This is a genomic window from Streptomyces sp. NPDC007863 (genome assembly GCF_040633895.1).
Lineage (GTDB): Bacteria > Actinomycetota > Actinomycetes > Streptomycetales > Streptomycetaceae > Streptomyces.
In genome coordinates, this window is record NZ_JBEYEI010000013.1 from 87,811 (window position 1) to 142,398 (window position 54,588).

Consider the following 54,588-nt stretch of genomic DNA (forward strand, 5'->3'; position numbering starts at 1 on the left):
GCGATCATCTTCTCGGTCTGCGCCGGCTACCAGATCCTGGGCCACGAGTTCATCAACGACCTCGGGGAGCGCGAGCCGGGCCTCGGCCTGCTCGACGTGACCACGGTCCGCGGCGAGGGCGCCCGCTGCGTCGGCGACGTGCTCGCCGACATCGACCCGCAGCTGGGCCTCCCCCAGCTGACCGGCTTCGAGAACCACCAGGGCGTCACCCACCTCGGCCCGACGGCCCGCCCCTTCGCGCGGACCATCCTCGGCCGGGGCAACGGCACCGGCGACGGCACCGAGGGCGCGTACAACGACACCGTCTTCGGCACCTACATGCACGGTCCCGTGATGGCCCGCAACCCGCAGATCGCGGACCTGCTCCTGAAGCTGGCCCTCGACGTGAACGCGCTGCCGCCCACCGACGACCGGTGGTACGAGGCGCTGCGCGCCGAGCGCATCGCCTCCGCCTCGCAGCCCGCCTGACGAACCGTCGGGAGCCCTCCGGAAGCGCACTTCTGAGCGGGCTAGCGCACATTGGATTCGTATGTAAATACGGTGTCCAATCTGCGGACATCCGGTTCGGCCCCGCCACCCGGCAACGATAGGGTGGCGGGGATCCAGCCGGACGACGTGGTCCGGGAGTCGGCCCACGTTGCAAAGGTTTTTGGGCTATGCGCATTGGTGTGCTCACCTCCGGCGGAGACTGCCCCGGTCTGAATGCCGTCATCCGGTCCGTCGTGCACCGGGCCGTGGTCGATCACGGGGACGAGGTCATCGGCTTCCACGACGGGTGGAAGGGCCTCCTGGAGTGCGACTACCGGAAGCTCGACCTCGACGCGGTGGGCGGCATCCTCGCCCGCGGCGGCACCATCCTCGGCTCCTCCCGCGTCCAGCCCGCGCACCTCGTCGACGGCGTCGAGCGGGCCCGCGGCCACGTCGCCGACCTCGGTCTCGACGCCATCATCCCGATCGGCGGCGAGGGCACCCTCAAGGCAGCCAACCTCCTCTCCGAGGCGGGCCTCCCCATCGTCGGCGTCCCGAAGACGATCGACAACGACATCGCCTCGACCGACGTCACCTTCGGCTTCGACACCGCCGTCACCGTGGCCACCGAGGCCCTCGACCGGCTGAAGACCACCGCCGAGTCCCACCAGCGCGTCCTCGTCGTCGAGGTCATGGGCCGTCACACCGGCTGGATAGCCCTGCACTCGGGCATGGCCGCCGGCGCCCACGCGGTCGTCGTCCCCGAGCGCCCCTTCGACATCGACGAGCTGACCTCCCGGGTCGGCGCCCGCTTCGAGGACGGCAAGCGCTTCGCGATCGTCGTCGTCGCCGAGGGCGCCAAGCCGCGCGAGGGCTCCTCCATGGACTTCAAGACCGCCGGCACCGACATCTACGGCCACGAGCGGTTCACCGGCGTCGCCAACCAGCTCTCCGTGGAGCTGGAGCGCCGGCTCGGCAAGGAGGCCCGCCCGGTCATCCTCGGCCACGTCCAGCGCGGCGGCACCCCCACCGCGTACGACCGCGTCCTCGCCACCCGCTTCGGCTGGCACGCCGTCGAGGCGGCGCACCGCGGCGAGTTCGGCATGCTGACCTCGCTGCGCGGCACCGACATCGTCATGGCCCCGCTCGCCCAGGCCGTGGAGACCCTGAAGACGGTCCCCGCGGACCGCTACGCCGAGGCCGAGTGCGTGCTCTGAGCGCCCTCGCGCCCTCCGTGCGCACTCCGTGCGTCTGACACCCGCCCCCGGTCGCGAGCGCGACCGGGGGCGGTTCTAGTCTGGTGCGGACAACAAGCGCGAAACGGGCTCGGCGCGCAATGGGCTCCAGGAGTAAGCGATGGATCACAGCGGGCACGGCATGACCACGGATCTGCCGCCGTTCACGCTGGGGCGGGGCCTGGAGTTCTCTCCCGACCTGTTCTTCCTCATCGGGTGCCTCGTGGCGCTCGGCCTGTACGGGTGGGGGGTCGCCCGGCTGCGCGGGCGCGGGGACGCCTGGCCGGTCTCCCGGACCGTGCTCTTCACCGTCGGCGTGCTGACCGTCGCCCTGGTGATGTGCACCAAGCTGAACGACTACGGCATGGTCATGTTCAGCGTCCACATGGTGCAGCACATGGTGATCTCCATGGTCTCGCCGATCCTGCTGCTGCTCGGCGCGCCGGTGACGCTGGCGCTGCGGGCGCTGCCGGTGGCCGGGCGCGGCTCGCTGGGCCCCCGCGAGGTGCTCCTCAAGCTGCTGCACAGCCGGTACATGAAGATCATCACGCACCCGGTCTTCACCATCGGCATCTTCATCGCCAGCCTCTACGGCCTCTACTTCACCCCGCTCTTCGACACCCTGATGGCGTCGAAACCGGGGCACATCGCGATGATGGTGCACTTCCTCGCGGTGGGCGTGGTCTTCTTCTGGCCGATCATGGGCGTGGACCCGGGCCCGCACCGGCCCGGCTATGTGATGCGGATGCTGGAGCTCTTCGCGGGCATGCCGTTCCACGCCTTCTTCGGCATCGCGATGATGATGGCGTCCCAGCCGATGGTGAAGGCGTACGAGAACCCGCCGGCCTCGCTCGGCATCGACGCGCTCGCCGACCAGAACGCGGCGGGCGGCATCGCGTGGGCGTTCAGCGAGATCCCCTCGGTGCTGGTGCTGATCGCGCTGGTCTACCAGTGGTACCACTCCGAGCAGCGGCAGGCGGTCCGCAAGGACCGGCAGGCGGACCGGGACGGCGACAAGGAGCTGGCGGAGTACAACGCCTACCTGGCCTCCCTGCAGGCGCGCGGTCGCTGAACCGCCCCTCCCGGATCCCGCGCGGGAGTAGCGCCCGCCCCCCGCGGGGAGTCACCATGGCAGGGAGGCTTCCCTGGCCCCGGTCGGGAGGAGGGCGGGCAGATGTCCGGTTCCACGAAGGCGATGACGATCGTCACCTGTGCCGTGCTGGTGCTGATCAGCGCGTACACGGTGGCGCTCGGGAGCAGCGGCTGGCTCTGGTTCGGCTGGATCGTGCTGATGGTGGCGACGATCGGGATGGCGGCGGCGGACAGCACCGAGTCGGCCGCGGGGCCGCGCCGGCCGCGCGCGGGCGGGGCGGGTCCGGCACCGCGCTGACGGCCCGGTCCGCTCTCACATGTGCCGGTTCGAGTAGTACTGCTCGACGAGCCGGATGAAGGTGATGTCGTCCTCGTTCTGCCCGGCATCGAAGTCGGGCGACTCGCGGACGTGCTTCTTGGTGCAGTTCACGTGCACGGTCTCGTTCTCCCGGTCCACGCGGTCGACGAGACCGGCGGGCAGCACGACCTTGTGGCCGAGGATCCACGGCCCGGTGTCCACGACCAGGTAGGACCGGTCGACGTCCTCGGTGTGCCGGTCGACCTTGCCGATGCCGCCGTCGGTGGCCTCCACCGCGTAGCCGATCAGGGTGTCGCCCGGCACGTGGCCGGAGGATTCCGCGTAGCCCCACATGCCGGTGCTCATGACGTGCCTCCTCGCCGGGGGATTGCCTCGTGTGGCGCGACTACCCCCGTCCGGCGCGTTCATCCGCCGGTCAGCGCGGGGCGAGGACGATCCAGACCTGTCCGGGCGCGAAGGCGAGGGGACGGCCGTCGGGGGTGGTGAAGGAGGTGCCGGCGGCCGGGTCGGGGCGGGACCAGCGGGCCTCGTGGGCCCGTCCGTCGCGCAGCACGGTCGCCGTGCCGGAGCCGGTGGTCTCGGTGTACGGGGAGACGGCGCCGTTGACGTCGTGGAAGGCGGAGGGGCGGATGGTGACCCGCTGGACGACGACGGTGGCGGGGGCGAGCGGGCCGTCGTCGGTGGTGGTGGCGGTGCGGCCGTCCATGGCGACGCGCCAGCCGCGGTCGGCGGCGGACCAGGTGAAGGCGTAGCGGGCGGCCGGGAAGCGGACGGTCTCGGTGGTGGTGGCGGTGCCGCCGGCGGGCGCGGCGCCGAAGCGGAAGCCGACGGGCCGGACGTCGGAGGCGTCCGGGGCGGCGGCCAGGGCGCGCTCGGGGCGCAGGTAGAGGTTGTGCGGGGCGGGCCGGTCCGGGGAGCGGCGGAAGGCCGCGGGCGCGGAGGACTGGTGGACGAGGTCGAGCGGGGCGGCTTCCAGGAGCGGGTTCAGGGCGCGCTGGGCGCCGGAGTAGGCGAGCGCGGGGTTGCCGAAGGGGCGCAGCAGGGGGATGTCGGACTCGCGGGCGCTGCGGACGGGGCCGATGCCGTCGGGGAGGCGGGAGGAGTAGACGGCGAGCAGCCGGGTGACGCCGCCCTCGACCTGTTCGACGTAGACGAGGTCGGCGGCGCCGAGGCCGGTGTGGGGGCGGGCCGCGGGCACGTTGTCGATCTTCACGGCGAGGACCGGGCCGGTGCGGGCGGGCAGTCCGGTGAGCGGGGAGACGCCGCCCGGGGCGGTGGTGGTCCGTGTCGGAGCCGGGTCCCGCGGGCCGGAGTCCGAGCAGCCGTACAGTCCGGCCGCCGCCACCGCGCAGAGCAGGACGGTGAGCAGCCGGCGGGGTCCCCGGGGTGCGGGCGCGCCTGGCATTTTTCGGCCTCCCGGGCGAGTCGGGCCACTCCGACCAGTGGACCACGGGCGGGCGGGGGGTTACAACGGGCGGGACGGACGACGAACGGGGGTTTCCGGTGTTCTACCGGCTGCTGAAGCACGTACTGCTCGGGCCGCTGCTCAAGCTGCTGTTCCGGCCGAGGGTGGAGGGGATCGAGCACGTCCCCGAGGAGGGCGCGGCGATCGTCGCGGGCAATCACCTCTCCTTCTCGGACCACTTCCTGATGCCGGTGGTGCTCGACCGGCGGATCACCTTCCTGGCGAAGCAGGAGTACTTCACCGGGCCGGGGCTGAAGGGGCGGCTGACGGCGGCGTTCTTCCGGGCCGCCGGGCAGATCCCGGTGGACCGCTCGGGCAAGGAGGCGGGGCAGGCGGCGATCCGCGAGGGGCTCGGGGTGCTGGCGAAGGACGAGCTGCTCGGGATCTACCCGGAGGGCACCCGCTCGCACGACGGGCGGCTGTACAAGGGCAAGGTGGGGGTGGCGGTGATGGCGCTGACGGCCGGGGTGAAGGTGGTGCCGTGCGCGATGGTCGGCACCTTCGAGATCCAGCCGCCGGGGCGGGTGGTGCCGCGGATCCGGCGGGTGACGATCCGCTTCGGGGAGCCGCTGGACTTCTCGCGCTTCGCGGGCTCGGCGGACGAGCGGGCGGTGGTCCGGGCGGTCACGGACGAGATCATGTACGCGGTGATGCGGCTGTCGGGGCAGGAGTACGTGGACGAGTACGCGGCCGTGGTGAAGGCCGCCGGGTCCTGAGCACGGCGGAGGGGCCGTCGCCGGGTGGCGACGGCCCCTCCTCACGTCAGACGCGGGCTACGGCCGCGGTGCGGCGTGCGGGGCGCAGGTCTGGTCCGTGGCGTCGAGCTTCCCGCTCAGCAGGTAGGCGTCGACCTTGGTGTTGAGGCACGGGTTGACGAGGCTGGTGATGCCGTGCGAACCGGCGTCCTTCTCGGTGATCAGGCGCGAGCCCTTGAAGCGCTTGTGGAGCTCGACGGCGCCCTCGTACGGGGTGGCGGCGTCGCGCTCGGCCTGCGCGATGAGCACCGGCGGCAGGCCCTTGCCGGTCTTCACCTGCACGGGCTTCTGGCTCGGGACCTTCCAGGTGGCGCAGGGGAGGTTCATCCAGGCGTTGGCCCAGGTCATGAACGGGTACTGCGCGTGGAGGCGGGAGTTGTCCCGGTCCCACTTCTTCCAGCTGGTCGGCCAGGGGGCGTCGGCGCACTCGACCGCGGTGTAGACGGCGTTGCCGTTCTCCGAGGCGATGTTGCCGGCGGTGTCGGTGAGGTCCGCGGCGGCGTTGTCGATGAGCGGCTGCGGGTCACCGGCGGCGTACGCGCTCCACGCCTCGGCGACGGGCGCCCACATGGAGTCGTAGTACGGGGCGCTCTGGAAGAAGCCGATGAGCTCGGCCGGGCCGACCTTGCCGCCGAGCGGCTCCTTCTTGGCGGCGGCGCGCAGGGTGTCCCACTGCTGCCGGACCTCCGCCAGGGTGGAGCCGAGGTGGTAGGTGGCGTCGTTCTGGGCGACCCAGGTCATCCAGTCGGTGAGCCGGCCCTCGAAGGCGATGTCCTGGCCGAGGTTGGCCTCGTACCAGATCGAGCGGGTCGAGGGGTTCACGACGCTGTCCAGGACCATGCGGCGGACGTGCGTCGGGAAGAGGGTGCCGTAGACGGCGCCGAGGTAGGTGCCGTACGAGACGCCGACGAAGTTGAGCTTCCGCTCGCCCAGGGCGGCGCGGATGACGTCGAGGTCGCGGGCGGTGTTCGGCGTCGTCATGTACGGGAGCATGTCGCCGCTCTTCTCGAAGCAGCCCTCGGCGTACTCGGCGGCGAGCTTGCGCTGCGCGCGCTTGTCGGCCTCGCTGTCGGGGACCGGGTCGAGCTTGGGGCCCTTGACGAACTCGGTCGGGTCGACGCAGGAGATGGGGGCGGACTTGCCGACGCCGCGCGGGTCGAAGCCGACGAAGTCGTAGGCCTTGGCGACGTTCGTCCAGACCTTGTGGTTCGTGGTGACGCGGCGCGGGAAGCGCAGGCCGGAGCCGCCGGGGCCACCGGGGTTGTAGAGCAGCGCGCCCTGGCGCTCGGCGGGGGTGCCGGTGGCGCCGATCCGGTCGACGGCGATCTTGATCGTCTTGCCGTTGGGACGGGCGTAGTCGACGGGGACGGTGACCCAGCCGCACTGGATCGGCTTCTCCAGGCCCCAGTCCTCGGGGCAGTCCCGCCAGTCGATCCCGGCGCGGGCGGCCCGGTCCGCGGCGAGCGCGACTCCGTAGGCCTCGGCGTCGCGGCCGTGGCGCTCGCCGCTGTCGGCACTGGCCGCCGGAGCCGCGAGCGCGCCCGCGACGAGCGTGGCGGCGATGAGCGTGCCGGCGGAGCCGAGCACTGCCGTACGTCGTCTCAAAGGTCCTCCCCCTGTAGGTGGTCGTCTGTTCGAGTGATCCTTTCGTCAACGAGGGCGCCACGTCAGTCCGAACACAGGTTTCTTTGCCGAACCCATAACCGGATCGGGGTGTCCGCTGAGCGGTACACCCCGATCCGTCTCATTCGGGGGCGAGTTCGGCCAGCGCGGCGTCGAGGATCCGGCGCAGGGCGAGCGCGTCGGGGGCCACGGCCGTCACGAGCGCCGCCGGACCGGCGAGCGGGGTGAGCACCGCGTGCTCGCCGAGCGGACGCGCCGCCGGCGGCTCCTTCCCGTAGTCCGGTTCGACGACGAGGAGCTGGCCGGTGGCGCGGTGACCGGCGAGGACGGCGCCGCCGTCCCAGCCGCCGGGCGCGCCGGGGCCGTACGCCAGCTCCTGGTCGAGCAGGGGCCGGCCGGCGCGGCGGACGGTGAGCCGGGAGACCAGGGTGCCGGGCGGCTCGCCGTGCCGGCCGAGGACCTGCTCCTCGCGCAGCACCAGGCGGGCCGTGGGGGCGAGCTCGACGGTGGTGCGCACCCGCAGGTGGGAGCCGTGGGCGCTGACGAGCTGCTCGGGCAGCCAGCGCAGGGCGGCGTCCGCGCCGACCCGGAGCCGGATCCCGTACGCCGCCGGCTCGGGGTCCCGGCCCGGCAGGGCGAGCGTGGCGGCGGCCGAGTCGACCCGCAGCCGCGCCCCGTCCCGTACCTCGGTCTCGATGGCGAGCCGGTCGCCGCCGAGCGGGGCGCTCATCGCGCCGACCACCGTCACCCGCGACCAGCCGGGGGCGGCGGCGCGGGTGCGGCGCACGGCGAGCGGCCCGTCGCTCTCCAGGACCGGCAGGGAGCCGTCGGCCCCGGCGGCGATCCGGGCGGTGGCGCGCAGGCTCACGCGGCGGGCGCCGGGGCGGCTGTCCAGGCGGCGAGCCGCTCGCGCAGCCAGGCGGCGACCGGGCCGACGCCCTCCTCGGACCGCAGCGAGGTGAAGACGACGGGGAGTCCGCCGCGCTGCTCGGCCGCGTCGCGGGCCATCCGGCCGAGGTCGGAGCCGACGTACGGGGCGAGGTCGGTCTTGTTGACGACGAGGAGGTCGGCGGTGGTGACGCCGGGGCCGCCCTTGCGGGGGATGTCGTCGCCGCCGGCGACGTCGATGACGAAGACCTGCGCGTCCACGAGGCCACGGGAGAAGGTGGCGGTGAGGTTGTCGCCGCCGGACTCGACGAGGATCAGGTCGAGCGGTCCGACCGCGTCCTCCAGCTCCTCGACCGCCTCCAGGTTGGCGGAGATGTCGTCGCGGATGGCGGTGTGCGGGCAGGCGCCGGTCTCGACGGCCTGGATGCGCTCGGGCGGCAGCACGGCCTCGCGGAGCAGGAACTCGGCGTCCTCGCGGGTGTAGATGTCGTTGGTGACGACGGCGAGCGAGAGCGTGTCGCGCAGGGCGCGGCAGAGCGCGGCGACGGTGGCGGTCTTGCCGGAGCCGACCGGGCCGCCGAGGCCGACGCGCAGGGCGCGCCGGGTGCCGTCGGGCCGGTGGGCGTCGGCGGAGACGGCGCCGTGGTGGGTGTGTCCGTGGTCGAGGTGCATGGGGTACTCCCGTGTTACGAGGCGAAGAGGCGGACGGGCCAGGCCGCGTGCTGCTCGGCGGTGATGTCGAGGAGCGGCGCGGAGGCGGCGGGCAGCGCGTCGACGCCCTCGCGGGCTGCGGCGGTCGCCCGGGCGGCGACCTCGTCCATCTCGGGGGCGAGCCGGGCGAGGACGGCGGTCGCCTGGTAGGGGTCGAGGCCCAGGAGCCGTACGGTCGCGGTGGCCGGCCCGCCGACCGACTCGTACGCGGCGCAGTGCGCGGCGTCCTCGGGGCCGAGCCCCGCGGCCCGCGCCGTCGCGCCGAGCACGACGGGCTGGTGCGCGCCGCGCGGGAAGGCGGCGGCGAGCGCGTCGAGTCCGGGTCCCGGCCAGGTGGCCCGGGCGGCCCGCATCAGCTGCCGGCCGAGCCGGCGGGCGGCGGCGCGCAGCGCGGGCGAGGGGGTGCGGGCGTCGGCGGCGGCGTCGAGCTCGTGCGGGTCGAGACCGAGGGCCGCGCCGGCGGCGAGACCGGCCGCGGTGAGTCCCGCGGTGTGCAGCCGCCCGCGGCAGAAGGCCTCCAGGCTCGCGGCGTCGCGGACGCGGCCGGCCTTGACGGCGGCCTCGGCGCCGCCGGAGTGGGCGTGCCCGCCGGCGGGGAACCGTCCGTCGGCGAGCACGAGGAGGGCGGAGCGCGTCATCAGAAGAGGAAGTAGCGCTGGGCCATGGGCAGTTCCGCGGCGGGGGCGGGTTCGACCGCTTCGCCGTCGATGGTGACGGTGAAGGTGTCGGCGTCGACCTCGACGCGGGGCACGGCGTCGTTCTCCCGCATGTCCGCCTTGGTGACGCGGCGGGTGGAGCGGATCGGGGTGAACTCCTTGGCCAGGCCCAGCCTCCGCGGCAGGTCGTCCTCGATCGCGGCCTCGGCGGTGAAGTTGACCGAGCCTGCGGCGGCCGCCCGGCCCAGCGCGCCGAACATCGGCCTGGGCAGCACGGGTTGGGGCGTGGGGATGGAGGCGTTCGCGTCACCCATCTGCGCGTACGCGATCTGGCCGCCCTTGAGGACGACGAGCGGCTTCACGCCGAAGAAGGCGGGCTCCCACAGGACGAGGTCGGCGAGCTTGCCCGGTTCCACGGAGCCGACGAGGTGGTCCATGCCCTGGGCGACGGCCGGGTTGATCGTGTACTTGGCGACGTAGCGGCGCGCCCGGTGGTTGTCGGCGCGGCCGTCGCCGGGGAGCGCGCCGCGCCGCCTCTTCATGACGTGGGCGGTCTGCCAGGTCCGCAGGATCACCTCGCCGACCCGGCCCATGGCCTGGGAGTCGGAGGAGATGATCGAGATCGCGCCGAGGTCGTGGAGGACGTCCTCGGCGGCGATGGTGGAGGGCCGGATCCGGGACTCGGCGAAGGCGAGGTCCTCGGGGACGGCGGGGTTGAGGTGGTGGCAGACCATCAGCATGTCGAGGTGTTCCTCGATGGTGTTGACGGTGTGCGGCCGGGTCGGGTTGGTCGAGCTGGGCAGCACGTGGGGCTCGGAGACCACGGTGATGATGTCCGGCGCGTGCCCGCCGCCCGCGCCCTCGGTGTGGTACGCGTGGATGGTCCGGCCCGCGATGGCGGCGAGGGTGTCGCCGACGAATCCGGCCTCGTTGAGGGTGTCGGTGTGGATGGCCAGCTGGACGCCGGTCTCCTCGCAGACGCCGAGGCAGGCGTCGATGACGGCGGGGGTGGCCCCCCAGTCCTCGTGGATCTTGAAGCCGAGGGCGCCGCCGCGCAGCTGGGAGTGCATCGCCTCGCGGGACGTGGTGTTGCCCTTGCCGAGGAGGCCGATGTTGACGGGGAAGGTGTCGAGGGCCTCGAACATCCGGGCCGTGTGCCAGGGGCCGGGCGTGACCGTGGTGGCCTTGGTGCCCTCGGCGGGGCCGGTGCCGCCGCCGACGAGGGTGGTGATGCCGGTGGCGAGGGCCTGCTCGACCACGGTCGGGGAGATGAAGTGGATGTGGGTGTCGACGCCGCCGGCGGTGACGATCCGGCCGTTGCCGACGATCACCTCGGTCTCGGGGCCGATGACGAGGCCGGGATGGACGCCGTCCATGGTGTCGGGGTTGCCGGCCTTGCCGAGGGCGGTGATCCGGCCGTCGCGGATGCCGATGTCGGCCTTGACGATCCCCCAGTGGTCCAGGACGACCGCGCCGGTGATCACCGTGTCGGGGGCGCCCTCGGCACGGGTGGTGCGGGCCTGGCCCATGGACTCGCGGATGACCTTGCCGCCGCCGAAGACGGCCTCCTCGCCGGCCCGGCCGGGCCCGCCGCAGCGGTCCTCCTCGATCTCGACGAGAAGGTCGGTGTCGGCGAGCCGGATGCGGTCGCCGGTGGTGGGGCCGAACAGGTCGGCGTAGACGGCGCGGTGGAGGTCAGGCACGGGCGTCTCCGTTCGGAACCGCGGCGGCGAGGGAGCCGGTCTCGGTCGTCGCGCCCAAGGGGCCGGTCTCGGTCGTCGCGTCCAGGGGGCCCGTCGCGGTCGTCGCGTCCAGGGGGCCGGCGGTCTCGCCGCGCAGGCCGGGGACGATCCGGTGGCCGGCGATCGGCACGAGCTCGACCTCGACGGGGATGCCGGGCTCGAAGCGGACGGCGGTGCCGGCGGCGATGTGCAGGCGCAGGCCGCGCGCGGCCGCCCGGTCGAAGTCGAGACCGGGGTTGACCTCGGCGAAGTGGTAGTGGGAGCCGACCTGGACGGGCCGGTCGGCGGCGTTGAGGACGGTGAGGCGGGTGACGGGGCGGCCCTCGTTGAGGGACACGGGCCCGTCCGCGTACAGGATCTCTCCGGGGATCATCGGCGCCGGCCCCCGTCAGACGATCGGGTCGTGGACGGTGACGAGCTTGGTGCCGTCGGGGAAGGTGGCCTCGACCTGGACGTCGTGGATCATCTCGGGGATGCCGTCCATGACGTCCTCGCGGGAGAGCACCTTGCGCCCGGAGGCCATGAGCTCGGCGACGGTGCGACCGTCCCTGGCGCCTTCGAGGAGGTGCGCCGTGATGAGGGCGACGGCCTCGGGGTGGTTGAGCCGCACCCCGCGCGCACGGCGCCTCTCCGCCACGTCGGCGGCCACGTGAATGAGCAGGCGCTCCTGCTCGTGCGGGCTCAGCTGCACTCTTCCACCTCACAGTCGTCCACCGGGCCGCACCCGGACAGCTGCGGACCCTACCGACCGTCAACACGCTGTTGAACGGCGGAGCTGCGGTGGACGGCCGGACATTGCACGTTAGGGCGGAAGTTTTTCCGGCGCGTTAACTCCGGCTTTGCGATTCCATGATCATCGGACCGGTCGGCCGGTGGCTGCGGACCGGTGCCGGCGGACCGGTGCGGCGTCAGCCGGTGCCGGGGTCGCGGTGGTGGGCGGCGATGCCGAAGCGGCGCTGTTCACCGGTGGCGGAACCGAGACCGCCGGAAAGCCCCGTCCCGGAGACGGAACGGATCACCGGCTCCTCGACGGCGTCCCGCGCCTCGGCCTCCAGTTTTTCGAGTCGTTCCAGGTCGGCGGCGGAGACCAGGGCGACGAGCGGCTTCCCGTGCCGGGTCACGACCACGCGCTCGTCGCCGTACACGACGCGGTTGATGAGGTCGGCGAGCTCCGCCCGCGCTTGCGTCACCGGGATCTCGTAGGTCATGCTCCTCAGCTTACGGCCTGTACGTCCTGTACATTTTTTACAGAAGGAGGCACCCCTGATGGACGCACGTCACGTACTGCCGGAGTTCTCGGAGCGGACCTCGTACGGCACCCGGACCCTCGATCCCTACGCGAAGCTCCTGGAGAACCGGATCGTCTTCCTCGGCACGGCCGTCGACGACGTCGCCGCGAGCGACGTGATCGCCCAGCTCCTGCACCTGGACCACGCGGACCCGGGGCGGGACATCGCGCTGTACCTCAACTCCCCCGGCGGCTCGATCACCGCGATGACCGCGATCCACGACACCATGCGCAGCCTGGCGAGCGACGTGGAGACCACCTGCCTCGGCCAGGCCGGCTCCACGGCGGCGGTCCTGCTCGCCGCGGGCACGCCCGGCAAGCGCATGATGCTGCCCGGCGCCCGGGTCACCCTGCGCCAGCCGGTCCTCGACGAGCCGCTCGCCGGGCAGCTCTCCGACCTGGACCTCCAGGCGCGCGAACTGCTGCGGCTACGCGGCGTGATGACGGGACTCCTCTCCGCGTACACCGGCCGGGAGGCGGACGAGGTCTCCGCCGACACCGAGCGCCTGACCGTCCTCGACGCGCCGGCGGCGCTCGCGTACGGCCTGGTCGACTCCGTCGTCGGCACGCGCCGGGCCGACTCCGGCACGCCGACGGCACGGTGAGACCGCGATGGTGCCGGAGCTTCCGCCGCTGCCCGCCCTGACGCGCGCCGAGGGGCAGTTGATCGACGCCTACCTCGAAGTCGTCGACCTCCTGGGGAAGATCAATCCATCCAGAGGCTCGCATACCTATGGGGCCCTGCGGGCCGCGCAGGCGCTGGTCGGGCGGGCGGAGGCGCTGCGCGAGGCCCTGACGCTCATGCATATGCGGGGCGAGAGCGAGGTCCACACCGAGACATTGGCCTGCGCGCTGCGGGTGTTGGACGGCGAGCGGCGGGCCGCCCGCGTCACCGTGCCCGGCGCGCGGGCCAGTTGACATTCCGACGTGTCGTGTCGAGCCCCGGACGGCCGACACGGGACGCAGGATCCATCCCCCGTCCGGCGTAGTCGCGCGATCGACAGATGAAGTGTGCGAGTTGCGCAACAGGTGTACGCATTTGGCGGAATCGGGCATTCCGATGCTGGTACGGGGCTCGTCGGCCAAACCTACGACGATCACGAAACCCTCTTGTCCACCCGTATGGATCAGTCGTGAGGAGCCTCACATAACGTCGTTTCCGCTCGGTTTTCGACCGAACCGTGGGTCAAGATCCTCGACGACGACAAGCCCCCGCCATCCAGGCGGGGCGGTCCGGGCGGACGCCGAGTCCTGCCGCCGTCCCGGACGTCTGGTCGACAGGATTGGACCGGCAGGAGTGGAGGACCCGAGCAGTACGGGTCGATCGCGCCGTATCCCCGGCGCGGCCGTCCCTTGGGGTGAAGCCGCAGCCGCGGCCGGGCATCTTCGCCTGCCCGAACCCGACAGGTCATCCTTCACAGGCGGCTGACGAAGGGTTGCGCATGACTGCGCAGATGCATGTCCCGTCCCTGCTGTCCCGGGCCGGAGCCGTCTCGGCTCTCACCCTCGCCGCCGTCGGCGGCACGCTCCTCGCACCGGGAGCCGCACCCGAGGCCCAGGCGGCCACCTCCCACGCGACGCAGGCCCTGAACGTGGCGGCGTCCAAGAAGGGCGCGCCCTACCGGTACGGCTCGGCGGGCCCCACCCGCTTCGACTGCTCCGGTCTCACGCTCTACGCGTACAAGAAGGCGGGAAAGACGCTGCCACGCACCGCGCAGCAGCAGTACAACAAGACCCGGCACATCTCCGCCGCCAGTCGGCAGAAGGGGGACCTGGTCTTCTTCCACTCGGGCGGCAGGGTCTACCACGTGGGGATCTACGCCGGCAGCGGCAAGATCTGGCACTCGCCCAAGACCGGCTCCTGGGTGAAGCTCGACCGGATCTGGTCGTCGAAGGTCTACTACGGCCGCGTGCGCTGACCCACCGGCGCCCGCGGTGATGTCCCCGGGGTGCGGTGGCGCCGCCACACCCCTCACCGCGGGCGCCGGACCCGGCGAACCGGTTCAGCAGGCCGGCACGGCCGCCGCGGCCCAGGGCAGCGTGATCCACACCGTCTTGCCGCCCTCGGCGGTCGCCGTCACCGAGAGCCGTCCGCCGGCCTCGGCGGCGAGGACCCGGATGATCACCATGCCGCGGCCGTTGTCCTGCTGGACGGCGGCCGGAAGCCGGCGCGGGAAGCGCGGATGGCTGTCGGTGACGCCGATCCGCAGCACCTCCTCGCGGTCGAGGCGGAGCTCGACGGTGAAGGTCGGCGACTGCCCGAAGGTGTGCAGCACCGCGTTGGTCGCCAGCTCCGAGACCATCAGCCGGATCGAGTCCGCCGCGTCGCCGTCGTCGTCCAGACCCCAGCGGCCGAGCGCCTCCGCCACGAACCTCCGCGCCGTGGCGACCGCGCCGGGCTCGCTGGGCAGAGTGACGGATGCTTCGTGGTGATCTGCCATGGCGACGTCGTCCCTTTCCCGCCGGGGGCGTCGCCCCGGCTCGCGCTCCGCGTCAGCCTGCCACCGATCGGGCACCCGGGTGGGTCGTTCTCCCGAGATATGCCCCGTTCTGTCGCCCGAAGCGGTGAACTCCGGGCCTGTCGACGGCGCGTGGACGGTATCGGGAACCCGCGGTGTGCGGGGGCTCAGCGCGCCCCGGCCGGCGCGGTGCGCACGATCGTGGCGACCGCGCGCCCGACCTCCGCGTCCGTGAGGTCCGCGCGGGCCGTCAGCCGCAGCCGCGAGATGCCGTCCGGCACCGACGGGGGCCGGAAGCAGCCCACGGACAGGCCCTGTTCGCGGCAGTCGGCCGCCCAGCGCAGGGCCTCCTCGGGCCCCGGCGCGTGCACCGAGACGACGGCCGCGTCCGGGCGGGCCGAGACGAACCCGGCCTCGGTGAGCGTCCGGTGGAGCGTGCCGGCGACCGCACGCGCCCGTGTGGCGAGCCCCGGGTCCGCGGCGATCAGCCGCAGGCTCGCGAGGGCCGCGCCGGTGGCGGCCGGGGCGAGCCCGGTGTCGAAGATGAAGGTGCGCGCCGCGTTGACCAGGTGCTCGATCACCCGGGCCGGGCCGAGGACCGCGCCGCCCTGGCTGCCCAGCGACTTGGAGAGGGTGAGGGTGGCGACCACGTCCTCGTCGCCCGCGAGTCCGGCGCCGTGGAGCGCGCCCCGGCCGCCCTCGCCGAGGACGCCGAAGCCGTGCGCGTCGTCGACGACGAGCCCGGCGCCGTGGGCGCGGCAGGCGTCGGCGAGTTCCTCCAGCGGGGCGCGGTCGCCGTCGACGGAGAAGACGGAGTCGCTGACGGCGAGGGCCCGCCGCCCCTCGTGCGCCTCCAGCGTCTTGCGTACGGCCTCGGGGTCGGCGTGCGGGACGACCTCGGCCTCGGCGCGGGCGAGCCGGCAGCCGTCCACGATCGAGGCGTGGTTGGCGGCGTCGGAGACGATCAGCGCCCCGGGGCCGCCGAGCGCGGTGAGCGCGGCGAGGTTGGCGGTGTAGCCGGAGGAGAAGACGAGGGCGGCCTCGAAGCCGCAGAAGGCGGCCAGTTCCTCTTCGAGCGTGGTGTGCAGCCGGGTCGTGCCGGTGACGAGCCGCGAGCCGGTCGCGCCGGCGCCCCAGCGGCGGGCGGCCTCGGCGGCCGCGCCGGTCACCTCGGGGTGCCGGGTGAGACCGAGGTAGTCGTTGCCCGCCAGGTCGAGGAGGTCCGACTCGGCCGGGCGCGGACGCAGGGTCCTGACCAGGCCGGCCTCGGCCCGGCGGCGGGCCTCCGCCCCGGTCCAGTCGAAGGCGTCGCGGCGCGCGGGCGGGGTCGGCTGGGCCTGGGGCATGCGGCGTTCCTTCGGTCGGCACCTGGTGCGGTCGCCTCGGGCCGCACCCGTACGGCGCCCGGGGTCGACGCCTTTTGTAGGCAGCGCACAGACCCTAACGGCAGAAGGCCGAGGTCGGGATGTGGTCATACACACACCTCGATCACGCCCGTTTGTTCAGATCCTCCTTGGCCCGGGGGTGTGCCGTAGGCAAGGATCAACCCTTATGGACCTGCTGAACACGCTGGTGGAGAAGGGGCTGCGGCGCGAGACGCCGACCCGTGAAGAAGCGCTCGCCGTCCTGGCGACCTCCGACGACGATCTGCTCGATGTGGTGGCGGCCGCCGGGAAGGTGCGCCGTCAGTGGTTCGGGCGGCGGGTGAAGCTGAACTACCTCGTCAACCTGAAGTCCGGGCTGTGCCCGGAGGACTGCTCGTACTGTTCTCAGCGGCTCGGTTCCAAGGCCGACATCCTCAAGTACACCTGGCTGAAGCCGGACGAGGCGTCCGACGCCGCGGCGGCCGGCATCGCCGGCGGCGCCAAGCGCGTCTGCCTGGTGGCGAGCGGCCGCGGTCCGACGGACCGCGACGTCGAGCGGGTCGGCAGGACCATCGAGGCGATCAAGGAGCAGAACGAGGGCGTCGAGGTGTGCGCCTGCCTCGGTCTGCTCTCCGACGGCCAGGCCGAGCGGCTGAAGTCGGCCGGCGCGGACGCGTACAACCACAACCTCAACACCTCCGAGGCGACGTACGAGGGGATCACCAAGACCCACACGTACGCCGACCGGGTGGACACCGTGCAGAAGGCGCACGCGGCGGGCCTCTCGGCCTGCTCGGGCCTGATCGCGGGCATGGGCGAGACCGACGAGGACCTGGTCGACGTGGTGTTCGCGCTGCGCGAGCTGGACTCGGACTCGGTGCCGGTCAACTTCCTGATCCCCTTCGAGGGCACGCCGCTGGCGAAGGAGTGGAACCTGAGCCCGCAGCGCTGTCTGCGGATCCTCGCCATGGTCCGCTTCGTCTGCCCCGACGTGGAGGTCCGGATCGCGGGCGGCCGTGAGGTGCACCTGCGGTCGATGCAGCCGCTGGCGCTGAACATCGCCAACTCGATCTTCCTCGGCGACTACCTGACCAGCGAGGGCCAGGCCGGCCAGGCCGACCTCGACATGATCGCGGACGCCGGCTTCGAGGTGGAGGGCGCGGGCACCACCACGCTCCCCGCCCACCGCGCCGACGCGCTCGCGGCGGCCGGCGGCGGCTGCGGTTCGCACGCCCAGGGCGGCGGCTGCGGTTCCGAGGCGGCGGCCGGCTGCGGCGGCCACGGGGAGGCGGCCGGCGGCTGCGGCCCGTGCGGCGGTCACGCGGCGGCTCCGGCGGAGACCCCGGCGGAGGTGCCGGCCGCGGTGTCGGCCCCGGCGTCGGAGGCCCGGACCGACCTGGTGGCGGTGCGCCGCCGCGGCGCCGGCACGGACCTCGCCCCGAACGCGTAACGGGTGACGATGCGCAACGACGAACTCCTCGCCCTGGACCGGGCGCACGTGTGGCATCCGTACGGCCCCATGCCGGGCCGTGCGGAGCCGCTGGTGGTCGCGTCCGCGTCCGGGGTGCGGCTGCGGCTCGCCGAGCCGGCCGAGGGACACGCCGAGCTGATCGACGGCATGTCCTCGTGGTGGTCGGCCGTGCACGGCTACAACCACCCGGTGCTCAACGAAGCGGCGCGCGGCCAGCTCGACCGGATGAGCCACGTCATGTTCGGCGGGCTCACCCACGAGCCCGCCGTGCGGCTCGCGGCCCGGCTCGTCGAGATCACGCCGGAGCCGCTGCGGCACGTCTTCCTCAGCGACTCCGGCTCCGTGGCGGTCGAGGTCGCCGCCAAGATGTGCCTGCAGTACTGGCGTTCGCTCGGCCGCCCCGCCAAGCGGCGGCTGCTGACCTGGCGCGGCGGCTACCACGGCGACACCTGGCAGCCGATGTCGGTGTGCGATCCCGAGGGCGGGATGCACCAGCTGTGGTCCGGCGTGCTCCAGGAGCAGGTCTTTGTGCCCGAGCCGCCGGCCGCGTACGAGGAGTCGTACGCCGAGCTCCTCCGTGCCACCGTGGCGCGGCACGCGGACGAGCTGGCCGCGGTCATCGTGGAGCCGGTGGTGCAGGGCGCGGGCGGCATGCGCTTCCACGACCCCGGGTACCTGCGGGTGCTGCGGGAGGCGTGCGACGCGCACGGCGTGCTCCTCGTCTTCGACGAGATCGCGACCGGCTTCGGCCGCACGGGCACGCTGTTCGCCGCCGACCAGGCCGGGGTCTCCCCCGATGTGATGTGCCTGGGCAAGGCGCTGACGGGCGGTTACCTCTCGATGGCCGCGACGCTGTGCACGGGCGCGGTGGCCGACGGCATCTCGCAGGGCGAGGTGCCGGTGCTCGCGCACGGGCCGACGTTCATGGGCAATCCGCTGGCCTCGGCGGTCGCCTGCGCCTCCATCGACCTGCTCCTCTCCCAGGACTGGGCACTGGAGGTCAAGCGGATCGAGGGCGGGCTGCGCGAGGGCCTCGCCGGCGCCGAGTCGATCCCGGGCGTCCGCGACGTGCGGGTGCTCGGCGCGATCGGCGTCGTCCAGCTCGACCACGAGATCGACATGGCGGCGGCGACCCGGGCGGCGGTCCGGGAGGGCGTGTGGCTGCGTCCCTTCCGGGACCTCGTCTACACGATGCCGCCGTACGTGACCGAGGACGCCGACCTGGCCCGGATCTGCGCGGCGGTGCGCGCCGCCGCGGCCGCGGGCTGAGCGGCCGGAAAGGAACAGCATGAGCATCGTCGTCGTCAGCGGGACGGGGACGGAGATCGGCAAGACGGTCGTCACGGCGGCCGTCGCCGCCGCGGCGGTCGCCGCCGGTCGTTCGGTCGCGGTCCTGAAGCCCGCGCAGACCGGTCTGGCGCCCGGGGAGCGGGGCGACGCGGACGAGGTCGTACGGCTCTCGGGCGCGAAGACCGCCGCCGAGCTGGCCCGCTACCCGGAGCCGCTGGCCCCGGGCACGGCCGCCCGGCGCGCGGGGATGGCCCCGGTCGGCCCCGAGCGGGCCGCGGAGGCGGCACGGGCGCTCGCCGCCGAGCACGACCTGGTGCTCGTCGAGGGCGCGGGCGGGCTGCTCGTCCGCTTCGACGACGGTGGCGGCACGCTCGCCGACGTCGCGCGGCTGCTCGACGCACCGGTCCTCGTGGTGGCACCGGCCGGGCTCGGGACCCTGAACTCGACCGCCCTGACCGCCGAGGCCCTGCGGGCGCGCGGCATCGGACACCTCGGCGTCGTCGTCGGCAGCTGGCCGGCGGAGCCCGACCTCGCCGCCCGCTGCAACCTCGCCGACCTCCCGGAGGCGGCCGGCGCACCCCTGCTCGGCGCGGTCCCTGAGGGCTCGGGCGCCCTGTCCCCGGCGGCCTTCCGCGCGGCGGCGGCCGACTGGCTCGCCCCGGCGCTGGGCGGCACCTGGGACGCGGTCGCGTTCGCCCGGGAAGCCGGCGCCTGACGTGTGCGCGCGTCCCCTCGCCCTAGGGTGAGGGGATGCGCGCACACGTACAGGAGCTCGTCTACGACTGCGGCGATCCGGCCGTACTGGTCCGGTTCTGGGCGGGGCTGCTCGGTGGGGAGCCCGTGGACCGGAGTCCCGACTGGTCGTACGTGGAGCCGCCCGGTTTCGTGCGGGTCGCCTTCCAGCGGGTGCCCGAGGGCAAGGTCGTGAAGAACCGGCTGCACCTCGACGTGAAGGTGGAGGATCCGGAGGCGGCGGCCGACGAGGTGGCGCCGCTCGGGGCGGTCCGCGTCGGCGGTCTCGTCACCGACGAGCAGGGCTCCTTCCAGGTCATGCGGGACCCGGAGGGGAACGAGTTCTGCTTCGTCACGGGGTGACGGGCGGGGTGGCGGGCGGGGTGGCGGGCGGGGTGGCGGGCGGGGTGGCGGGCGGGGTGGCGGCCGGGCGCGTCCACGGTGCGGAATGTGCTGGCTCGGCTCCGTACCCGCGTGATGGGATCGAGCCATGATCGACATAGAGCTCCGTGCCGCCGTGCCCGCCGACGCCGAGGCCGTCCTCGCCTTCTGGCGGGAGTCCGCCGAGGGCACCTCCATCACGGACGACCTCGCCGGGGTGAAGCGGCTGCTCGACCGTGACCCGGAGGCGCTGATCCTCGCCGTCGACGGCGACCGGATCGCCGGTTCCGTGATCGCCGGCTGGGACGGCTGGCGGGCCTCGCTCTACCGGCTCGCCGTGCTCCCCTCGTACCGCAGACGCGGGATCTCCAAGGCGCTGCTCGCCGCCGCGGAGGAACGGTTCTCCGCCCTGGGCGGGCGGCGCGCGGACGCGATGGTCCTGGAGGAGAACGAGCGGGCGCACCACGCGTGGGGCGCGGCCGGGTACGAGCGGCAGGAGCAGTGGCGCCGCTGGGTGAAGCCCTTCACGGGGTGACGGACCCGGTCACCGGGTGATCGGTGGCCGTTTTGCCGATCCTTTACCATGGGATCTCCCTCGGACGGCAAGAGACCGTCCGAGACGACCGAAAGGTGTGAACGTCCGCCCATGGGCGAGCCTCCCAGTAGCCGACATCGACACAGGCGAGATCGACACAGCCGAGATCGCGCACTCCGTGCCCCGCTGACTGATCATGGGACGGAGGTGAACCGATGACCGAAGTGCTTCTGCTCCTGGTGGCGCTGCTGCTGTCGCTGGCGTGCGGCGCGTTCGTGGCGGCGGAGTTCTCGCTGACCACCGTCGAACGGGGCGAGCTCGAAGCGGCCGTGGAGCGCGGCGAGCGCGGCGCCGCCGGCGCCCTCAAGGCCGTCAAGTCGCTCACCTTCCAGCTCTCCGGCGCCCAGCTCGGCATCACCGTCACCAACCTGGTCGTCGGCATGCTCTCCGAGCCCTCGATCGCCGCGCTGATCAAGGGCCCCGTCGAGGCGCTCGGCTTCTCCGCCTCCGTGGCCTCCTCGATCGCCCTGGTCATCGGCACGGCCCTGTCCACCGTGGTCCTCATGGTGGTCGGCGAGCTGGTCCCCAAGAACTGGGCGATCTCCTCGCCCCTCGCGGTCGCCAAGGTCGTCGCGACCCCGCAGCGCGTCTTCACCGCCGCGTTCAAACCGCTCATCAGCCACCTCAACAACACCGCCAACCGGATCCTGCGCCGCCTCGGCATGGAGCCGGCCGAGGAGCTGGCCTCCGCCCGCTCCCCGCAGGAGCTGGTGGCGCTCGCCCGCCACTCGGCGAAGGAGGGCGCCCTGGAGGCGGACACCGCCGAGCTGTTCGTCCGCACCCTGAACCTCGCCGAGCTGACGGCCGAGAACGTCATGACCCCGCGCGTCCAGGTGACCGCCCTGGAGGTCCAGGCCACCGCCGAGGACGTCGCGAACGCCACCCGCGCCACCGGTCTCTCCCGCTTCCCCGTCTACCGGGGCAACCTCGACACCGTCGTGGGCATCGCCCACATCAAGGACGTCCTGGCCATACCGGCCGACGAGCGGCGGCTGCGCCGCGTCGGCGACATCGCGCGCGAGCCGCTGCTCGTGCCCGAGACGCTGACCGTGGACAAGCTGCTCGACCGGCTGTCCGGCAAGCAGACGATGGCGGTCGTCATCGACGAGTACGGCGGCACGGCCGGCGTCGCGACCCTGGAGGACATCGTCGAGGAGGTCGTCGGCGAGGTGCGCGACGAGCACGACCCGCACGAGACCCCCGACCTGGCGCGCGCCGGGACGGACGAGGACGGCCGTCTCCTGTGGTCGGCCGACGGAGCCGCCCGCACCGACCAGCTGGAGCGCATCGGCCTGCGGGTGCCGGACGGGCCGTACGAGACGCTCGCCGGCGTCCTCGCCACCGGCCTGGGCCGCATCCCGGCCGTCGGCGACACGGTGGAGATCGACGGCTGGCGCCTCGACGTGGTCGACGCCTCCGGGCGGCGCGCCGCGCGCGTCCTGATGCACGCGCCGCTCCCCGAGGACGGGAACGAGACCGGGGAGGACCACCGATGACCGCGATCCAGCTTCTGATCGGTCTGCTCACGCTGGTCGTGAACGCCTTCTTCGTCGGCGCCGAGTTCGCCCTGATCTCGGTCCGGCGCAGCCAGATCGAGCCGCTCGCCGAGTCCGGCGACCGGCGCGCCCGCAGCGTCGTCTGGGGCCTGGAGCACGTCTCCGCGCTGCTCGCGGCGGCGCAGCTCGGCATCACCCTGTGCACCCTGGTGCTCGGCATCGTGGCCGAGCCGGCCATCGCGCACCTCCTGGAGCCCCTCTTCGACGCCGTCGGTGTGCCGCACGGCCTGGTCCACCCGATCTCCTTCGTGATCGCGCTGGCCGTGGCCACCTATCTGCACATGCTGCTCGGCGAGATGGTCCCGAAGAACATCGCGCTCGCCGAGCCGGCGAAGACGGCGCTGCTCCTCGGCCCGCCGCTGGTCGCCCTGGCCCGCGCCCTGCGGCCGGTGATCTTCACGATCAACGCCTTCGCCAACACGCTGCTCAAGCTGTTGCGGGTGGAGGTGAAGGACGAGGTGTCGGCGACCTTCTCGGACGACGAGCTGGCCCGGATGGTCACCGACGCGAGCGACGCCGGGCTGCTCGACGACCGTGCGACGGAGCGGCTGCACGACGCCCTGGAGCTGGGCCGCCGCCCGGTCCGGGACGTGGTCATGCCGGTGGAGAAGGTGCGGTACGCGCGCGTGGGCACCACCCCGGAGGAGCTGGAGGCGCTCTCCGCCGAGTCCGGTTTCTCCCGCTTCCCGGTCGTGGACTCCGACCGGCGGATCCTGGGCTACCTCCATGTGAAGGACGCCCTGGACATCACCCCGCGCGATCTGCCGTTCCCGGTGTCGGCGCTGCGGCCGATCGCCCGGGTGCGGGCGGCGACGCCGCTGGACGACGTGCTGACGGCGATGCGCCGCAGCCGGACGCACCTGGCCGGCGTGCTCGACGAGGACGGCAAGCTGGCCGGTCTGGTGACGATGGAGGACGTCCTCCGCGAGCTGGTGGGGCGCCCCCTGGCGCCGTGACGCCGGCTCCCCTCGCACGAAGGGCCCCGGGAACTCTGTTCCCGGGGCCCTTCCCGTCGCGCGGCACGGGTCGGAGCACTCGGGTCAGAGCGCTCCGGCCGCGAGCCAGTCGTCGAGGAGGCCGCGGTCGCCGGCGAGGGTGAAGCGCGGGTCGTCGGCGTCGTACCGCCGGTGGAGCAGGAGCAGCAGGTCGCCGGCGTCGGCCGTGACGGTCGCGGTCGGCTCGGTGCCGCCGCCGCCCCGGCTCCAGGCGAAGCCGCCGCCGCCGAGGACGAGCGTCCAGGCGGCGCCGCTGTCGCGGGCGTCCAGGCGCAGCACGGCGCCGTCGCGGTCCAGGTGGGCGAGCGGCTCGGCGATCCAGGGGATGTGGGGCGCGGTGGCGAGGTAGTGGTCGAGGGCCTCGGCGGCCGTGCCGGGGGCGAGCGGCCGGGCCGTGCCGGTGAGCGCGATCTCGGCGTCGGCGAGGTGGACGACGGTCTCGGCGAGGACGTGGCGCGGGTAGTGGCGGACGTACGGCTCCGCTCCCGGCGACCAGACCGGCGCCGCGGGGTCGGCCGCGCGGGCCGCGGCGACGAAGCCCTCGGCGCGGGCGGCGAACCAGGCGGGGTACGCGGCCGGGGCGGCGGGCGCGTCGAGGGCGAGGTCGGCGGCGCGGACCCGGGTGGCGGGGCGGGCGGTCACCAGGTGCGGCCCAGCCGTGGACCGTGCCGAGGTGGCGGGTGAGGTCGCCGAGCGTCCAGCCGGGGCAGGTCGGGACGGGCGTCGCCGGGTCGGCGTCGCGGACGGTGTGCGCGTACCGCCGGGCGTGGTCGGCGACGGCGTCGACGGCGGCGAGGTGGGGGTCCTCGTCGAGCCCGAAGCCCCCGGAGACCAGGAGCAGGTCCTCGCGCCGGGGGCCGGGCGGCTGCCGGCGGGCGGCCTCGCGGAAGAGCCGGTCGAGGGCGTGCCGGTCGGCGGCGCCGAGGCCGCGCAGGACGTACCCGGTGTCCTCCAGCCACCGCACGGCGGTGTCGGGGTCGAGGACGTCCTCGTCGCTGGTCTCGACCGCGGTCACCAGCCCGGCCAGCGCCTCGGCCAGGGCGTTCAGGAGCGCGTCGCTCATCGGGTTTCCCCTCCCGGGTTCTCCGAGGCGGCCACGCATACCGCGCGGTATGATCGGCTCCGCCATGGAGATCAATGCCACGTACAACAGTCTCGTCGCCGTCGGGGACAGCTTCACCGAGGGTATGTCGGACCTGAGGGCCGACGGTTCCTACCGGGGGTGGGCGGACGTCCTCGCGGGCCGGCTCGCGGGCCGCGCGCCGGGCTTCCGCTACGCCAACCTCGCCGTGCGCGGCAAGCTCATCGGCCAGATCGTCGAGGAGCAAGTCCCTCTGGCCGCAGGGATGAAGGCCGATGTGGTGACCCTCGTCGGCGGGCTCAACGACACCCTCCGGCCCAAGGTCGACATGGGCCGCGTGAAGGGCCTCCTCACCGAGGCCGTGGAACGCCTCACACCCGCCTGCGGACAGCTCGTCCTGATGCGCAGCCCCGGCCGGAACGGGCCGGTGCTCGATCGCTTCCGCCCCCGGATGGAGGAGCTCTTCGCGCACATCGACGGGCTGGCCGCCCGGCACGGCGCCCTCGTCGTCGACCTGTACGGGGCACCGGTCCTGGCCGACCCCCAGCTGTGGGACGTGGACCGGCTCCACCTCACCGCCGAGGGCCACCGGCGGGTGGCCGAGGCGGTGTGGCAGACGCTGGGGCTCGCCCCCGGGCACGACTGGCGCGAGCCGCTGCCCCCCGCCGCGCGGCCCGGCTGGGTCACCCGGCGGGTCGAGGACGCCCGCTTCGCGAAGGAGCACCTGGGCCCGTGGATCGGCCGCCGGCTCACCGGCCGCTCGTCCGGCGACGGCCGCCCGCCCAAGCGGCCGGAGCTGCTGCCGTACGAGACGCGGTCCGAGGTCTGACCGGCGGCGGGGGCGGCGGCGTGACCTGGGTCTCGTAGCAAGCTCCAGCCCGGACCACGGCGCTGGCCTGCAGAAATCACCAGTAAACTCTGGACACGTGACTGCTGCGACTGTGAAGCCCCGTATCCCCAACGTCCTGGCCGGCCGCTACGCCTCCGCGGAGCTCGCCGTCCTCTGGTCCCCCGAGCAGAAGGTGAAGCTGGAGCGCCAGCTGTGGCTCGCCGTGCTGCGTGCCCAGAAGGACCTCGGGATCGAGGTTCCGGACTCGGCGATCGCCGACTACGAGCGCGTCCTCGACCAGGTCGACCTCGGCTCCATCGCCGAGCGCGAGAAGGTCACCCGGCACGACGTGAAGGCCCGCATCGAGGAGTTCAACGCCCTCGCCGGCCACGAGCACGTCCACAAGGGCATGACCTCCCGTGACCTCACGGAGAACGTCGAGCAGCTCCAGATCCGCCTCTCCCTTGAGCTGGTGCGGGACCGCACGGTCGCCGTCCTCGCCCGCCTCGGCAAGCTGTCCGCCGAGTACGGCGAGCTGGTCATGGCCGGCCGCTCGCACAACGTCGCCGCGCAGGCCACCACCCTCGGCAAGCGCTTCGCGACCGGCGCGGACGAACTGCTCGTGGCGTACGGCCGCCTGGAGGAGCTCCTCGGCCGCTACCCGCTGCGCGGCATCAAGGGCCCGGTCGGCACCGCCCAGGACATGCTCGACCTGCTCGGCGGCGACGCCGGCAAGCTCGCCGACCTGGAGCGGCGGATCGCCGGTCACCTCGGCTTCGCGCACGCCTTCACCTCGGTCGGCCAGGTCTACCCGCGCTCGCTCGACTACGACGTGGTCACCTCCCTGGTGCAGCTGGCCGCCGCGCCGTCGTCGATCGCCAAGACGATCCGCCTGATGGCCGGCCACGAGCTGGTCACCGAGGGCTTCAAGCCCGGCCAGGTCGGCTCGTCCGCGATGCCGCACAAGATGAACACCCGCTCCTGCGAGCGCGTCAACGGCCTCATGGTCATCCTGCGCGGTTACGCCTCGATGACCGGCGAGCTGGCCGGCGACCAGTGGAACGAGGGCGACGTCTCCTGCTCCGTGGTCCGCCGCGTGGCCCTGCCCGACGCGTTCTTCGCGCTGGACGGCCTCCTGGAGACCTTCCTCACCGTGCTCGACGAGTTCGGCGCCTTCCCGGCCGTCGTCGCCCGCGAGCTCGACCGCTACCTCCCCTTCCTCGCCACCACCAAGGTCCTGATGGCCTCGGTCCGCGCCGGTGTGGGCCGCGAGCTCGCCCACGAGGCGATCAAGGAGAACGCGGTCGCCTCGGCCCTCGCCATGCGCGAGCAGGGCGTCGAGCGCAACGAGCTGCTCGACAAGCTGGCCGCCGACGAGCGCATCCCGCTGGACCGCGCGCAGCTCGACGAGCTGATGGCGGACAAGCTCTCCTTCACCGGTGCCGCCGCCGACCAGGTCGCGACCGTCGTCTCCCGGATCGAGGAGCTCGCCAAGCAGCACCCTGAGGCCGCCGCGTACACCCCCGGGGCGATCCTCTGACCCGGACCCGCCGGTTCACCCGCGAGGAACTGGAGGCCGCCCGCGACCGCGTCGTCCCCGACGTGGCCGAGGGCGGCCTCGCCGTTCTCTTCTGCGGCATCAACCCGGGCCTGATGACCGCCGCGACCGGCCATCACTTCGCCCGCCCCGGCAACAGGTTCTGGCCGGTGCTCCACCTGTCGGGCTTCACCCCGCGCCTGCTGCGCCCCGACGAGCAGGACGAGCTGCTCGCGTACGGGCTCGGCATCACCAACGTCGCCGCCCGGGCGACCGCGCGCGCCGACGCGCTGAGCCGCGAGGAGTACGTCGAGGGCGGCCGGATCCTCACCGGGAAGGTCCTGCGGCTGAAGCCCCGCTGGCTCGCGGTCGTCGGCGTCACCGCGTACCGCACGGCCTTCGGCGAGCCGAAGGCGGCGATCGGCCCGCAGGAGCGGACCATCGGCACGACCCGGATCTGGGCGCTGCCCAACCCCAGCGGGCTCAACGCGCACTGGACGGCGGAGACGATGGCCGAGGAGTACGCCCGCCTCAGGGAGGCCGCGGGCCTGCCGCCGGCCGGCGCTACGGCGGATCCACCTCGGTGACGACGGCGAGGAGCCGGAACGGCAGCTCCTTGTCCCACTGCGAGACCCCCAGCCCTATCCAGCGGCCGCCGACCCGCCACAGCACCAGGTCGGGAACGTGCGCGCACAGCACCCCCCAGGGCTCGGGCAGCTCCTCCCCCTCCATGCCCCGGGCGTGCAGCGACCACAGGCTCATCCGGTCCGGCTCGCCCCAGCGGGCCGTGAGGACGGCGGCCAGTCCGTCGCGCTCCGCCTCGTACTGCTCCTCGACCGTCTCCCGGCGCTCGACGTCGGCCTCCCAGAAGTCCTCGCTGGTGGCCAGCGCGGCGACGTGGAAGCCGGGCCCGCTGTCGAGGTCGCCGGAGCGCTCCGGCGCCGCGGGGAACGCCCGCGACCGCAGTAAGTCCAGCTCCGACAGGAGACGCGTCGTCGTCATGGGCCCAGTAAACCGTCCCCCACCGACAGTTGGCGCCGCGTCAGTCCCTCCCCGGTGGCGATCCCGGACCCCGGCGCGGATCTCGGGGCGGACACGGCCAGGACTCGGCCCGGGGGCGACTGTCGCCGCTTCCGGAACCATTGAGTACCATCCGGCTGAGACGGGCACGAGCTGGGAGGACACACGGTGGGGCGGCTGACCGGCGGGGATCCGTCTCTGCTGCGGCGGATCAATTCCGCGGTGGTACTCCATGCGCTGCGCGGCTCCGACGCGCGCACCCTCACGGACCTGACCCGGATCACCGGCCTGTCTCGGCCGACGGTCGAGGGCGTCGTCGAGGGCCTCATCGAGGGCGGTCTGGTCGTCGAGGTGGCGCCCGAGGAGGGCGAGGCCCGGCGTCAGGGCCGGCCGGCCCGCAGGTTCCGCTTCCGCGCCGAGGCCGGCCATCTGCTCGGCATCGAGATCGGCCCGCACCGCGTCGCCGCGCTCCTCTCCGGCCTGGACGGCCGGATCATCGGCGCCGGCGCCCGCGAGGTGTCGGAGACCGCGCCCGAGGACGAGCGTCTCGACAAGGTGCGCGCGGTCGTCGCCGACGTGCTGCGCCGGGCCGGGGTCCCCCGGTCCAGTCTGCGGGCGGTCGGCGTCGGCACCCCCGGCATCGTGGAGGCCGACGGGACGGTCCGGCTCGGCACCGCGCTCCCCGGCTGGACGGGCCTGGCGCTCGGCGAGCGGCTGCGCCGCTCCTTCCGCTGCCCGGTGATCGTGGAGAACGACGCCAACGCGGCGGCCGTCGCCGAGCACTGGAAGGGCGCCGCGACCGACTCCGACGACATCGTCTTCGTCCTCGCCGGGCTGAGCCCCGGGGCGGGCTCGATGATCGGCGGCCGGCTGCACCGCGGTTACGGCGGCGCGGCCGGCGAGATCGGCGCGCTGCACCTGCTGGGGCGGGGCGTGACGCCGGAGCACCTCCTCTCGACGACGGACGAGCCGCTGCACCCGCTGGACGAGCAGGCCGTGGCGGAGGTCTTCACACTGGCGAGGCAGGGCGACGCGCGGGCCCAGGCCGCCGTGGAGCGGTTCACCCAGCGGCTGGTGCACGACGTCGGGGCGCTCGTCCTGGCGCTCGATCCGGAGCTGGTCGTGGTCGGCGGCTGGGCGGCCGGCCTGGACGGGGTGCTCCCGCCGCTCCGCGAGGAGTTGGCGCGTTTCTGCCTGCGCCCGCCGAGGGTGGTGCTCTCGCTGCTCGGCGAGGCCGCCGTCGCGACGGGCGCGCTGCGGCTCGCCCTCGACCACGTCGAGGAGCAGCTGTTCGCCGTCGAGGGCGGGGTGACGGCCCGCCGCTGAGCGTGCCCGCGCGCGTGCGTACGACGAAGACCCGGCCTCGGTGAGGCCGGGTCTTCGTCGTACGGACCGGGGCGGCGTGCGGCCCCTCGGATCAGGAGGCCATCACCAGGTCGGGGGAGTCGCCGAAGGTGAGGCGGCAGGTGTCGGCACGGTAGGTGGCGACGGAGACGGCCGCGGTACGTCCTGCGGAGAGGTAGCGGGTCGTCACGACGAGGACCGGCGAACCCGGCAGCCGGTCGAGCTCCCTGGCGTCGTCGGCGCGCGCGGACCCCAGCTCCACGGAGCGGTCCTGGCCGTCGAGGGCGAGGTGCTGGAGCTCGCGCAGCACGGCGGGGGCGCTCGCGGCGCCGTCGGCGTCGGCGGTGAGCCCGGCGACCGAGGCCGAGGGCACGTAGAGCAGCTCGGCGGCGACGGCCTGTCCCTGGCTGAGGCGCACCCGGCGCACCACGTGCACGGACTCGCCGGCCGGGGTCTCCAGGAGGCGGGCGACGGCGGCGGGCGCCGTGCCGAGGACGGAGTCCTGGGCCTGCCAGGCGTCGTCGCCGACGCCGGGCCAGGCCTGCTGCGTGGTCGAGACGTCGACACCGACGCGCGGGGGCGCGACCGTGGTGCCGACACCGCGGCGGCGCTGGAGGCGTCCTTCCAGCTCCAGCTGTTCCAGGGCCTGGCGGAGCGTGGCCCTGGCGACGCCGAAGCGGGCCGCGAGCTCGCGCTCGTTGGGCAGGATCTCGCCGACCGCGAAGTCGGAGTCGAGAGCTTCGCCGATCACCGTCTTGAGGTGCTGGTACTTCGGTTCCTGAACCGCTTCCAGCTGTGTGGTCCCCACCCTGTCCTCCGAATTCGCCGTGTCCCGCGGCGTTTCCGCGCCCTTGTTTATTAAAGGTTCCTGCACTAACTCTGCGACGATAAGGCGAGCCACCACCTTGGTCAAGACCAATCCTCTGCCGAACGTCCGGAAATGTGACCCTCTGACCTTGATCGTTCACAGGACGTTCGCACCTTCGTGAGGCGCGCGCAGCACAAGGCCCCGCCCGCCGGATCGGCGGGCGGGGCCCGAAGTCGTCGTGCACGGCTCTTGAACTGGCGGCTACCGACCGGTAATCCTTGCTGACAGGACGTCTAAGAGGATGTGCGAGGGAGCCGCCATGCCTGCACGGATCGCGTTCGAGTTCGAGACCCCGCGGGGGCCGCGCACCACGTCCCTGGCGTACGAGCGCCGCGGGACGGGCGAACCACTGCTCCTGCTCCACGGCATCGGCCACCACTGGCAGGCCTGGGAACCCGTCCTCGACGTGCTGGCCGCCGAGCGCGACGTCATCGCCGTCGACCTGCCCGGCTTCGGCGCCTCCGACGGCCTCCCGCCCGGCTGCGCCTACGACCTGTCCACCGTGACCCCGGTGCTCACCGCCTTCTGCGCGGCCCTCGGCGCCGAGCGCCCGCACGTGGCGGGGAACTCGCTCGGCGGACTGCTCGCCCTCCAGCTCGGCCGCGAGAAGGCCGTCCGCTCGGTCACCGCCCTCTCCCCCGCCGGATTCTGGTCCGAGGCCGAGCGCCTCTACGCCTTCGCAACCCTGCGCGCGATGCGCGCCTCGGCCCGGGCGATGCCCGTCCCCCTCATCGGCCGGCTCTCCCGGACCCCGGCCGGCCGCACCCTGCTCACCAGCACCATCTACGCCCGGCCCGGCCGCCGTTCACCCGAGGCGGCCGCCGCCGAGACCATGGCGCTGCGCGAGGCCACCGGCTTCGGCGAAACCCTCGCGGCCGGCCGCGGCGTCCTCTTCCACGACGACGTCCCGTCCGTGCCGGTCACCGTCGCCTGGGGCAGCCGCGACCGGCTGCTCCCGCGCCGCCAGGGCGTCCGCGCCAAGCGGACCCTGCCCGGCGCCCGCCTGGTGCGGCTGCCCGGCTGCGGTCACGTCCCGATGAACGACGACCCCGCGCTCGTCGCGCGCGTCGTCCTCGACGGCAGCGCCACCGGCTGAACCGGCCGCCGCCTTCCGCCGCGTCAGGAGCCCGGTGCCGAGCGCGGCCCCGGCTCCGACCAGCAGACCGCCGGCCGCCTGCGGCAGCCCGAGCGCCGCCTGGCCGACCACGGCCGCGCTCAGCGCCGCCGCCACCGGGATGGCGCCGGTGTAGAGCGTGGCGCGCTCCATGCCGATCCGCTCGACCCCCATGTAGAAGAGGACGAAACCGACGACGGTCGCGAGCACCGCCTGCCACAGCAGCGCCCCCGCCTCCACCCCGGTCGGCATCCGCACGAAACCGGCCCCGTCCACGGCGAGCCCGAGCAGCGCGGCCTCCACGGACCCGACCCCGCAGACGGCGACCGTGAGCAGACGGGGCCCGAGCGGGCGCAGCACCGGCACCGCGAGCACGGTGAAGCCGACCTCGCCCGCCAGCGCCGCCACCGACCAGCCGAGCCCGGCCGGGTCGGTGCGCCCCCATCCCTGCACGGTGAAGGCGCCCACGGCGACGAGCAGCGCCCCGTACAGCACGGGCGGCGCGGGCCGCCGTCCGTCGAGGAGCGGGACGAGGACGGCGACCACGATCGGCGCGCAGCCGACGACGACCCCGGGGACGGCGGGTTCGGCGGTGCGCTCGGCGGCGAGGACCGCGAGGTTGAAGCCGACCATGCCGACGGCGGCCAGGACCGCGATCCGCGCCCACCGGCGGACGCCGAGGAGCCGGAGCGGGGCGAGTCCGCCGCGGCCGAGGAGGGGCAGGAGGAGGAGACAGGCGGCGCCGTACCGAAGGGCCTGCCCACCCGCGTACGGGTAGTCGCCGAGCAGGCCGTTGGCGGTGAAGGAGGCGCCGACGAGGGCGTAGGCGAGGGCCACGAGCAGGACCCCGCGCAGGGCGTTCGCGTTCATGCTCCCGACGCTAGGGAGCCGGGCGGTCCCGGTTAAGGTCCACTTCCATGACGCCATCGGGGACCACTTCGGGCGAGGCCGGAACGACCGGGACGCCTTCGGGGACCGCCTCGGACGCGGCCGGGACGCCCGCTCGGGACAGCGGGGCGCAGGCCGCCTGGGAGGTGCTGCTCCCGGCGGCCGGGGCGCCCGCCCGGCGACGGGGCCGGGCGCTTCAGGAGGCGCTGCGCGAGGCGGTGCGCTCCGGGTGGCTCGCGGCCGGCACCCGGCTGCCGTCCAGCCGGGCGCTCGCCGCCGACCTGGGGGTCTCCCGCGGTCTGGTGACGGAGGCGTACGAGCAGCTGACGGCCGAGGGCTATCTGCGCAGCGACCGGGGCTCGGGGACCTGGGTCGGCGGCACGGTGCGTACGGGGCGGGCGGCGGCGGCCGCGGATCCCGGCGGCCCCCCGGTGCCCGCGCCCGGGGTGTTCGCCGACTTCCGGCCCGGCACCCCCGATCTGTCGCTGTTCCCGCGCGCGGCCTGGGCGGCGGCGCAGCGGGCGGTCCTCACCGGGCTGCCGCACGGCGCGCTCGGCTACCCGGACCCCCGCGGGCTGCCCGTGCTGCGCGCCGCGCTCGCGGCGCTGCTCGCCCGGCGGCGCGGCGTGGTGGCCGACCCCGACCGGCTGGTGGTGTGCTCCGGGGTGGCGCAGGCGACGACGCTCCTGGGCACGGTGCTGCGGACGCGCGGGCACCGCGCGGTGGGCGTGGAGGACCCCGGCAGCCCGGAGCACGACCGGCTCTTCGCGGCCACGGGCCTGGACGTGGTGCCCCTGCCGCTCGACGGGGAGGGGCTGCGTCCCGGTCCGCTCGCCCGGGCGGACGTACGGGCCGTGGTGGTGACGCCGGCGCACCAGTTCCCCTCGGGGATCGCGTGGTCGGCGGAGCGGCGCGGGATGCTCCTGGACTGGGCGCGGACGGTGGACGGCCACGTCCTGGAGGACGACTACGACGGCGACTTCCGGTACGACCGGGCGCCGGTCGGCGCGCTGCAGGGCCTGGACCCCGAGCGGGTCGTGTACGCGGGCTCGGTGAGCAAGTCGCTCGCTCCGGGGCTGCGGCTCGGCTGGATGGTGCTGCCCGAGGCGCTGCTCGACGAGGTCGTCGAGCGGAAGCGGACCATGGACCTCGGGCATCCGTCGCTCGACCAGGCGGCGCTGGCGCACCTGGTGACGAGCGGGGGGTACGACCGGCAGCTGCGCCGCTGCCAGCGCGCGTACCGCGAGCGGCGGGACGCCCTGCTCGCCGCCCTCGAACGGCACTTCCCGGGCACGTCGGTGACCGGCATCGCGGCGGGGCTGCACGTCATCGCGCGCCTGCCGGCCCGGTACGGGCCCCCGGACCGGTTCGTGGCGCGGGCGGCGGGCGCCGGGGTGGTGCTGCGCCCGCTGGAGGAGTACGGGACGGCGCGGCCCGCGGACGGGGCGGTACGGCTCGTGATCGGGTACGCGCACCTGGCGCCGGCGGTGATCGCGGAAGGGATACGGCGCACGGCGGAGGCGCTCGGCGGCCGGTGAGCGGGCGCCGCGGCGAGCTGTTCACGCGGGGTTCGCGCGGGCGCCGCTCCCGGCGGCTAGGCAGGGGGCGTCCGGTGCGAACTCGCGCACCGGTGACCGGCCTTGACGTCCGCAAGCCGTGACGTCCGGTCGCCCTGACGCGCCCTCGGAGGCTCCGTATGACCATGAACCCGCCGCCCGGTTCCGACCCCGCCACCCCTTCGACCGTGCCCATGCCCGCGCCGGCTCCGGTGTCCGCGCCGGCGCGCCGTGGCGTGCTGCGGGGCTCGCTCGCGGTCTCCGCCGGACTCGCCCTGGGCGGCGCCGGGTTCGCGGCGCCTGCCTTCGCCCTGTCCGGGCGCCCCGAGGCGCGGTGGGGCGTCCAGGCCGGCGACGTCACCGCCCGTTCGGGGCTCGTGTGGGTGCGGTCGGACCGGCCCGCCCGGATGATCGTCGAGACCTCGGCGACGGAGTCGTTCCGCCGGGTCCGCCGCCACCCCGGTCCCCTCCTCGGTCCGGACACCGACTTCACGGGGACGACGGCCCTCCACGGCCTGCCGGCCGGCGAGCGGATCCACTACCGGGTCGTCCTCGCCGACCCGCACGATCCGCGGCGTACGAGCGAGGCGCTCACCGGCACCTTCCGGACGGCTCCGGAGCGGCGCCGCGACGGCGTGCGGTTCCTGTGGTCCGGCGACATCGCCGGGCAGGGGTGGGGCATCAACCCGGACATCGGCGGCTTCCGCGCCTTCGAGGCGATGCGCCGCCTCGACCCCGACTTCTTCCTGTGCAGCGGTGACGCCGTCTACGCCGACGGGCCGCTGCAGCCGTCGGTGACGCTCCCCGACGGGCGGGTGTGGCGCAATCTGATGACGCCGGAGAAGGCGAAGGTCGCCGAGACGCTCGACGAGTACCGCGGCACCTTCCGCTACAACCTGCTCGACCGGAACGTCCGGGCCTTCAACGCGCAGGTGCCGACGGTGGCGCAGTGGGACGACCACGAGGTGCGGAACAACTGGTACCCGGGGCAGATCCTGGACGACCCGCGCTACACCGAGAAGGACGTCGACGTGCTCGCCGCCCGGGCCTCCCGCGCCTTCTCCGAGTACTACCCGGTCTCCACGCTGCGTCCCGGGGCGGGGATCGGGAGCGGCGGGCGGATGCACCGGGTGGTGCGGTACGGGCCGCTGCTCGACGTCTTCGTGCTCGACATGCGCTCGTACCGCAACGCCAACTCGCCCGGCCGGCAGGCCGACGACACCACGGGCATCCTCGGGGCGGAGCAGCTCGCCTGGCTGAAGCGGGAGCTGGCGGCCTCCCGGGCGGTGTGGAAGGTGCTCGCCGCCGACATGCCGATCGGGCTCGTCGTCCCGGACGGGGCGACCGCCTTCGAGGCGATCGCGCAGGGCGACCCCGGCGCGCCGCTCGGGCGGGAGCTCCAGATCGCCGAGCTGCTGCGCTTCGTCAAGCACCGGCGGATCACCGGCACCGTCTGGCTGACCGCGGACGTCCACTACACCTCCGCGCAGCACTACGTGCCGGAGCGGGCGGCCTTCCAGGACTTCGCGCCCTTCTGGGAGTTCGTGTCGGGCCCGCTGGCCGCGGGCGGCTTCCCGGCCAACAGGCTCGACGGCACCTTCGGCCCGGAGCGGGTCTTCGTGCGGGCGCCCGAGCGGGCGAACGTGTCGCCGATGGAGAGTCCGCAGTACTTCGGCGAGGTGGACATCGACGGCGGCAGCGGGGAGCTGACGGTGCGGCTGCGGGCGGACGACGACGCGGTGCTCTTCACCAAGGTGCTGCGGCCGGGGCTGGTGGGGCAGTAACCTCCGGGGAAAGGACTCCGCCAGGGGACCGATCACGACATGGCAGAAGTGGACCTAATCGGTCGGAAATGCGCCAGATCGCCACTTAACCCGCCAGTCACAAAGCGTTCGTGATCACGCAACACCACTCGGTCACAGTGAAGTCATGACCGACGTGACGTCCTCGAAGAGCACCCGCCGCCCGCACCACTGGCGGCACGACCTGATCGAGCTCGCGGCCCTGTTCACCGCCGTGGTGGTGGCCGACACGATCGCCAAGACCATCGTCAAGGGACCCGACGGCCCCTACCTGCTGGTCTTCTCGGCGATCGCGCTGGCCGCCACCGCGGGCTTCCACACCTGGTGGGCACGGAGGCACAGCCATGCCCCACCCACACCGACACCCGCGGTCGCACCGACACCCGCCCCGGTCCACGGATCCGCCCCGGACGGCGCGCCGGAGTCCACCGGTACCGCCCTGTGGCGGCTGCGGACGACGGTCGACGACACCCCCGGCAGCCTGGCCGCGCTGTGCACCGTGCTCGCCCGGCTCGGCGTCGACATCCTGACCCTCCAGACGCACCCGCTCACCGAGGGCACGGTCGACGAGTTCCTGCTCCGCGCCCCGGCCGCCCTCTCCGCCGCCGACCTCGCCCGCGAGACCGCCGCCGCCGGCGGGCGCGACACCTGGACCGAACGGGCCGACGCCCACGACCTCGTGGACACCCCCACCCGCGTCCTGGGCCTCGCCACCCGCACCGCGCTCGACGCCGCCGAACTCCCCCTCGCGCTGCGCCGCCTCCTCGGCCGCTGCACCCTGCACTCGATCCCGGCGGTCTCCCTCACCGGGCGGCCCACCGGCGAGGAGGCCCCCGTCGAGGGCGTCCTGGAGGAGACCGTGATGAAGCTGCGCGACCCCAGCGGGGGCACGCTGCTCATCGAGCGGCCCCATCTCCCCTTCACTCCCACCGAGTTCGCCCGGGCCCGCGCGCTCGTCGAGCTCGACGCGCGGCTCGGCCCCCGCGTCCCGCGCAGCCAGGACGTGTTCACCCTCCCCGAGGGCAACGAGATCACGGTCCGCCGCGCCGACCAGCGCGACCTGCCCGCCGCCCGTGCCCTGCACGAGCGCTGCTCGGCCCGCACCCTGAGCCTGCGCTACCACGGGCCGGTCGGCGACGCGGACCGGTACCTCGACCACCTGCTGAGCCCCCGCTTCGGCCGCACCCTCGCCGTGCAGACCGCCTCCGGCCGGCTCGTCGCCCTCGGCCACCTGCTGTGGGACGGCGACGAGACCGAGGTGGCGCTGCTCGTCGAGGACGACTGGCAGCGCCGCGGGATCGGCTCCGAACTCCTCGGCCGACTGGTGGCGATGGCGGAGGAGGCCGGGTGCGAGAGCGTCTACGCCGTGACCCAGGCCTCCAACACCGGCATGGTCGCGGCGATGCGGGCGCTCGGCCTGCCCCTCGACTACCAGATCGAGGAGGGCACCCTGGTGATCACCGCCCGGCTCGACCCGGCAGCGCGACGGAGTGAGCAGACGCGTCCGCAGGCCCGTCGGAGCGAGCGCTGAGCGCTTCGGTGAGGTCGCGCCACAGGTCCTCGACGTCCTCCAGGCCCACCGACATCCGCAGCAGCCGGTCGCTGACGCCGGACGCCCGGCGGTCGCCCTCGTGGACGATGCGGTGGCTGATGGACGCGGGGTGCTGGATCAGGGTGTCGACGCTGCCGAGGCTGACCGCCGGGGTGATGAGCCGGACGCCGGCGATCACCTCGTGCGGGTCGCCGTACACCTCGAAGGAGATCATCGCCCCGCCGATCGCCGGGTAGTGGACGCGGGCGATCCGCGGGTCGGTGGCCAGCCGGCGCACCAGCTCGGCGGCGGTCGCGGAGGCGGCGCGCACCCGGACCGGGAGGGTGGAGAGCCCCCGGAGCAGCAGATAGCCGGCGAACGGGTGGAGCACCCCGCCGGTGGCGAAGCGGACCCGGCGCAGCTCGCGGGCGAACTCCTCGTCACAGGCGACGACGCCGCCCATGACGTCGCCGTGTCCGCCGAGGTACTTGGTGGCGCTGTGCAGGACGATCCGCGCGCCGAGACCGGCCGGGCGCTGCAGGACCGGGGTGGCGAAGGTGTTGTCGACCAGGAGCGGCACCGAGCCGCAGGAGTGGGCGACGGCCCGGATGTCGACCTCGGCCAGCGTCGGGTTGGCCGGGGACTCCACCATCACGAGGCCGGTGTCGGGGCGGATCGCGTCGGCGACGCCCGCCGGGTCGGTCCAGGTGACCTCGGTGCCGAGCAGCCCGGCGTCCAGGAGGTGGTCGCTACAGCCGTAGAGCGGGCGGACCGCCACGACGTGCCGCAGGCCCTGGCTCGCCCGGGCCAGCAAAACAGCGGTCAGGGCGGCCATGCCGCTGGCGAAGGCGACGGCGGCCTCGGTGCCCTCCAGGCGGGCGAGGGCGTCCTCGAAGCGGGCCACGGTCGGGTTGTCGAGCCGGGCGTAGACGGGCGGGCCCTCGGGCCGGGCGCCGGTCGCGGCGAACTCGTCGATCCGGGCGGCCTCCGCCCGGGCGTCGAACGAGGGGTAGGTGGTGGACAGGTCGAGCGGCGGGGCGTGCAGCCCGAGCGCGGCGAGGTCTTCCCGGCCGGCGTGCACGGCTTCGGTGGCGAGCGCCTTCGGGGTGGCCGAAGGGGCGTGATCCATGGCGTCCATGGCCCGCACTGTGAACGGATACCGGAAGGTAGTGGAGAATCTCCGTGCTACGTTCGGCGGATGGCCGAATCTGTCGTACTGGACGCGGTCGATCTGCACATTCTCCGCCTTCTGCAGAACGACGCCCGGAGCACCTACCGCGAACTCGCCGCCGAGGTCGGCGTCGCCCCCTCCACCTGCCTGGACCGGGTGGCCCGGCTCCGTCGCACCGGGGTGATCCTGGGCCACCAGCTCCGACTGGATCCGGCCAAACTCGGCCGCGGTCTGGAGGCGCTGCTGCTCGTCCAGGTCCGGCCCCACCGGCGTGAACTGATCGGTCCGTTCGTCGACCGGATCCGGGCCCTGCCCGAGTCCCGGGCGCTCTTCCACCTCACGGGACCCGACGACTACCTGGTGCACGTGGCCGTCGCCGACCCCGCCGACCTGCAACGACTCGTGCTCGACGAGTTCACCTCGCAGCGCGAGGTGGCCCGGGTCGAGACCCGGCTGATCTTCCAGCAGTGGGAGTGCGGCCCGCTCCTCCCGCCCGGCGCGGGAGCGTCCTTGTCAGCCGTGTGAGGACCGGACGAGGGTGACGGGAGCACGGCGCAGGCACCAGGATGAGTCACATGCCAGAGAGTTCCCGCAGCCACCTGCCCCGTCAGGTCGCCGACGCCTTCGTCGACGACTTCATCGCCCTCGACCCGATCACCGGCACCCACCTGGGCGTCCGGGAGAGCGCCGGACGCCTCCCCGACTTCTCGCCCGAAGGCCAGGAGGCCGTGGCCGAGCTCGCCCGCCGGACCCTCGCCCTGCTCGACGAGGCCGAGCGGACCCCGGGCGCGGACAGCGACGCCGAGCGACGCTGTGCCCGCCTGCTCCGGGAGCGGCTCACCGCCGAACTGGCCGTGCACGAGGCCGACGAGGGCCTGTGCGCGGTCAGCAACATGCGCTCGCCGGTGCACAGCGTCCGGATCGCGTTCACCGTGATGCCGACCGAGACCGAGGACGACTGGACGGCCGTCGCGCAGCGGATGCGGGCCGTCCCGGCCGCCCTGGAGGGCTACCGGGCCTCGCTCGCGCGCGGTCTGGAGCGCAAGCTCTACGGCGGGCCGCGCGCCACCGCCACCTTCGTCGACCAGCTCGCCGAATGGGCGGGCCATGACGGCGGGCCGGGCTGGTTCGAGCAGTACGCCGCCGAGCGCCCGGACTCCCTGCCGGCGGAGCTGCGCACCGAGCTCGCCGCGGCCGCCGCGGAGGCGAGCGCCGCCCTCGCCGCGCTGCGGGACTGGATGCGCGACGTGTACGCCCCCGCCGTCGCGGGCGCCCCCGACACCGTGGGCCGCGAGCGCTACCGGCGCTGGAGCCGCTACTTCAACGGCACCGACCTGGACCTCGACCAGGCGTACGCGTACGGCTGGGCCGAGTACCACCGGCTGCGCGCCGAGATGGTGACCGAGGCCGACCGGATCCTGCCCGGCTCCGACCCGTGGCAGGCCCTCGCCCACCTCGACGAGCACGGCACCCACATCGAGGGCGTCGACGAGGTCCGCGAGTGGCTCCAGCGGCTCATGGACGAGGCGATCGACGCGCTGGACGGCACCCACTTCGAACTCGCCGAGCGGGTGCGGAAGGTGGAGTCCCACATCGCCCCGGCGGGCGGCGCCGCCGCCCCGTACTACACCGGCCCTTCCGAGGACTTCTCGCGCCCCGGCCGGACCTGGCTGCCGGTCGACGGGCAGACCCGCTTCCCGGTCTACGACCTGGTGTCGACCTGGTACCACGAGGGCGTCCCCGGGCACCACCTCCAGATCGCGCAGTGGGCGCACGTCGCCGACCGCCTCTCCCGCTACCAGGCCACCATCGGCATGGTCAGCGCCAACGCCGAGGGCTGGGCGCTGTACGCGGAGCGGCTGATGGACGAGCTCGGCTTCCTGCCGGACGCGGAGCGCCGGCTCGGCTACCTGGACGCGCAGATGATGCGGGCCTGCCGGGTGATCGTGGACATCGGCATGCACCTGGAGCTGGAGATCCCGGCGGACTCGCCGTTCCACCCGGGCGAGCGGTGGACGCCGGACCTGGCGCAGGAGTTCTTCCAGGCGCACAGCAGCCGGCCGCCGGCGTTCGTGGAGAGCGAGCTGACCCGCTACCTGTCGATGCCGGGCCAGGCGATCGGCTACAAGCTGGGCGAGCGGGCGTGGCTACTCGGCCGCGAGCGGGCCCGCGAGGCGCACGGCGAGGCCTTCGACGCCAAGGCATGGCACATGGCCGCGCTGAGCCAGGGGCCGCTGGGCCTGGACGATCTGGTGGACGAGATCTCCCGGCTCTGACCGGAACCCGCGGGAGGTTTCCCCGGTGGTCGGCTTGATCCGCCGGGGAAACCCCTGTTGGCTCTGATGCCATGAACGGTCCCACGCACGACTACACGCCGGACGCCACCGACTGGCGGATCCTCGACGCCCTCCAGGCCCAGGGCCGGGCCAGCTACGCCGATCTCGCCCGCGCCGTCTCGATGTCGCCCTCGGCGGTGACCGAGCGGGTGCGGCGCCTGGAGGACGCCGGGGTGATCACCGGCTACACCGCCGTGGTCGACCACGAGCGGCTCGGCCTTCCGATCCTCGCCTTCGTACGGCTCCGCTACCCCACCGGCAACTACAAGCCCTTCCACGACCTGGTCGCCGTCACCCCGGAGGTCCTGGAGGCGCACCACGTCACCGGCGACGACTGCTTCGTGATCAAGGTCGCCGCCCGGTCGATGCGCCACCTGGAGGAGATCTCCGGGAAGATCGGCACGCTCGGTTCGGTGACGACCAGCGTCGTCTACTCCTCGCCGCTCCCCCGCCGCTCCGTCAGCCGCTGAGCCCGTCCCCGCCGGCGCGCAGGCGCACCGAGGAGCCGTGCCGGTCCTTGGCGACCTCCAGCTGGGCGGGGATCCGGCGGCGCAGGTCGGCGACGTGGCTGACGATGCCCACGCTCCGGTCCCGTTCGCGCAGCGAGTCCAGGACGTCGAGGACCTCGTCGAGGGTCTGGTCGTCGAGGCTGCCGAAGCCCTCGTCGATGAAGAGGGTGTCGAGGCGGACCCCGCCGGCCTCGTCGGTGACGACGTCGGCGAGACCGAGCGCGAGGGCGAGCGAGGCGAAGAAGGTCTCGCCGCCCGAGAGGGTGGCCGTGTCGCGTTCGTTGCCGGTCCAGGCGTCGACGACGTGGAGTCCGAGACCGCTGCGGCGGGTGCCCGCGCGCGCGTCGGAGTGGACGAGGGTGTAACGCCCCGAGGACATCCGCTGGAGGCGGGCGGAGGCGGCCGCCGCGACCTGTTCGAGCCGGGCGGCGAGGACGTACGACTCCAGGCGCATGCGGCGCTCGTTCTCGGCGGAGGTGCCGGCGGTGAGCCCGGCGAGCCGGGCGATCCGGTCGTGCTCGGTCCGCAGCGGGCCCAGGCGGCGCACCTCGGCCTCCGCCTGGCGGGCCAGGGCGGCGAGCCCGGTGGCGCGTTCGCGGGCCGCGGTGAGCGCGGCGCCCGCGGCGCGCAGGGCGCGCTCGGCCGCCGCGTGGGCGGCCTCGGCCCCGGCCGGGTCGACGGGCGGCAGCGCGGCGGCCTCGGCGACACCGGGTTCGGCGAGCCGGTCGGCGACGGTGGCGGCCTCGGCCTGCCAGACGTCGAGCCGGTGCTGGCAGGAGCGGCGGCGGTGCTCGTCGAGGAGGGCGGCGGCGGCCTCGCCGGGGGTGGTGAAACCGGCCCGGTAGGCGGCGTCGGCGAGGTGGGCGTCCGCCTTCTTCAGGCGGTCGGCGGCGAGTTCCTCGGCGCGTACGGCTCCGGCGGCGCCGACCAGGAGGGCGATGCGGCGCTCCAGGAGCCCGGCGTGTTCGGCCACGGTGGCGAACGCGCCGCGACCCCGCGCCAGCTCCTCGGCGAGCGCGGCCCGCTGCCGTTCGAGGCCTTCGCGGTGGGAGGTGCGGGCGGCGACGCGCCGCTCCGCGTCCCGTTGGGCGGCGACCCGCTCCTCGTGCTCGCGCTCGGCCCGGGCGAGCGCCTCGCGCGCCGCGTGGGTGCGGCCGGCGAGCGCGTACGCCTCCGCGTGACGGGCGGTCAGTTCCGCAGCCTCGTCGGCGAGTTCGACGACGGTCGGCTGGTCTTCCGAGGCTCCGGAGGCGGCCAGGGAGCGCACCTCGTCGCGGGCCGCGGCGAGCGCCTCGCGGGTGCCGGCGAGCGACCGCTCGGCGGCCCGGCCGCGCTCGTCGGCCTCGGTGTAGCGGGCGTACGCGGCCTCCTCGGCGGCCCGGTCGACGTGGTCGGCCGTGGGGGCGGTGGGGGCGGGATGGCTGGTGGAGCCGCACACCTGGCACGGGTCGCCGTCGGTGAGGGTGGCGGCGAGTTCGGCGGCGATGCCGCGCAGCCGGCGGGACTTGAGGTCGAGCCAGGTCTCGTGGGCCGCGTTGCGGCCCTCGCGGGCGGTCGCGTACCGCTCCTCGGCCCGGGCCAGGTCCTCGGCGAGGCCGTCGCGGCGGCGGGCGGCGGCGAGCCGGAGGCGGAGGGGTTCCAGCCGGCCGGCGAGCTGCTCGGCGCGGGTGACGGCCTCCTGCGCGGAGTCGACGGCCCGCTGGAGCGCGGCGCGCCGCGGCTCCCAGTCGGCGAGCCAGCCGGCCGCCTCCTGGAGGGCCTCCTCGTCGGCGCGGGCCTCCCGGTCGAGGAGGACGCGCTCGGCGGCGAGTTCGGCGGCGCGGCTCTCGGCGCGGCGGGCGGCGGCGAGCCCGCCGAGCTCCTCGCGGAGCCGGTTCTCCAGGGTGGAGAGGCGCTCGGCCGGCGACTCGGCGAGCTCGGGGGGCAGTTCGGCGCGGGCCGCGTCACGGTCGGCGAGCGCCCCGGCGTGTTCGCGGGCGGCCTCCTGGCGCAGGGCGAGCGCGGGGGCCACCCGGTCGGCCTTGAGGGCGAGGTCGAGGGCGTGCCGGTCCCGGTCCCGCTCCGGAACGCGGGCGGTGAGCGCCTCCCGGCGGCGCACCGCCTCGGCGTGCCGGGCCTGCCGGGCGGCGAGGTCGCGGGCCTCCGCGGCGGCGGCGCGGGCGAGGCCCTCGGCGCCCTCGGCGGCGGCGAGGCGTACGCCGGCGATGTCGGCGGCCTCGCGGGCCTCGGTGCGGGCGACGGCGCCCCAGCCGAGGACGGCGTCGGCGAGGCCCGGCTCGCCCGGCTTGCCGTCGACGGGGGTGCGCGCGGCGGGGAGCCCCCCGGCGGCCTGGGCCATGCGGTGGGCGAGGGCGAGGAGGCGGGCGTCGCCCTCCTCGACCCGGTGGGCGGCGGCGCGGCGGAGCTCGGCGAGGCGCTCCTCGACGGCGGCGAAGCGACGGGTGTCGAAGAGGCGGCCGAGCAGCTTGCCGCGGGCCTCGGCGTCGGCGCGCAGGAAGCGGGCGAAGTCACCCTGCGGGAGCAGCACCACCTGGCAGAACTGGTCGCGGCTCATGCCGAGGAGCTGGGTGATCTCCTCGCCGATCTCCTGGTGGGACCTGGAGAGCCCGGTCCACGCGCGCGTGGCGGGGTCGTACTCGCGCAGGGTGCTCTGCGCCTTCTCCGTGGTGAAGCCGCCGCCGCGCTTCTTGGGGCGCGGCTGGGCGGGGCTGCGCCGGATCTCCAGGCGCCGGCCGCCGACGGTGAGGTCGAGCAGCACCTCGGTGAGGGTGTCCACGGGCGCGTGGTCGCTGCGGAGGGTGGATCCGGAGGTCTGGCGGGCCCCGGGCACGCTCCCGTACAGGGCGAAGCAGACCGCGTCGAGGACGGAGGTCTTGCCCGCGCCGGTGGGTCCGTGGAGGAGGAAGAGCCCGGCGGCGGACAGGGCGTCGAAGTCGACGGTCTGGGTGGTCCCGAAGGGGCCGAAGGCGGTGATCTCCAGCCGGTGCAGCCTCATCGTCCGGCCTCCCGCTCGGTGGTGGCCGCCTCGACGCGGACGTCGTCGAAGGCGCCGTACAGCACGGTCCGTTCGGCCGCGTCGAGGGCGCCGCCGGCCCGGACGTGGCTCACGAAGTCCTCCGCGATCTGCTGGTCGCTGCGGCCGCGGAGCCGCTGGGCGTAGGAGGCGAGCGAGTCGGCGTCGGCGCGCTCGGGGTCGAAGACGAGGCTGAGGGTGTGCGGGAAGCGTGCGGTGAGGCGGGCCATCGGATCGTGGGGCCGGACGGCGTCGGTGAGGGTGGCCTCGATCCAGGAGTCCGCGTGCCGCTCGTGCGCGGGGTCGTCGAGCAGCTCGTCGAGCCGGCCCCGGAGCCGGGCGAGGGGACGGGGCACCGGGCAGTCGACCCGCTCGGCGGCGGCGATCGCGCCGTCGCCGTCCAGGTCGACCAGCCACATGGTCTTGCAGTGATCGGCCTCGGAGAAGGAGTAGGCGAGCGGCGAACCGGAGTAGCGCACCCGCGGGGTGAGCGTCTGGGAGCCGTGGAGGTGGCCGAGCGCCACGTAGTCGACGCCGTCGAAGACGGCGGCGGGGACGGCCGCGACGCCGCCGACGGTGATGTCGCGCTCGCTGTCGCTGGGCGCGCCGCCCGCGACGAAGGCGTGCGCGAGGACGACGGAGCGCGTCCCCTCGGCGCGGCCGGCGAGGTCCGCGCGGACCCGGTCCATGGCCGCGGCCAGCACCGCCTCGTGCCCGGACCTCGCCGCGCCGAGCTGCTCCCTGACGAGCGCGGGCTCCAGGTACGGCAGGCCGTACAGGGCGACCTCGCCGTGGGCGTCCGCGAGGACGACGGGGGTGCCGATGCCGGCCGGGTCGGTCCGCAGGTGGACGCCCGCGCGGCCGAGCAGCCCGGCGCCGACGCCGAGGCGGCGGGCCGAGTCGTGGTTGCCGGAGATCATGACCGTCGGCACGCCGGCCTCGGCGAGGCGGTGCAACGCCCGGTCGAACAGCTCGACGGCGGGCAGCGGCGGCACGGCCCGGTCGTAGACGTCCCCGGCGACGAGGACGGCGTCCACCTCGCGGTCACGGACGGTGGCGACGAGGTGGTCCAGGAAGGCAGCCTGGGCGTCGAGCAGGCCGACGCGGTGGAAGGACCGGCCGAGGTGCCAGTCCGAGGTGTGCAGGAACCTCACGTCGTCGTCCCACCCCGCATGCGCGTGCTGCTCCTCGCCCCTGGCTGTTGGATCCAAGATTCTGGATCCAGGATCTTGTGTCGCGGCTACCGGATATCGGATCCGGGATCCGGAGTTTGTGTCCTGGATGTTGGATCCAAGATTCTGGATCCAGAATTCTTGCGCCCGGATCCCGGATCCCGGATCCCGGATCCCGGATTCTGGATCCCGGATTCTGGATTCTGGATCCGTTCCTGTGTCGTCCGCCCACCACGCTAACCCGACGGGGATGGTGGCCGGGGCCACACCGGGGAGTTACCAGGGGGAAGCGGGCTCAGGCGTCGCCGTACGCCTCGCCGCCGAGTTCCACGGTGGCCGTGCCGGCCGTCACGTCGGCGAGCCAGGCCCGGAAGGCGGGCACGTCGGCGTCGGGGAGGCCGATCTCGATGGTGACGGCCTCGGCGTAGCGCACCTCGCGCACGGCGCGGCCGGTGGAGCGGAGGTCGTTCTCCAGCTTGCCGGCGCGCTGGTGGTCGACGGTGACGGTGGCGAGCCGGAAGCGCTGCCGGGTGATGGTGCCGAGTGCGTCGAGGGCCTCGCCGACGACGCCGCCGTAGGCGCGGATGAGGCCGCCCGCGCCGAGTTTCACACCGCCGTAGTAGCGGGTGACGACGGCGGCGACGTACCGCATCTCGCGGCGCAGCAGCATCTGGAGCATGGGGACGCCGGCGGTACCGCCCGGTTCGCCGTCGTCGCTGGCCTTCTGTACGGAGGCGTCGGCGCCGAGCACGTAGGCGAAGCAGTTGTGGGTGGCCGTCGGGTGCTCACGGCGGATCCGGGCGACGAACTCCTGTGCCTCGTGCTCGTCGGCGACCGGCGCGAGCGCGCAGAGGAAGCGCGAGCGGTTGATCTCGGTCTCGTGGACGCCCTCGTGGGCCAGCGTGCGGTACTGCTCCTGCATCCCGCCAGCCTACGTGCCGTACGGGTCCCGGTCGGCGCCGCCCGGTCCCGGGGGTCCCACGGCGGGCGGGGCGGCACCCGACGCGTCGGGGAGGCCGGCGAAGGGGAGGGCGCGCAGGGCGAGGGCCCAGCCGAGGCGGGCCTCGCCGGATTCGGCGGAGCGGCCGGTGAGCTCGGCGACGCGGCCGACGCGGTTCAGGACGGTGTTGCGGTGGCAGTAGAGGAGTTCGGCCGCGCGGGAGGCGGAGCAGCCGTGGTCGAGCCAGACGCGGAGGGTGGTGAGGAGCCCGGTGCGCTCGCCGCCGGTGGCGAGGACGGGCCCGAGGTGGACGGTGACGATCCGCTCGGCGATGTCGGGGCGGCCGCCGAGCAGGATCTCGGTGAGGCGGTCGTCGAAGACGGCGGCCTCGCCGCTGCCTGCGGGGAGGGTGCGGAGGGTCTGTTCGGCGAGCCGGAGGGCGCGGCCCGCCTGGGAGAGGCGTTCGAACTCGGGCGAGACGCCGGCGGTGGCGCCGGTGCGTTCGCGCAGCGCGTCGAGGAGCCGGAGCAGCGCCGGGTCGGGCCGGGCGCCGGGCGGGGCCGGGGGCCGGCCGGCGGGGGCGTCGCGGCGCGGGAGACGCACGACGCCGGCGTACCGGCCGGAGCGCGGGCGCCAGAACGACCAGAGCCCCTGGGCCTCCAGGACGGGCGCGGGCTGCGGCGGCGCGGCCGGGTCCTGGGTGGCGACCACGACGACGTACCGGTCCTGGGCGGGCACGCCGAGGGCGGCGGCCGCCGCGGCCGCGACGGTGGGGTCGTCGGCGCGGCCGTCGAGCAGCGCGTCGAAGAGCGCGGCCCGACGGGTGTCCCGCTGGTTCTGGAGCTCCAGCTGCGCGAGCCGGTAGGCGTCGGCCATCGCGACCGAGTAGCGGTCGATGGTCTCCCAGACGGCGCCGGCGACGTCGAGCTCCAGGTCACGGCTGTCCGCCTCGCGGCCGGCCCTGGTACGCAGGTGCTCGGCCATCACCTGCCACAGGACCCGGCCGCCGCGCCGGTACGCCTGGAGGACGATGTCCAGCGGGACGCCCTGTTCGGCGCGGCGGCGGCCGGTCTCGCGGGCGGCGCCCTCGAAGTCTCCGCCGGTCGGGGCGAGGCCGCCGAAGTCCTCCAGGGCGCGCAGCAGGTTGTCCCGGCAGATCCCCCACAGGTCCGCGCGGGTGACGGGGTCGCCGGCGGCGTAGGTGCCGGAGTGGGCGCGGATGTCCTCGACGGCCCGGTCGGTGAGCCGGTCGACGTCGGCGAGGAGCGCGGCGGCGAGGGAGCGGCGGAGCGCGCCGGAGCCGCCGGCCGAGTCCAGCCGGGTGTGCGCGCCGGAGCCACCGGCCGAGCCGGGCCGGGCGGGCGCTCCCGGCGCTCCCGGCGCTCCCGGCGCTCCCGGCGCTCCCGGCGCTCCCGGCACGGCCTGCGCGGCCTGCGCGGCCTGCGCGGCCTGCGGGTCGGCCGGACGGCCGGGTCTCGGACCGGAGGCTCCCGGCTTTCCGGGGCCTCCCGGGGCTCCGGGGCCTCCCGGGGCTCCGGGGCCTCCCGGGGCTCCAGAGGCTCCTGGGGCTCCTGGGGCTCCTGGGGCTCCGGAGGCACCGGAGGCACCGGAGGCACCGGAGGCACCGGAGGCACCGGAGGCACCGGAGGCACCGGAAGCTCCTGAGGCACCAGAGGCCCCAGAGGCTCCTGGCGCTCCTCCTCGGGTTCCGGGGGCTCCGGGCGGGCTGGACATCATGGCCCGCACCGTAACGCCGTGGTTTGGCGATTGCCACGCCCGGATGGCGGCCGGGTGGCCGATGCCCAGCTCGGATCGCCGCATGGTGGGCGTCTGCACATGGTGCGGGGGTGGTCCGGCGATCGATTCTGGGCCGTGTCACGGAATGTTGACATCGCCGTCAACTCCACGTCTTGGGAGCGTGTCATGTCACTGAGCGTCGCCGGCGTCCTGGGCGAGTCCGCCCGCCACTTCCCCGACCGGATCGCCGTCGTCGAGGGCGCGAGCCGGTTCACCTACCGCGAGCTGTGGGACGCGGCGCTGCGCTGCGCCGCCGGGCTGCGCGAGGCGGGGGTGAAGCCGGGCGACCGGGTGGCGGTGCTGCTGCCGAACACCGTCGAGTTCCTGCGCGTCTACTACGGCGCGCTCGCCGCGGGCGCCACGGTCGTGCCGGTGCACGCGCTGCTCGTCGCCGACGAGGTGCGCTTCGTCCTCGAACACAGCGGGGCGACGGCGATCGTGAGCGGCGGGCCGCTCTGGGCGGTCGCCGACGAGGCGGCGCGGGCGGCCGGGGTGCGGGCCTTCCAGGGCGCGCCGTCGGCGCCGGGACCGCTGGCCGCGGCGGAGCCCGCCGAGCCGTCCGACACGGCGGTGATCCTCTACACGAGCGGCACCACGGGCCGTCCCAAGGGCGCCTGCCTCACCCATCTCAACATCGTCATGAACGCGGCCGTCACCGCGCAGGACCTGCTCGGTCTCGGCGCGGACGACGTCGTCCTCGGCTGTCTGCCGCTCTTCCACAGCTACGGGCAGACGTGCGCGATGAACGGGTCGCTGCGCCAGGGCGCCACGCTGGTGCTGCTGCCGAGGTTCAGCGGCCCCGCGGCCCTCGACGTGATCACCGACGAGGGCGTGACGGTGTTCATGGGCGTGCCGACGATGTACCACGCGCTGGTGGAGGCGGCGGCCTCCTCGGAGCGGCGTCCGGAGGCGCTGCGGGCGGCGGTCTCCGGGGGCGCGGCGCTGCCGGTCGCGGTCCTGGAGCGTTTCGAGGAGACCTTCGGGACGCAGGTCCTGGAGGGGTACGGCCTGACGGAGACCTCGCCGGTGGCGACGTTCAACCAGCCGCACCTGGGGCGGCGGCCCGGCACGGTGGGGCATCCGGTGTGGGGCGTGGAGGTCGGGGTGGCCGACGCGGCCGCCGAGGACGCGATCCGGCTGCTGCCGGACGGGACGGTCGGCGAGGTGGTGGTGCGGGGGCACAACGTCTTCGCCGGGTACCTCGACGATCCCGCGGCGACGGCGGCGGCGGTCGTGGACGGCTGGTTCCGCACCGGCGACCTGGGGGTCCGCGACGAGGACGGCTTCCTGCGGATCGTGGACCGGAAGAAGGACCTGGTGATCCGGGGCGGGTTCAACATCTATCCGCGCGAGGTCGAGGAGGTCCTGGTCCGGCATCCGTCGGTGTCCGAGGTCGCCGTGATCGGGGTGCCCGACGAGGCGAAGGGCGAGGAGGTGTGCGCGGTGGTGGTCCGGCGCGAGGGCGTCCCCGTCACGGAGGCGGAGCTGGTCGACTGGGCGCGGGAGCGGCTCGGCCGCCACAAGTACCCGCGCCTCGTCCGCTTCGTCGACGCCCTGCCCCTGGGCCCGACCGGCAAGGTCCTCAAGCGCGCCCTCGTGGAGCCCCGGCCGTGACGGCGCCGGAGGCGGCGCCCGAGGCGGTGCTCGCGGCCGGGCGGGTGCGGGGCGCGTTCGTGGCCGACGGGGTGGCCCGCTTCCTCGGAGTGCCGTACGCGCGGGCGCCGTTCGGGGCGCTGCGGTTCCGTGCCCCGGAGCCCGTGGAGCCGTGGGAGGGGGTGCGGACGGCGACGGAGTTCGGGCCGACCGCACCGAAACGGCCCTATGCCCCGCCGCTGGACGCGCTGTTGCCGGACCCGGCGGTCGAGGGCGACGACTGCCTCAACGTCAACGTCTGGGCGCCCTGGAACCCCGAATCCGAAGCCGAAGCCGAAGCCGGGCCCCGGACCGGTCGGCCGGTGATGGTGTGGATCCACGGCGGTTCGCTGCTCCACGGCTCCAACGCCGTCCCCGTCTACGACGGCTCCGCGTTCGCGCGCGACGGCGTGGTCCTCGTCTCCGTCAACTACCGGCTCGGCGTCGAGGGGTTCGGGGTCTTCCCGGACGCACCGGCCAACCTCGGTCTGCGCGACCAGCTCGCCGCCCTCGCCTGGGTGCGGGAGAACATCGCGGCCTTCGGGGGCGATCCGGAGCGGGTGACGGTCTTCGGGGAGTCGGCGGGCGCGATCTCGATCGCGGCGCTGCTCGCCTCGCCGCTCGCGCGCGGACTGTTCCGGCGGGCGGTCGTGCAGAGCGGGGCGCCCATGGCGCTGCCGGTGGAGCGGGCGCGGCGGACGACCGAGGCGGTGGCGAAGCGTCTCGGGGTCCCGGCGACGGCGGAGGCGTTCGCCGCGGTGGACCGGGAGCGCCTGCTGACGGCGCAGACGGAGGTGACGGCGAAGGGCTCGCCGCTGACCGGTGGCGGGCACTCCTTCCAGCTCGTGGTGGACGGCGAGGTGCTGCCGCGCGATCCGGCGGAGGCGCTGCTCGCCGGCGGGCCGGGCACGGCCTCCGGCGAGGTCGACCTGCTGCTCGGGACGACGGCGGAGGAGTACCGGCTCTGGTTCGTGCCGAGCGGCCTCGTGGAGCGGCTGTCGCCGCTCACGCTGCGGCTGGCGTTGTGGAAGACGCGGGTGCCGTCGCGGACGGCGCGGGTCTACCGGGCGAACCGGCCGGGGGCCAGGCCGGGCGAGGTCCTGGGCGCGCTGGCCACCGACAAGCTGCTGCGGGTGCCGTTGAACCGGCTCGCCGACGCGCGGCTGGGGTCGGGGGCGGCGGGGCGGACGTACCTGTACGAGTTCGGCTGGCGGTCGCCGGTGCTCGGCCTCGGCGCCTGCCACGCCCTGGAGCTCGGCTTCGTCTTCGACACCCTGGACACCCCGGAGGCGCGGGCGCTGACCGGTCCGGACGCGCCGCGCGCGCTGGCGGCGGCGATGCACGCGGCCTGGGTGGCGTTCGCGGCCGACGGCGATCCGGGGTGGCGGGCGTGGGACGCGGAGCGGCCGGTGCTGGCCTTCGGCCCGGGCCGTCCGTCCCTGGTCCTGGCCCCCCGGGAGGACGAACGGCGCGCCTGGGACGGCTGAACCGCCCGCCGCGCCCCCTCCTGGTCCGGTGCGGGAAGGTTCCGGGGGCGCGGCGGGTTCGTACGGAGGACGGGGCAAGGCCCGTACGGAACGAGGGAAGGCATCAGGGATGAGCGTCGACACCACGATCACCGAGGCTGCGGAGCGCTCCGAGGAGGAGATCGTCCGCCGGATCCTGACGGGCACGGGCGACACCTGGGCGATCGTGGGCCTCTCCGCGAACCGGGAGCGCGCCGCGTACGGGGTGGCGGCCGTGCTCCAGCGCTTCGGCAAGCGGATCGTGCCGGTCCACCCGAAGGCGGAGACGGTCCACGGGGAGCGGGGCTACGCCTCCCTCGCCGACATCCCGTTCCCGGTCGACGTCGTGGACGTCTTCGTCAACAGTTCCCTGGCCGGCGCGGTCGCCGACGAGGCGCGGGAGGCCGGCGCGAAGGCGGTCTGGTTCCAGCTGGGCGTCGTCGACGAGGCCGCGTACGCCCGCACGACGGAGGCGGGCCTGGACATGGTGATGGACCGCTGCCCCGCGATCGAGATCCCCCGCCTGGGCTGAGGCGCCACGCCGCGAACGGCGCGCCGCCGACGGACCGTCACGCCGCGGGCCGGCCGAGCCCTTCCAGGACGACGGCGTTCGGGAGCTGGGCGAAGGCCTTGCCCGGGAGGATGAGCTTTCCCCGGCGGCGGCCGCTGCCGACGAGCACCCAGGGGGTGTCGACGACGGCGGCGTCCACGAGGAGGGGCCACGCGGCGGGCAGGCCGACGGGGGTGATGCCGCCGTACTCCATGCCGCTGTCGCCGGTGGCGGTCTCCATCGGCGCGAAGCTCACCTTGCGGGCGCCGAGTTCCTTGCGGACGACGCCGTTGACGTCGACGCGGTGGGCGGACTTCACCAGGCACGCGGCGAGCGTCGTCGTCTCGCCGCGCTTCCCCGCCACGACGACGCAGTTCGCGGACTCGTCCAGGAGCGACGGGCCGTAGTGCTCCACGAAGACGGCGGTGTCGGCGATCGCCGGGTCGGTGTCGACGTAGAGGATCTGCTCGGCGGGGACGGGTCCGGTCCAGGCGCGGACGGCCGCGGCGACGGGAGGCGTGAGGAGCTCCGTGCAGTCGGGGGCGGGCAGGGCGTCGTCGAAGTCTCCGATGGGTGCGCGCATGCGCGCCACGCTAGCGGCTCGCGCCCGCCGCCCGGCCGGCCGGCCGTCTCAGCGTTCGGCCGTCTCAGCGTACGGGCGGCACCGAGACGGCCATGGTCAGCTCGACGGTCTCGTCGCCGTCGTTGCGGTACGTGTGCGGGGCCGAGGCCTCGAAGACGGCGGAGGTGCCGGCGGGGACGGCGTGCTCGACGCCGTCGACGACGAGGGTGAGCACGCCGGCGGTGACGTGGAGCAGCTCGGTGGTGCCCGGCGGGTGCGGGTCGGAGGAGCTGCCCTCGCCGGACACGAGGGACCAGGACCAGAGCTCCAGGGGGCCGCGGGCCTCGGTGCCGGCGAGCAGGGTGGTGTGGCTGCCGGCCGGGGTGGACCACATGCGGACGGCCTGTTCCGGCGGCACGAGCCGGACGTGGGTGCCCTGCTCGTGGTCGAGGAGGGTGGTGATGGAGACGCCGAGGGCGTCGGCCAGCTTCACGGTGGTGCCGACGCTCGGGTTGGTGCGGGCCTGCTCGATCTGGATGATCATGCCGCGACTGACGCCGGCGCGGGCGGCGAGCGCGTCCAGGGTGAAGCCCCGTTCCTTGCGCCAGCGCTTGAGGTTGCGGGCGAGCGACTGGGTCAGCTGGTCCAGGTCCGACACATTCCGTCCAATATTCTTGATGGCAGAGTTCAATACACTGCACTACGGTGAAGCGCACCCGATCGTGCACTGCACTGTACTGCCCCGGCCACGCCCGTACCTGCCTGCGAGGACCCCCATGACCGCCGTGTTCGCCCTGGCCACCGCCCTCCTCTGGGGCCTCGCCGACTTCGGGGGCGGACTGCTCACCCGGCGCATACCGGCCCTCACCGTCGTCGTGGTCTCGCAGGTGCTCGCGGTGCTCGTCCTCGGCGTGGTCGTCCTCGCGACGGGCGCCTGGACCGAGGCGGGCCCCGGCCTCTGGTACGCGGTCGCCGCCGGTGTCGTCGGCCCCGCCGCGATGCTCGCCTTCTACAAGGCCCTCGCGCTCGGCCCGATGGGGGTCGTCTCGCCGCTCGGCTCGATCGGCGTGGTCGTCCCCGTCACCGTGGGCCTCGTCCTCGGCGACCGGCCCGGCCTGTTCCAGGTCGGCGGCATCGTCGCCGCCATCGTGGGCATCGTCCTGGCCGGCGGCCCCGAGCTGCGCGGCGCCCCCGTCCAGCGGCAGGCCATCGCCCTCACGCTCTTCGCCGCCTTCGGCTTCGGTGCCGTCATGGCGCTCATCGCCGAGGCCTCCACCACGGTCACCGGCCTCTTCCTCGCGCTCTTCGTGCAGCGCGTCACCAACGTCGCCGTCGGCGGCGGCGCGCTGTACCTCTCCGTGCGGCGCGGCGGCCGGGCGCTGCCCGAGGGGGGCTTCCGGGTGATCCTCGGCGCGCTGCCGGCGCTCGCCTTCGTGGGCCTGGCCGACGTCGCCGCCAACGGCACGTACGCGCTCGCCGCGCAGCGCGGCCCGGTCCTGGTGGCCGCCGTGCTCGCGAGTCTCTACCCGGTGGTGACCGCGCTCGCCGCCTTCGGCGTGCTCCGCGAGCGGCTGCGCGCGGTCCAGGCGGCGGGGGCGGGGCTCGCGCTCGTCGGCACGGTCCTCATCGCGAGCGGCTGACCCGCGGGCGTCAGGACGTCGACGCCTCGGCCTGTTCCTGCCGGACCTCCCAGGCCGCCAGCGCCGCCAGCTGCTCGGAGGTGACGTCCTCCGGTATCGGCCTCGGGGCCGGCGTGCGCAGCGGCGGCTGCCAGCCGGACTCCGGATCCCAGCGGCGTACGACCCTGGCCGGGGCTCCCGCCACCACCGAGTGGTCGGGCACCTCGCCGCGGACCACCGCGCCGGCCGCGACGACGACGTTCCGGCCGATCCGCGCGCCCGGCAGGATCACCGCCCCGGTGCCCAGCCAGCAGCCGGGGCCGATCGAGACCGGCTCGGAGCGGGGCCACTGGCGCCCGATGGGCTCGTGCGGATCGTCGTAACTGTGGTTCGTCGAGGTGATGTAGACGTACGGACCGCAGTAGGTGTCCGAACCGATGGTGATCGTCGTGTCCGCGATGACATGGCTGCCGCGGCCGAGGACGACGCCGTCGCCGAGGGTCAGCACCGTCTCCGTGCCGAGGTCGAGCCCCGGCAGCATCCCGGCGGTCAGGGTCACCTGCTCGGCGATGATGCAGCACTCGCCGATCTCGATCCACCGCTCGCCGAAGACCGTGCCCTGCGGGAAGGCGAGCCGGGTGCCCGCGCCGAGCCGCCGGAACCGCAGCCGCCCGGGGTGCTCCGCCGTCACCGCGCCCGCCTGCTGCGCCCAGCGCAGACCGCCCTGGAGGGCGTGGGCGACGACCCGGCGCCGCCAGGCGGTCAGGGATGAGAACGTGTTTCCGTTTCTGGGCACCCCGACACCGTAGTCGGCGGTGTCGGGGCCGGTCGGCGCCGTCCCCTGTGATGTCCGTCATGGGACCGTCATAGGCTGCGGGCAGAACACCGGTTGGCGCGACACCACCACGGCCGCACGGGCCGTACGGACCCCAGGAGTGAGACCCCATGGCAGAGGCGTTGATCAAGGCCGTCGGCGGCAAGGAGCCGAACGTCGACCCGACCGCCTTCACGGCCCCGACCTCGGTGGTGCTCGGCGAGGTGACGCTCGGGGCGCGCGCCGGAATCTGGTACCACGCGGTGCTGCGCGCCGACTGCGGCCCCATCACCGTGGGCGAGGACTCCAACGT

The 54,588-nt window shown here is 74.4% G+C and carries 53 protein-coding genes, 2 pseudogenes and 1 riboswitch (2 of these 56 cut by a window edge); of the genes and pseudogenes, 31 read left to right on the forward strand and 24 right to left on the reverse strand.

Annotated elements, in window-relative coordinates:
- The 4 genes from ABZ621_RS21250 to ABZ621_RS21265 form a co-directional block, all read left to right on the forward strand.
- Positions 1-468: the 3' portion of a glutamine amidotransferase gene (locus ABZ621_RS21250; protein WP_360606730.1), read on the forward strand. The gene continues 261 nt to the left of window position 1, outside the view; 468 of the gene's 729 nt are visible here — the last part of the coding sequence; the start codon falls outside the window, past its left edge; the stop codon is at positions 466-468.
- A 188-nt stretch (positions 469-656) separates the two neighbouring features.
- Positions 657-1,685, forward strand: a complete 1,029-nt coding sequence (locus ABZ621_RS21255; protein ID WP_360606732.1) for a 6-phosphofructokinase — start codon at positions 657-659, stop codon at positions 1,683-1,685.
- Positions 1,686-1,824: 139 nt separating this feature from the next.
- The gene (locus tag ABZ621_RS21260) at positions 1,825-2,775 is read left to right on the forward strand and encodes a cytochrome c oxidase assembly protein (RefSeq protein WP_360606734.1); all 951 of its coding nucleotides are present in this window, start codon (positions 1,825-1,827) and stop codon (positions 2,773-2,775) included.
- 102 nt (positions 2,776-2,877) lie between these two features.
- Complete coding sequence (locus ABZ621_RS21265) at positions 2,878-3,093, forward strand: hypothetical protein (protein WP_360606736.1); 216 nt, start codon at positions 2,878-2,880, stop codon at positions 3,091-3,093.
- A gap of 15 nt (positions 3,094-3,108) precedes the next feature.
- On the opposite strand, the gene ABZ621_RS21270 is transcribed toward ABZ621_RS21265, so the two are convergent.
- Both ABZ621_RS21270 and ABZ621_RS21275 read right to left on the reverse strand, forming a co-directional pair.
- The gene (locus ABZ621_RS21270; RefSeq protein WP_360606738.1) at positions 3,109-3,459 is read right to left on the reverse strand and encodes a PRC-barrel domain containing protein; all 351 of its coding nucleotides are present in this window, start codon (positions 3,457-3,459) and stop codon (positions 3,109-3,111) included.
- A 70-nt stretch (positions 3,460-3,529) separates the two neighbouring features.
- On the reverse strand, positions 3,530-4,519 hold the full coding sequence (locus ABZ621_RS21275; protein ID WP_360606740.1) for a DUF3048 domain-containing protein: 990 nt from the start codon (positions 4,517-4,519) through the stop codon (positions 3,530-3,532).
- A gap of 98 nt (positions 4,520-4,617) precedes the next feature.
- Here ABZ621_RS21275 and ABZ621_RS21280 point away from each other — a divergent pair, with 98 nt between their 5' ends.
- Positions 4,618-5,295: a lysophospholipid acyltransferase family protein gene (locus ABZ621_RS21280; RefSeq protein ID WP_360606742.1), complete on the forward strand. Its 678-nt coding sequence runs from the start codon at positions 4,618-4,620 to the stop codon at positions 5,293-5,295.
- Positions 5,296-5,352: 57 nt separating this feature from the next.
- Here the strand turns inward: ABZ621_RS21280 and ABZ621_RS21285 are convergent, their stop codons facing one another.
- From ABZ621_RS21285 to ABZ621_RS21320, 8 genes and pseudogenes are all read right to left on the reverse strand, one after another.
- Positions 5,353-6,939: an alpha/beta hydrolase gene (locus ABZ621_RS21285; RefSeq protein WP_360606744.1), complete on the reverse strand. Its 1,587-nt coding sequence runs from the start codon at positions 6,937-6,939 to the stop codon at positions 5,353-5,355.
- A 139-nt stretch (positions 6,940-7,078) separates the two neighbouring features.
- A complete protein-coding gene (locus tag ABZ621_RS21290; RefSeq protein ID WP_360606746.1) occupies positions 7,079-7,825 on the reverse strand; it encodes an urease accessory protein UreD in 747 nt (248 codons plus the stop codon).
- On the reverse strand, positions 7,822-8,517 hold the full coding sequence (gene ureG, locus ABZ621_RS21295; protein WP_360606748.1) for an urease accessory protein UreG: 696 nt from the start codon (positions 8,515-8,517) through the stop codon (positions 7,822-7,824). Before ureG ends, ABZ621_RS21290 begins: the two co-directional genes overlap by 4 nt.
- A gap of 14 nt (positions 8,518-8,531) precedes the next feature.
- Positions 8,532-9,194 (reverse strand): urease accessory UreF family protein, encoded by a 663-nt coding sequence (locus ABZ621_RS21300; protein WP_360606750.1) that lies wholly within the window; start codon positions 9,192-9,194, stop codon positions 8,532-8,534.
- Positions 9,194-10,915: an urease subunit alpha gene (locus ABZ621_RS21305; RefSeq protein WP_360606752.1), complete on the reverse strand. Its 1,722-nt coding sequence runs from the start codon at positions 10,913-10,915 to the stop codon at positions 9,194-9,196. Before ABZ621_RS21305 ends, ABZ621_RS21300 begins: the two co-directional genes overlap by 1 nt.
- 103 nt (positions 10,916-11,018) lie before the next feature.
- Positions 11,019-11,327: pseudogene (locus ABZ621_RS21310) on the reverse strand (urease subunit beta); the annotation flags it as partial.
- A 15-nt stretch (positions 11,328-11,342) separates the two neighbouring features.
- Positions 11,343-11,645, reverse strand: coding sequence for an urease subunit gamma (locus ABZ621_RS21315; protein WP_360606754.1), 303 nt, complete (start codon positions 11,643-11,645; stop codon positions 11,343-11,345).
- A gap of 217 nt (positions 11,646-11,862) precedes the next feature.
- The gene (locus tag ABZ621_RS21320) at positions 11,863-12,162 is read right to left on the reverse strand and encodes a type II toxin-antitoxin system Phd/YefM family antitoxin (protein ID WP_360606756.1); all 300 of its coding nucleotides are present in this window, start codon (positions 12,160-12,162) and stop codon (positions 11,863-11,865) included.
- 58 nt (positions 12,163-12,220) lie between these two features.
- Between ABZ621_RS21320 and ABZ621_RS21325 the strand changes: the two genes are divergently transcribed.
- From ABZ621_RS21325 to ABZ621_RS21335, 3 genes are all read left to right on the forward strand, one after another.
- Complete coding sequence (locus tag ABZ621_RS21325; RefSeq protein WP_360606758.1) at positions 12,221-12,847, forward strand: ATP-dependent Clp protease proteolytic subunit; 627 nt, start codon at positions 12,221-12,223, stop codon at positions 12,845-12,847.
- 7 nt (positions 12,848-12,854) lie between these two features.
- Positions 12,855-13,160 (forward strand): hypothetical protein, encoded by a 306-nt coding sequence (locus ABZ621_RS21330; protein ID WP_360606760.1) that lies wholly within the window; start codon positions 12,855-12,857, stop codon positions 13,158-13,160.
- A 314-nt stretch (positions 13,161-13,474) separates the two neighbouring features.
- Positions 13,475-13,681, forward strand: a riboswitch (cyclic di-AMP (ydaO/yuaA leader).
- A 3-nt stretch (positions 13,682-13,684) separates the two neighbouring features.
- Positions 13,685-14,161, forward strand: coding sequence for a C40 family peptidase (locus ABZ621_RS21335; RefSeq protein ID WP_360606762.1), 477 nt, complete (start codon positions 13,685-13,687; stop codon positions 14,159-14,161).
- Positions 14,162-14,245: 84 nt separating this feature from the next.
- Here ABZ621_RS21335 and ABZ621_RS21340 read toward each other — a convergent pair whose 3' ends face one another.
- Both ABZ621_RS21340 and ABZ621_RS21345 read right to left on the reverse strand, forming a co-directional pair.
- On the reverse strand, positions 14,246-14,683 hold the full coding sequence (locus tag ABZ621_RS21340) for an ATP-binding protein (protein WP_360606764.1): 438 nt from the start codon (positions 14,681-14,683) through the stop codon (positions 14,246-14,248).
- Between the two features lie 185 nt (positions 14,684-14,868).
- On the reverse strand, positions 14,869-16,047 hold the full coding sequence (locus ABZ621_RS21345; RefSeq protein ID WP_360606766.1) for an 8-amino-7-oxononanoate synthase: 1,179 nt from the start codon (positions 16,045-16,047) through the stop codon (positions 14,869-14,871).
- 205 nt (positions 16,048-16,252) lie between these two features.
- Here ABZ621_RS21345 and bioB point away from each other — a divergent pair, with 205 nt between their 5' ends.
- From bioB to ABZ621_RS21380, 7 genes are all read left to right on the forward strand, one after another.
- Complete coding sequence (gene bioB, locus ABZ621_RS21350; RefSeq protein WP_360606768.1) at positions 16,253-17,515, forward strand: biotin synthase BioB; 1,263 nt, start codon at positions 16,253-16,255, stop codon at positions 17,513-17,515.
- Positions 17,516-17,524: 9 nt separating this feature from the next.
- Positions 17,525-18,805 carry an adenosylmethionine--8-amino-7-oxononanoate transaminase gene (locus ABZ621_RS21355; protein WP_360606770.1) on the forward strand — a complete coding sequence of 427 codons (1,281 nt, stop codon included), beginning with the start codon at positions 17,525-17,527 and terminating at the stop codon, positions 18,803-18,805.
- Between the two features lie 19 nt (positions 18,806-18,824).
- On the forward strand, positions 18,825-19,541 hold the full coding sequence (bioD, locus tag ABZ621_RS21360) for a dethiobiotin synthase (RefSeq protein WP_360606772.1): 717 nt from the start codon (positions 18,825-18,827) through the stop codon (positions 19,539-19,541).
- A gap of 35 nt (positions 19,542-19,576) precedes the next feature.
- Positions 19,577-19,921 (forward strand): VOC family protein, encoded by a 345-nt coding sequence (locus ABZ621_RS21365; RefSeq protein WP_360606774.1) that lies wholly within the window; start codon positions 19,577-19,579, stop codon positions 19,919-19,921.
- Between the two features lie 127 nt (positions 19,922-20,048).
- Positions 20,049-20,474 (forward strand): GNAT family N-acetyltransferase, encoded by a 426-nt coding sequence (locus ABZ621_RS21370; RefSeq protein WP_360606776.1) that lies wholly within the window; start codon positions 20,049-20,051, stop codon positions 20,472-20,474.
- A 215-nt stretch (positions 20,475-20,689) separates the two neighbouring features.
- Positions 20,690-22,030: a hemolysin family protein gene (locus ABZ621_RS21375; RefSeq protein ID WP_360606778.1), complete on the forward strand. Its 1,341-nt coding sequence runs from the start codon at positions 20,690-20,692 to the stop codon at positions 22,028-22,030.
- Positions 22,027-23,046 carry a hemolysin family protein gene (locus ABZ621_RS21380; RefSeq protein ID WP_360606780.1) on the forward strand — a complete coding sequence of 340 codons (1,020 nt, stop codon included), beginning with the start codon at positions 22,027-22,029 and terminating at the stop codon, positions 23,044-23,046. The genes ABZ621_RS21375 and ABZ621_RS21380 overlap by 4 nt, the downstream gene beginning before the upstream one ends.
- An 84-nt stretch (positions 23,047-23,130) precedes the next feature.
- On the opposite strand, the gene ABZ621_RS21385 is transcribed toward ABZ621_RS21380, so the two are convergent.
- Positions 23,131-23,727, reverse strand: coding sequence for a maleylpyruvate isomerase N-terminal domain-containing protein (locus tag ABZ621_RS21385; RefSeq protein ID WP_360606782.1), 597 nt, complete (start codon positions 23,725-23,727; stop codon positions 23,131-23,133).
- Between the two features lie 485 nt (positions 23,728-24,212).
- Here ABZ621_RS21385 and ABZ621_RS21390 point away from each other — a divergent pair, with 485 nt between their 5' ends.
- The 3 genes from ABZ621_RS21390 to mug all read left to right on the forward strand — a co-directional run bounded on the left by ABZ621_RS21390 (position 24,213) and on the right by mug (position 27,119).
- Complete coding sequence (locus tag ABZ621_RS21390) at positions 24,213-24,995, forward strand: SGNH/GDSL hydrolase family protein (protein WP_360606784.1); 783 nt, start codon at positions 24,213-24,215, stop codon at positions 24,993-24,995.
- Positions 24,996-25,092: 97 nt separating this feature from the next.
- Complete coding sequence (gene purB, locus ABZ621_RS21395) at positions 25,093-26,535, forward strand: adenylosuccinate lyase (RefSeq protein ID WP_360606786.1); 1,443 nt, start codon at positions 25,093-25,095, stop codon at positions 26,533-26,535.
- A 62-nt stretch (positions 26,536-26,597) separates the two neighbouring features.
- Entirely contained in the window at positions 26,598-27,119 is a 522-nt protein-coding gene (gene mug, locus ABZ621_RS21400; protein WP_360606788.1) for a G/U mismatch-specific DNA glycosylase, read from the forward strand.
- Here mug and ABZ621_RS21405 read toward each other — a convergent pair.
- A complete protein-coding gene (locus ABZ621_RS21405; RefSeq protein ID WP_360606790.1) occupies positions 27,097-27,534 on the reverse strand; it encodes a hypothetical protein in 438 nt (145 codons plus the stop codon). The two genes, mug and ABZ621_RS21405, sit on opposite strands and share 23 nt — an antisense overlap.
- A 186-nt stretch (positions 27,535-27,720) precedes the next feature.
- On the opposite strand from ABZ621_RS21405, the gene ABZ621_RS21410 reads away from it, so the two are divergent.
- Positions 27,721-28,878 carry an ROK family transcriptional regulator gene (locus ABZ621_RS21410; RefSeq protein ID WP_360606792.1) on the forward strand — a complete coding sequence of 386 codons (1,158 nt, stop codon included), beginning with the start codon at positions 27,721-27,723 and terminating at the stop codon, positions 28,876-28,878.
- Positions 28,879-28,969: 91 nt separating this feature from the next.
- Here ABZ621_RS21410 and ABZ621_RS21415 read toward each other — a convergent pair whose 3' ends face one another.
- Positions 28,970-29,704 (reverse strand): GntR family transcriptional regulator, encoded by a 735-nt coding sequence (locus ABZ621_RS21415; protein WP_360606794.1) that lies wholly within the window; start codon positions 29,702-29,704, stop codon positions 28,970-28,972.
- Between the two features lie 319 nt (positions 29,705-30,023).
- On the opposite strand from ABZ621_RS21415, the gene ABZ621_RS21420 reads away from it, so the two are divergent.
- Positions 30,024-30,860 carry an alpha/beta fold hydrolase gene (locus tag ABZ621_RS21420; protein WP_360606796.1) on the forward strand — a complete coding sequence of 279 codons (837 nt, stop codon included), beginning with the start codon at positions 30,024-30,026 and terminating at the stop codon, positions 30,858-30,860.
- Positions 30,861-30,911: 51 nt separating this feature from the next.
- Here the strand turns inward: ABZ621_RS21420 and ABZ621_RS21425 are convergent.
- Positions 30,912-31,805 (reverse strand): annotated as a pseudogene (locus ABZ621_RS21425) (DMT family transporter); the annotation flags it as partial.
- On the opposite strand from ABZ621_RS21425, the gene ABZ621_RS21430 reads away from it, so the two are divergent.
- The 3 genes from ABZ621_RS21430 to ABZ621_RS21440 all read left to right on the forward strand — a co-directional run bounded on the left by ABZ621_RS21430 (position 31,796) and on the right by ABZ621_RS21440 (position 36,655).
- On the forward strand, positions 31,796-33,304 hold the full coding sequence (locus tag ABZ621_RS21430; RefSeq protein ID WP_360606798.1) for a PLP-dependent aminotransferase family protein: 1,509 nt from the start codon (positions 31,796-31,798) through the stop codon (positions 33,302-33,304). The pseudogene ABZ621_RS21425 and the gene ABZ621_RS21430 sit on opposite strands and share 10 nt — an antisense overlap.
- Before the next feature lie 212 nt (positions 33,305-33,516).
- A complete protein-coding gene (locus ABZ621_RS21435) occupies positions 33,517-35,106 on the forward strand; it encodes an alkaline phosphatase D family protein (protein WP_360607006.1) in 1,590 nt (529 codons plus the stop codon).
- A gap of 145 nt (positions 35,107-35,251) precedes the next feature.
- Positions 35,252-36,655: a GNAT family N-acetyltransferase gene (locus tag ABZ621_RS21440; protein ID WP_360606800.1), complete on the forward strand. Its 1,404-nt coding sequence runs from the start codon at positions 35,252-35,254 to the stop codon at positions 36,653-36,655.
- On the opposite strand, the gene ABZ621_RS21445 is transcribed toward ABZ621_RS21440, so the two are convergent.
- Positions 36,582-37,793 carry a PLP-dependent transferase gene (locus tag ABZ621_RS21445; RefSeq protein WP_360606802.1) on the reverse strand — a complete coding sequence of 404 codons (1,212 nt, stop codon included), beginning with the start codon at positions 37,791-37,793 and terminating at the stop codon, positions 36,582-36,584. The two genes, ABZ621_RS21440 and ABZ621_RS21445, sit on opposite strands and share 74 nt — an antisense overlap.
- A 60-nt stretch (positions 37,794-37,853) precedes the next feature.
- Here ABZ621_RS21445 and ABZ621_RS21450 point away from each other — a divergent pair, with 60 nt between their 5' ends.
- The 3 genes from ABZ621_RS21450 (at position 37,854) to ABZ621_RS21460 (ending at position 40,632) form a co-directional block, all read left to right on the forward strand.
- Positions 37,854-38,351, forward strand: coding sequence for an Lrp/AsnC family transcriptional regulator (locus ABZ621_RS21450; RefSeq protein ID WP_360606804.1), 498 nt, complete (start codon positions 37,854-37,856; stop codon positions 38,349-38,351).
- Between the two features lie 41 nt (positions 38,352-38,392).
- Complete coding sequence (locus tag ABZ621_RS21455) at positions 38,393-40,102, forward strand: DUF885 domain-containing protein (protein ID WP_360606806.1); 1,710 nt, start codon at positions 38,393-38,395, stop codon at positions 40,100-40,102.
- Between the two features lie 71 nt (positions 40,103-40,173).
- On the forward strand, positions 40,174-40,632 hold the full coding sequence (locus ABZ621_RS21460; protein WP_360606808.1) for an Lrp/AsnC family transcriptional regulator: 459 nt from the start codon (positions 40,174-40,176) through the stop codon (positions 40,630-40,632).
- On the opposite strand, the gene ABZ621_RS21465 is transcribed toward ABZ621_RS21460, so the two are convergent.
- The 4 genes from ABZ621_RS21465 to ABZ621_RS21480 all read right to left on the reverse strand — a co-directional run bounded on the left by ABZ621_RS21465 (position 40,622) and on the right by ABZ621_RS21480 (position 47,215).
- On the reverse strand, positions 40,622-43,666 hold the full coding sequence (locus ABZ621_RS21465; protein WP_360606810.1) for an SMC family ATPase: 3,045 nt from the start codon (positions 43,664-43,666) through the stop codon (positions 40,622-40,624). The two genes, ABZ621_RS21460 and ABZ621_RS21465, sit on opposite strands and share 11 nt — an antisense overlap.
- Positions 43,663-44,838, reverse strand: coding sequence for an exonuclease SbcCD subunit D (locus tag ABZ621_RS21470; RefSeq protein WP_360606812.1), 1,176 nt, complete (start codon positions 44,836-44,838; stop codon positions 43,663-43,665). The genes ABZ621_RS21465 and ABZ621_RS21470 overlap by 4 nt, the downstream gene beginning before the upstream one ends.
- A gap of 313 nt (positions 44,839-45,151) precedes the next feature.
- Entirely contained in the window at positions 45,152-45,778 is a 627-nt protein-coding gene (locus ABZ621_RS21475; RefSeq protein WP_360606814.1) for a YigZ family protein, read from the reverse strand.
- Between the two features lie 9 nt (positions 45,779-45,787).
- Positions 45,788-47,215 (reverse strand): helix-turn-helix domain-containing protein, encoded by a 1,428-nt coding sequence (locus ABZ621_RS21480; protein ID WP_360606816.1) that lies wholly within the window; start codon positions 47,213-47,215, stop codon positions 45,788-45,790.
- A gap of 504 nt (positions 47,216-47,719) precedes the next feature.
- Between ABZ621_RS21480 and ABZ621_RS21485 the strand changes: the two genes are divergently transcribed.
- The 3 genes from ABZ621_RS21485 (at position 47,720) to ABZ621_RS21495 (ending at position 51,262) form a co-directional block, all read left to right on the forward strand.
- Positions 47,720-49,207, forward strand: a complete 1,488-nt coding sequence (locus ABZ621_RS21485) for a long-chain fatty acid--CoA ligase (RefSeq protein WP_360606818.1) — start codon at positions 47,720-47,722, stop codon at positions 49,205-49,207.
- A complete protein-coding gene (locus ABZ621_RS21490; protein ID WP_360606820.1) occupies positions 49,204-50,712 on the forward strand; it encodes a carboxylesterase family protein in 1,509 nt (502 codons plus the stop codon). The genes ABZ621_RS21485 and ABZ621_RS21490 overlap by 4 nt, the downstream gene beginning before the upstream one ends.
- Positions 50,713-50,821: 109 nt before the next feature.
- Positions 50,822-51,262, forward strand: a complete 441-nt coding sequence (locus ABZ621_RS21495; RefSeq protein ID WP_360606822.1) for a CoA-binding protein — start codon at positions 50,822-50,824, stop codon at positions 51,260-51,262.
- Positions 51,263-51,299: 37 nt separating this feature from the next.
- Here the strand turns inward: ABZ621_RS21495 and ABZ621_RS21500 are convergent, their stop codons facing one another.
- Both ABZ621_RS21500 and ABZ621_RS21505 read right to left on the reverse strand, forming a co-directional pair.
- A complete protein-coding gene (locus ABZ621_RS21500) occupies positions 51,300-51,863 on the reverse strand; it encodes a YbaK/EbsC family protein (protein WP_360606825.1) in 564 nt (187 codons plus the stop codon).
- 64 nt (positions 51,864-51,927) lie between these two features.
- Positions 51,928-52,500 (reverse strand): XRE family transcriptional regulator, encoded by a 573-nt coding sequence (locus ABZ621_RS21505; RefSeq protein ID WP_360606827.1) that lies wholly within the window; start codon positions 52,498-52,500, stop codon positions 51,928-51,930.
- A gap of 118 nt (positions 52,501-52,618) precedes the next feature.
- On the opposite strand from ABZ621_RS21505, the gene ABZ621_RS21510 reads away from it, so the two are divergent.
- Positions 52,619-53,482 carry a DMT family transporter gene (locus tag ABZ621_RS21510; RefSeq protein ID WP_360606830.1) on the forward strand — a complete coding sequence of 288 codons (864 nt, stop codon included), beginning with the start codon at positions 52,619-52,621 and terminating at the stop codon, positions 53,480-53,482.
- A 10-nt stretch (positions 53,483-53,492) separates the two neighbouring features.
- Here the strand turns inward: ABZ621_RS21510 and ABZ621_RS21515 are convergent, their stop codons facing one another.
- Complete coding sequence (locus ABZ621_RS21515) at positions 53,493-54,257, reverse strand: acyltransferase (RefSeq protein ID WP_360606832.1); 765 nt, start codon at positions 54,255-54,257, stop codon at positions 53,493-53,495.
- 149 nt (positions 54,258-54,406) lie between these two features.
- On the opposite strand from ABZ621_RS21515, the gene ABZ621_RS21520 reads away from it, so the two are divergent.
- Positions 54,407-54,588, forward strand: partial view of a gamma carbonic anhydrase family protein gene (locus ABZ621_RS21520; RefSeq protein WP_360606834.1) — the start only. Its footprint extends 346 nt past the window's final position; the window shows 182 of its 528 coding nt (coding positions 1-182); its start codon is at positions 54,407-54,409; the stop codon falls past the right edge of the window.

Coding starts and splice junctions, on each gene's coding strand:
- ABZ621_RS21450 (WP_360606804.1), top strand. CDS start 37,854: ATGGCCGAATCTGTCGTACTGGACGCGGTCGATCTGCACATTCTCCGC.
- ABZ621_RS21355 (WP_360606770.1), top strand. CDS start 17,525: ATGCGCAACGACGAACTCCTCGCCCTGGACCGGGCGCACGTGTGGCAT.
- ABZ621_RS21300 (WP_360606750.1), bottom strand. CDS start 9,194: ATGACGCGCTCCGCCCTCCTCGTGCTCGCCGACGGACGGTTCCCCGCC.
- ABZ621_RS21390 (WP_360606784.1), top strand. CDS start 24,213: ATGGAGATCAATGCCACGTACAACAGTCTCGTCGCCGTCGGGGACAGC.
- ABZ621_RS21510 (WP_360606830.1), top strand. CDS start 52,619: ATGACCGCCGTGTTCGCCCTGGCCACCGCCCTCCTCTGGGGCCTCGCC.
- ABZ621_RS21265 (WP_360606736.1), top strand. CDS start 2,878: ATGTCCGGTTCCACGAAGGCGATGACGATCGTCACCTGTGCCGTGCTG.
- ABZ621_RS21375 (WP_360606778.1), top strand. CDS start 20,690: ATGACCGAAGTGCTTCTGCTCCTGGTGGCGCTGCTGCTGTCGCTGGCG.
- ABZ621_RS21445 (WP_360606802.1), bottom strand. CDS start 37,793: ATGGACGCCATGGATCACGCCCCTTCGGCCACCCCGAAGGCGCTCGCC.
- bioB (WP_360606768.1), top strand. CDS start 16,253: ATGGACCTGCTGAACACGCTGGTGGAGAAGGGGCTGCGGCGCGAGACG.
- ABZ621_RS21435 (WP_360607006.1), top strand. CDS start 33,517: ATGCCCGCGCCGGCTCCGGTGTCCGCGCCGGCGCGCCGTGGCGTGCTG.
- bioD (WP_360606772.1), top strand. CDS start 18,825: ATGAGCATCGTCGTCGTCAGCGGGACGGGGACGGAGATCGGCAAGACG.
- ABZ621_RS21275 (WP_360606740.1), bottom strand. CDS start 4,519: ATGCCAGGCGCGCCCGCACCCCGGGGACCCCGCCGGCTGCTCACCGTC.
- ABZ621_RS21430 (WP_360606798.1), top strand. CDS start 31,796: ATGACGCCATCGGGGACCACTTCGGGCGAGGCCGGAACGACCGGGACG.
- ABZ621_RS21460 (WP_360606808.1), top strand. CDS start 40,174: ATGAACGGTCCCACGCACGACTACACGCCGGACGCCACCGACTGGCGG.
- ABZ621_RS21325 (WP_360606758.1), top strand. CDS start 12,221: ATGGACGCACGTCACGTACTGCCGGAGTTCTCGGAGCGGACCTCGTAC.
- ABZ621_RS21420 (WP_360606796.1), top strand. CDS start 30,024: ATGCCTGCACGGATCGCGTTCGAGTTCGAGACCCCGCGGGGGCCGCGC.
- ABZ621_RS21260 (WP_360606734.1), top strand. CDS start 1,825: ATGGATCACAGCGGGCACGGCATGACCACGGATCTGCCGCCGTTCACG.
- ABZ621_RS21335 (WP_360606762.1), top strand. CDS start 13,685: ATGACTGCGCAGATGCATGTCCCGTCCCTGCTGTCCCGGGCCGGAGCC.
- ABZ621_RS21365 (WP_360606774.1), top strand. CDS start 19,577: ATGCGCGCACACGTACAGGAGCTCGTCTACGACTGCGGCGATCCGGCC.
- ABZ621_RS21330 (WP_360606760.1), top strand. CDS start 12,855: ATGGTGCCGGAGCTTCCGCCGCTGCCCGCCCTGACGCGCGCCGAGGGG.
- ABZ621_RS21380 (WP_360606780.1), top strand. CDS start 22,027: ATGACCGCGATCCAGCTTCTGATCGGTCTGCTCACGCTGGTCGTGAAC.
- ureG (WP_360606748.1), bottom strand. CDS start 8,517: ATGCACCTCGACCACGGACACACCCACCACGGCGCCGTCTCCGCCGAC.
- ABZ621_RS21320 (WP_360606756.1), bottom strand. CDS start 12,162: ATGACCTACGAGATCCCGGTGACGCAAGCGCGGGCGGAGCTCGCCGAC.
- ABZ621_RS21340 (WP_360606764.1), bottom strand. CDS start 14,683: ATGGCAGATCACCACGAAGCATCCGTCACTCTGCCCAGCGAGCCCGGC.
- ABZ621_RS21455 (WP_360606806.1), top strand. CDS start 38,393: ATGAGTCACATGCCAGAGAGTTCCCGCAGCCACCTGCCCCGTCAGGTC.
- ABZ621_RS21345 (WP_360606766.1), bottom strand. CDS start 16,047: ATGCCCCAGGCCCAGCCGACCCCGCCCGCGCGCCGCGACGCCTTCGAC.
- ABZ621_RS21495 (WP_360606822.1), top strand. CDS start 50,822: ATGAGCGTCGACACCACGATCACCGAGGCTGCGGAGCGCTCCGAGGAG.
- ABZ621_RS21500 (WP_360606825.1), bottom strand. CDS start 51,863: ATGCGCGCACCCATCGGAGACTTCGACGACGCCCTGCCCGCCCCCGAC.
- ABZ621_RS21405 (WP_360606790.1), bottom strand. CDS start 27,534: ATGACGACGACGCGTCTCCTGTCGGAGCTGGACTTACTGCGGTCGCGG.
- ABZ621_RS21475 (WP_360606814.1), bottom strand. CDS start 45,778: ATGCAGGAGCAGTACCGCACGCTGGCCCACGAGGGCGTCCACGAGACC.
- ABZ621_RS21485 (WP_360606818.1), top strand. CDS start 47,720: ATGTCACTGAGCGTCGCCGGCGTCCTGGGCGAGTCCGCCCGCCACTTC.
- ABZ621_RS21465 (WP_360606810.1), bottom strand. CDS start 43,666: ATGAGGCTGCACCGGCTGGAGATCACCGCCTTCGGCCCCTTCGGGACC.
- ABZ621_RS21440 (WP_360606800.1), top strand. CDS start 35,252: ATGACCGACGTGACGTCCTCGAAGAGCACCCGCCGCCCGCACCACTGG.
- ABZ621_RS21370 (WP_360606776.1), top strand. CDS start 20,049: ATGATCGACATAGAGCTCCGTGCCGCCGTGCCCGCCGACGCCGAGGCC.
- ABZ621_RS21270 (WP_360606738.1), bottom strand. CDS start 3,459: ATGAGCACCGGCATGTGGGGCTACGCGGAATCCTCCGGCCACGTGCCG.
- ABZ621_RS21255 (WP_360606732.1), top strand. CDS start 657: ATGCGCATTGGTGTGCTCACCTCCGGCGGAGACTGCCCCGGTCTGAAT.